General features: G+C 43.7%; 38 protein-coding genes and 1 tRNA gene (1 of these 39 running past the window's edge). 24 read left to right on the plus strand and 15 right to left on the minus strand.

Annotated features, from left to right (window positions below):
- Positions 1 to 2,415 carry the 3' portion of a DNA polymerase I gene (gene polA / locus ACYZZR_RS05140; protein ID WP_461532930.1) on the plus strand. It extends 408 nt beyond the left edge of the window, so only the last 2,415 of its 2,823 coding nucleotides appear in the window; its start codon lies off the left edge, out of view; it ends in the stop codon at positions 2,413 to 2,415.
- A gap of 10 nt (positions 2,416 to 2,425) precedes the next feature.
- Here polA and ACYZZR_RS05145 read toward each other — a convergent pair whose 3' ends face one another.
- On the minus strand, positions 2,426 to 8,458 hold the full coding sequence (locus ACYZZR_RS05145) for an alpha-2-macroglobulin family protein (protein WP_461532931.1): 6,033 nt from the start codon (positions 8,456 to 8,458) through the stop codon (positions 2,426 to 2,428).
- A gap of 266 nt (positions 8,459 to 8,724) precedes the next feature.
- Between ACYZZR_RS05145 and rplM the strand changes: the two genes are divergently transcribed.
- The 11 genes from rplM to ACYZZR_RS05200 all read left to right on the plus strand — a co-directional run bounded on the left by rplM (position 8,725) and on the right by ACYZZR_RS05200 (position 21,851).
- Entirely contained in the window at positions 8,725 to 9,180 is a 456-nt protein-coding gene (rplM, locus tag ACYZZR_RS05150) for a 50S ribosomal protein L13 (protein ID WP_461532932.1), read from the plus strand.
- Positions 9,180 to 9,566: a 30S ribosomal protein S9 gene (gene rpsI / locus ACYZZR_RS05155; protein WP_461532933.1), complete on the plus strand. Its 387-nt coding sequence runs from the start codon at positions 9,180 to 9,182 to the stop codon at positions 9,564 to 9,566. The genes rplM and rpsI overlap by 1 nt, the downstream gene beginning before the upstream one ends.
- A gap of 206 nt (positions 9,567 to 9,772) precedes the next feature.
- Positions 9,773 to 10,603: a 30S ribosomal protein S2 gene (gene rpsB / locus ACYZZR_RS05160; RefSeq protein ID WP_461532934.1), complete on the plus strand. Its 831-nt coding sequence runs from the start codon at positions 9,773 to 9,775 to the stop codon at positions 10,601 to 10,603.
- Between the two features lie 107 nt (positions 10,604 to 10,710).
- Positions 10,711 to 11,535: a translation elongation factor Ts gene (gene tsf / locus ACYZZR_RS05165; RefSeq protein WP_461532935.1), complete on the plus strand. Its 825-nt coding sequence runs from the start codon at positions 10,711 to 10,713 to the stop codon at positions 11,533 to 11,535.
- Positions 11,536 to 11,694: 159 nt separating this feature from the next.
- A complete protein-coding gene (gene pyrH / locus ACYZZR_RS05170; RefSeq protein WP_461532936.1) occupies positions 11,695 to 12,402 on the plus strand; it encodes a UMP kinase in 708 nt (235 codons plus the stop codon).
- 33 nt (positions 12,403 to 12,435) lie between these two features.
- Positions 12,436 to 12,993, plus strand: a complete 558-nt coding sequence (gene frr, locus ACYZZR_RS05175) for a ribosome recycling factor (protein WP_461532937.1) — start codon at positions 12,436 to 12,438, stop codon at positions 12,991 to 12,993.
- 95 nt (positions 12,994 to 13,088) lie between these two features.
- Positions 13,089 to 15,611: a DUF5686 and carboxypeptidase-like regulatory domain-containing protein gene (locus ACYZZR_RS05180; RefSeq protein WP_461532938.1), complete on the plus strand. Its 2,523-nt coding sequence runs from the start codon at positions 13,089 to 13,091 to the stop codon at positions 15,609 to 15,611.
- Between the two features lie 46 nt (positions 15,612 to 15,657).
- Positions 15,658 to 18,045, plus strand: coding sequence for an efflux RND transporter permease subunit (locus ACYZZR_RS05185; RefSeq protein WP_461532939.1), 2,388 nt, complete (start codon positions 15,658 to 15,660; stop codon positions 18,043 to 18,045).
- A gap of 123 nt (positions 18,046 to 18,168) precedes the next feature.
- Positions 18,169 to 19,602 carry an asparagine--tRNA ligase gene (gene asnS / locus ACYZZR_RS05190; RefSeq protein ID WP_461532940.1) on the plus strand — a complete coding sequence of 478 codons (1,434 nt, stop codon included), beginning with the start codon at positions 18,169 to 18,171 and terminating at the stop codon, positions 19,600 to 19,602.
- A gap of 178 nt (positions 19,603 to 19,780) precedes the next feature.
- Complete coding sequence (gene rpoN, locus ACYZZR_RS05195; RefSeq protein ID WP_461532941.1) at positions 19,781 to 21,244, plus strand: RNA polymerase factor sigma-54; 1,464 nt, start codon at positions 19,781 to 19,783, stop codon at positions 21,242 to 21,244.
- Positions 21,245 to 21,248: 4 nt separating this feature from the next.
- Positions 21,249 to 21,851 carry a hypothetical protein gene (locus ACYZZR_RS05200; protein ID WP_461532942.1) on the plus strand — a complete coding sequence of 201 codons (603 nt, stop codon included), beginning with the start codon at positions 21,249 to 21,251 and terminating at the stop codon, positions 21,849 to 21,851.
- A gap of 12 nt (positions 21,852 to 21,863) precedes the next feature.
- Here the strand turns inward: ACYZZR_RS05200 and ACYZZR_RS05205 are convergent, their stop codons facing one another.
- The 9 genes from ACYZZR_RS05205 to ACYZZR_RS05245 all read right to left on the minus strand — a co-directional run bounded on the left by ACYZZR_RS05205 (position 21,864) and on the right by ACYZZR_RS05245 (position 28,683).
- A complete protein-coding gene (locus tag ACYZZR_RS05205; protein ID WP_461532943.1) occupies positions 21,864 to 22,577 on the minus strand; it encodes a porin family protein in 714 nt (237 codons plus the stop codon).
- A 146-nt stretch (positions 22,578 to 22,723) separates the two neighbouring features.
- A complete protein-coding gene (locus ACYZZR_RS05210; RefSeq protein WP_461532944.1) occupies positions 22,724 to 23,209 on the minus strand; it encodes an ExbD/TolR family protein in 486 nt (161 codons plus the stop codon).
- 15 nt (positions 23,210 to 23,224) lie between these two features.
- The gene (locus ACYZZR_RS05215; RefSeq protein ID WP_461532945.1) at positions 23,225 to 23,842 is read right to left on the minus strand and encodes an ExbD/TolR family protein; all 618 of its coding nucleotides are present in this window, start codon (positions 23,840 to 23,842) and stop codon (positions 23,225 to 23,227) included.
- Between the two features lie 9 nt (positions 23,843 to 23,851).
- The gene (locus ACYZZR_RS05220; protein WP_461532946.1) at positions 23,852 to 24,280 is read right to left on the minus strand and encodes a hypothetical protein; all 429 of its coding nucleotides are present in this window, start codon (positions 24,278 to 24,280) and stop codon (positions 23,852 to 23,854) included.
- Between the two features lie 19 nt (positions 24,281 to 24,299).
- The gene (locus tag ACYZZR_RS05225; protein ID WP_461532947.1) at positions 24,300 to 25,106 is read right to left on the minus strand and encodes a MotA/TolQ/ExbB proton channel family protein; all 807 of its coding nucleotides are present in this window, start codon (positions 25,104 to 25,106) and stop codon (positions 24,300 to 24,302) included.
- A gap of 233 nt (positions 25,107 to 25,339) precedes the next feature.
- Positions 25,340 to 25,427 (minus strand) — tRNA-Ser (locus ACYZZR_RS05230).
- Between the two features lie 85 nt (positions 25,428 to 25,512).
- Entirely contained in the window at positions 25,513 to 26,541 is a 1,029-nt protein-coding gene (locus tag ACYZZR_RS05235) for an asparaginase (protein ID WP_461532948.1), read from the minus strand.
- An 86-nt stretch (positions 26,542 to 26,627) separates the two neighbouring features.
- Positions 26,628 to 27,764: a 1-acyl-sn-glycerol-3-phosphate acyltransferase gene (locus ACYZZR_RS05240; RefSeq protein WP_461532949.1), complete on the minus strand. Its 1,137-nt coding sequence runs from the start codon at positions 27,762 to 27,764 to the stop codon at positions 26,628 to 26,630.
- A gap of 151 nt (positions 27,765 to 27,915) precedes the next feature.
- The gene (locus ACYZZR_RS05245) at positions 27,916 to 28,683 is read right to left on the minus strand and encodes a TatD family hydrolase (RefSeq protein WP_461532950.1); all 768 of its coding nucleotides are present in this window, start codon (positions 28,681 to 28,683) and stop codon (positions 27,916 to 27,918) included.
- Between the two features lie 107 nt (positions 28,684 to 28,790).
- Between ACYZZR_RS05245 and ACYZZR_RS05250 the strand changes: the two genes are divergently transcribed.
- On the plus strand, positions 28,791 to 29,270 hold the full coding sequence (locus ACYZZR_RS05250; protein WP_461532951.1) for a retropepsin-like aspartic protease family protein: 480 nt from the start codon (positions 28,791 to 28,793) through the stop codon (positions 29,268 to 29,270).
- Between the two features lie 44 nt (positions 29,271 to 29,314).
- On the opposite strand, the gene ACYZZR_RS05255 is transcribed toward ACYZZR_RS05250, so the two are convergent.
- Positions 29,315 to 29,794 (minus strand): acyl-CoA thioesterase, encoded by a 480-nt coding sequence (locus ACYZZR_RS05255; RefSeq protein ID WP_461532952.1) that lies wholly within the window; start codon positions 29,792 to 29,794, stop codon positions 29,315 to 29,317.
- 302 nt (positions 29,795 to 30,096) lie between these two features.
- Between ACYZZR_RS05255 and ACYZZR_RS05260 the strand changes: the two genes are divergently transcribed.
- Positions 30,097 to 30,582 (plus strand): c-type cytochrome, encoded by a 486-nt coding sequence (locus ACYZZR_RS05260; protein ID WP_461532953.1) that lies wholly within the window; start codon positions 30,097 to 30,099, stop codon positions 30,580 to 30,582.
- A gap of 59 nt (positions 30,583 to 30,641) precedes the next feature.
- On the opposite strand, the gene ACYZZR_RS05265 is transcribed toward ACYZZR_RS05260, so the two are convergent.
- The 3 genes from ACYZZR_RS05265 to ACYZZR_RS05275 are packed head-to-tail and all read right to left on the minus strand — an operon-like array spanning position 30,642 to position 33,979.
- Positions 30,642 to 31,577, minus strand: a complete 936-nt coding sequence (locus ACYZZR_RS05265; protein ID WP_461532954.1) for a hydroxypyruvate isomerase family protein — start codon at positions 31,575 to 31,577, stop codon at positions 30,642 to 30,644.
- A gap of 37 nt (positions 31,578 to 31,614) precedes the next feature.
- Positions 31,615 to 32,253: a gluconate 2-dehydrogenase subunit 3 family protein gene (locus ACYZZR_RS05270; RefSeq protein WP_461532955.1), complete on the minus strand. Its 639-nt coding sequence runs from the start codon at positions 32,251 to 32,253 to the stop codon at positions 31,615 to 31,617.
- Positions 32,254 to 32,266: 13 nt separating this feature from the next.
- A complete protein-coding gene (locus ACYZZR_RS05275) occupies positions 32,267 to 33,979 on the minus strand; it encodes a GMC oxidoreductase (RefSeq protein ID WP_461532956.1) in 1,713 nt (570 codons plus the stop codon).
- A gap of 139 nt (positions 33,980 to 34,118) precedes the next feature.
- Here ACYZZR_RS05275 and ACYZZR_RS05280 point away from each other — a divergent pair, with 139 nt between their 5' ends.
- From ACYZZR_RS05280 to nadD, 10 genes are all read left to right on the plus strand, one after another.
- A complete protein-coding gene (locus ACYZZR_RS05280) occupies positions 34,119 to 35,111 on the plus strand; it encodes a sugar phosphate isomerase/epimerase family protein (protein ID WP_461532957.1) in 993 nt (330 codons plus the stop codon).
- 58 nt (positions 35,112 to 35,169) lie between these two features.
- The gene (locus ACYZZR_RS05285) at positions 35,170 to 36,414 is read left to right on the plus strand and encodes an MFS transporter (protein WP_461532958.1); all 1,245 of its coding nucleotides are present in this window, start codon (positions 35,170 to 35,172) and stop codon (positions 36,412 to 36,414) included.
- Positions 36,415 to 36,448: 34 nt separating this feature from the next.
- Positions 36,449 to 37,588 carry a Gfo/Idh/MocA family protein gene (locus ACYZZR_RS05290; protein WP_461532959.1) on the plus strand — a complete coding sequence of 380 codons (1,140 nt, stop codon included), beginning with the start codon at positions 36,449 to 36,451 and terminating at the stop codon, positions 37,586 to 37,588.
- A 26-nt stretch (positions 37,589 to 37,614) separates the two neighbouring features.
- On the plus strand, positions 37,615 to 38,682 hold the full coding sequence (locus ACYZZR_RS05295) for a sugar phosphate isomerase/epimerase family protein (protein WP_461532960.1): 1,068 nt from the start codon (positions 37,615 to 37,617) through the stop codon (positions 38,680 to 38,682).
- Positions 38,683 to 38,736: 54 nt separating this feature from the next.
- Positions 38,737 to 39,501: a 3-keto-disaccharide hydrolase gene (locus ACYZZR_RS05300; protein ID WP_461532961.1), complete on the plus strand. Its 765-nt coding sequence runs from the start codon at positions 38,737 to 38,739 to the stop codon at positions 39,499 to 39,501.
- 175 nt (positions 39,502 to 39,676) lie between these two features.
- The gene (locus ACYZZR_RS05305) at positions 39,677 to 40,756 is read left to right on the plus strand and encodes a calcium:cation antiporter (protein ID WP_461532962.1); all 1,080 of its coding nucleotides are present in this window, start codon (positions 39,677 to 39,679) and stop codon (positions 40,754 to 40,756) included.
- Between the two features lie 11 nt (positions 40,757 to 40,767).
- Positions 40,768 to 41,550, plus strand: a complete 783-nt coding sequence (locus ACYZZR_RS05310) for a 3-keto-disaccharide hydrolase (RefSeq protein ID WP_461532963.1) — start codon at positions 40,768 to 40,770, stop codon at positions 41,548 to 41,550.
- Between the two features lie 128 nt (positions 41,551 to 41,678).
- Positions 41,679 to 42,536 (plus strand): YicC/YloC family endoribonuclease, encoded by an 858-nt coding sequence (locus tag ACYZZR_RS05315; protein WP_461532964.1) that lies wholly within the window; start codon positions 41,679 to 41,681, stop codon positions 42,534 to 42,536.
- 27 nt (positions 42,537 to 42,563) lie between these two features.
- Positions 42,564 to 43,163 (plus strand): guanylate kinase, encoded by a 600-nt coding sequence (gmk, locus tag ACYZZR_RS05320; RefSeq protein WP_461532965.1) that lies wholly within the window; start codon positions 42,564 to 42,566, stop codon positions 43,161 to 43,163.
- Between the two features lie 21 nt (positions 43,164 to 43,184).
- On the plus strand, positions 43,185 to 43,766 hold the full coding sequence (gene nadD, locus ACYZZR_RS05325) for a nicotinate (nicotinamide) nucleotide adenylyltransferase (protein ID WP_461532968.1): 582 nt from the start codon (positions 43,185 to 43,187) through the stop codon (positions 43,764 to 43,766).
- Positions 43,767 to 43,795: 29 nt separating this feature from the next.
- Here nadD and ACYZZR_RS05330 read toward each other — a convergent pair whose 3' ends face one another.
- Positions 43,796 to 45,928 carry a hypothetical protein gene (locus ACYZZR_RS05330; protein WP_461532966.1) on the minus strand — a complete coding sequence of 711 codons (2,133 nt, stop codon included), beginning with the start codon at positions 45,926 to 45,928 and terminating at the stop codon, positions 43,796 to 43,798.
- Between the last annotated feature and the right edge of the window lie 648 nt (positions 45,929 to 46,576).

Consider the following 46,576-nt stretch of genomic DNA (forward strand, 5'->3'; position numbering starts at 1 on the left):
CCCGACAAGGATTTTGCTCAACTGGTTTCCGAAAACATATTTATGTATCGCCCCGCACGTATGGGCAACGGGATAGAAATATGGGGGATACCCGAAGTTCAGAAAAAATTTGAAGTGGAGACACCTGAACAAGTGATCGATTACCTCGGGATGATGGGTGATGCGGCAGACAATATCCCCGGATTTCCGGGAGTAGGTGATAAAACCGCTAAAAAATTCATCAAGGAATTCGGCAGCGTGGAAAATCTGATCGCCAATGCCGACAGCCTGAAAGGCAAGATGAAAGAAAAGATAAAAGACAATGCCGAACAGGGATTGCTCTCTAAGGAGCTCGCCCGAATTATGCTGGACGTTCCGGTGACGTTTCACGAAGAGGATTTTGAATTAAATACTCCTGATTTTGACCAGGTAAAAGAGATCTTCCAAGAACTGGAATTTCGCCGTCTTACCGAAAACTTCATAAAGATATTCAGTCCGGAAACCACAGTAGAAAGCAATACGACAACCTCTTCGGGCTCACCCTCACCTCAGTCGGGCACACAGTTTGACCTCTTCGGAAATCCGGGAGAAGAGAGTGTTCAAGCCGAATCGGACAGCGGGTATAAATCTCTGGAAAACAGCACTCATCTGTACCAGTTGGTAAACACTCCTATGGCGAGAGCCCTGCTGTTGCAAAAACTAATGCTTCAGACGAGTGTTTGCTTTGACACCGAAACCACCAGTCTTAAGGCATTACAGGCCACACTCGTCGGGATCGCCTTCTCCTGGGAACCCGGAAAAGGATATTATCTCGCGCTTCCCGAAGAGCGAAAAGAAGCTCAGGCCATCTTGGAAGAGTTCCGCCCTTTTTTTGAAAATGAAGACATCGAAAAAACAGGACAAAATCTAAAATACGATATCAAGGTACTCTCCAATTACGGTATAGCGGTAAAAGGAAAGTTGTTCGACACCATGATTGCCCACTACCTCATCAATCCAGATATGAGACACAATATGGATGTACTGGCCGAGACCTATCTCAACTACAAGCCTTTACCCATAGAAACTCTTATCGGTAAAAAAGGGAAGAATCAAGGGTCTATGCGCGATGTAGCTCTCGAAAAACAGACAGAATACGCGGTAGAAGATGCAGATATCACGCTGCAACTAAAACAGTTGTTTCAGTCAGAACTCCCCAACCGAAATGCCCTTAAGCTATTTGAAGACATTGAAGCTCCTTTGGTACAGGTGCTTTCAGATATGGAAATCGAAGGTATTCGAGTAGATACAGCCTATCTGAATTCACTGTCTCAAGCCTTGGACAAAGACATTAAGGTTCTCGAAAAAAACATCTACGAACAGGCTGGAGAAGAGTTTAACCTAGCCTCCCCAAAGCAGCTTGGCCCAATACTATTCGACAAACTCAAACTGGTAGACAAACCAAAAAAGACCAAGACAGGTCAGTATTCTACCGCAGAAGATGTGCTCTCCTATCTCGCCAAAGACCACCAAATTGTCGAAGACATACTGATGTGGCGACAATTGCAGAAGTTACAGAACACCTATGTCGATGCTCTGCCCAACGAGATCAACCCCAACACAGGGCGTATACACACTGTGTATAGTCAGGCGGTTGCGGCTACAGGTAGGTTGAGCAGCAACAATCCCAACCTGCAAAACATCCCTATCCGTACCGAAAGGGGTCGACAGGTACGAAAGGCTTTTATTGCCCGAGATAAGGATTACACCCTCCTGGCTGCCGACTATTCGCAGATAGAGCTTCGCATCATCGCTGCGCTCAGCGAAGAAGAAAATATGATTAAAGCCTTTGCTGAAGGACAGGATATCCACGCCTCTACTGCGGCTAGGGTTTTCGGAGTTCCTTTGGAGGAAGTGACCCGCGAACAGCGGAGCAATGCCAAAACGGTAAATTTCGGTATTATCTACGGGGTTTCCGCTTTCGGGCTCAGCAACCAGACAACGCTGTCGAGGAGTGAGGCCAAAGAACTCATTGACACCTATTACAAGACCTATCCAAAACTAAGAGCTTATATCAACAAGCAGATACACTTTGCACAAGACCACGGCTATGTTGAAACCGTACTCGGAAGAAGGCGTTACCTGCCCGATATCAATTCCAGAAACCAGGTAGTTCGCGGAGCTGCCGAGCGGAATGCTGTAAATGCCCCTGTTCAGGGTAGTGCGGCCGATATCATCAAAATAGCCATGATAAATATCCATCGCAAGCTTAGAGAAGGCAAATTCAAAACTAAAATGCTGCTACAGGTGCACGATGAACTGGTATTTGACGCCTACAAGCCGGAGCTGGAAACCATCAAGCCGCTGATTAAATCGGAAATGGAAAACGCATACAAACTCAGCGTTCCCCTCGACGTAGAAATAGGACTCGGAGAAGACTGGCTCAGTGCACACTGAGCCGATCTTCTTATTTTATATTGACCCTTATCCCTTCGGAATGTGCGCTCATCTCAGGAGCGTACATACACTGTAGGGAAGTGATTCCGTTGGAAAAATCACCACTGTTATTTGCTCTGAGATCGTATTCAAAAACATAAACTCCCTTCTGCATACGGTCGGCAAAAAAGTTGGTAGCGGCATCGCGAGTGCTTTCGTAATACCCCAGATTGCCCTGCCAACGATATCCCGACAACACATTAACCGGCTCAAAGCCACTGGCGCGCATATCTTTAATATGTACGAACTCCAGATCTCGATCGTTCTTTATCTCGAGGCGAACAGTCACCAAATCTCCTACTCTTATAGGTGTTTTTTCGGTGATGGGTTGTAATTCCGGACCTTTATCCGTCATTTTTTTCAGGAAGAGTTCCTTTTTAAAACGCAGGCCGGTCTCGGCAGAAGTGATCTTATCCAAGTCCTCAAAATACTGCCAGTACAGCGCTCCCCAAACCACACCTGGTGAGGTTTTTTCTATATTCACCTCACCCATTTCCGACTTAATCTCCTCTCCTTGCCAGCTTGTTTTTACATAACCACTACCTCGCTGTGTTTCTTCCATTTTCTCAATATCCAGCTTATTCTCACCAAGGCTTACAGCCAATCCTCCTTCCGTATTCACCCAATCTTTACCGGTACTCATCAGTGCATAAACCGCTTCGGTAGTCGCTTTGGTAGACGCCCAGCGATTGGTCTGTCTGTTTTTCAGCAACCACACCTTCATCAATTCCACACTCTCGGTATCGTTCAACACCTCGTCGAAAGCCTCTATCAGCAATGCCTGAGTTTCTATGGGGGCATTTTGCCAATACCAACCCGGAAGGTTGTCTTTCCAGTACATTCCCATCTCGTCGCTCACCACCGACTGCTCTTTTGCCGACCGCAGCAATTTTCTCGCCTGAGTATCTTTTCCAAAACGGTGGTATACCAGCGATAACATAGCCTGGTAATATCGAGATTTGCCAAATTGTTCTTTTTCAAACTGCTTCAGAAAATAGTCGGCCATAGCTTTTCCTGTATCGCTCAGAGGATAATCTTCCAGGAAATAACTTCGCGCATACATCCAGTACACCCCACTGTATAAAGAAGGAGTATGCTCCTCATTTTTCTGATAGCGATCCCATTCAGCTTTCATCTCCCCATCGATATATCTTATTCCATTTTGTATAATATTTTCTGGGCTAATCTCGAAATCCTTATCAAACTCCACACCCATGGCCTGCAAATGACCAAAACCGGAAACAATATGAGTGGTAATATAGCGGTTAGGAGCACCTCCGTCAAACCAGGGGAAGGCTCCGGACGACAATTGCTTGCTCTGCAATTTTCGGAAAGTAGACTGCAGCTCATTACGCATATTGTTCAAGTCGAAGAGCACTGCGATTCGCTTCATCTGTTCGCTTTCACTGGCTGCCTGACGTACCCAAGGGGTTTCTTCAAGCAGTAGGGATTTCAGCTCTTCATTGAGCTCAAGTTTGGACTGTAACTGTCCCTTGCTATTCCAATCGTCAAAAACCGCCTTTATTTTAGGATTGGAGTTCACCAGTTGTTGAGAGATAACATTGCCGTACAATCGAGAAAACACCTGCTCAGAACAATCGTAAGGAAACTCTCTTAGATACGGCAGCGAAAACACAGCATACCATACCGGATTGGTCGTCATTTCGAAGGTGAGCCTGAAATTGTCCCGTGTTGCAGATTGTGTGTGCAATAGTTTATCCAATTCAAATCGCTTTTGCTGTCCTTCTCTTATGTGTAAGGGCAGTGTTTCGGTGACCAGCATTCTATTGGTCAACACCGGCAATGCCGATTCTTCCCCGTCGGAATAGTTTCCCGCTTTGGCCACCACTCTATACACAATAGCCTGCTGTCCTTTCGGAACTTTTAAAGTCCACCCCACATTGGCGCTTTGTCCTTCCCCGGCGGCAAATTCGCGGTTGTTGTTGTCATTGCCGAAATCGGCATCAACCGGCTGCATACTAAAAGCGTCAAACAATTGCAATTGAGCTGTTCCGGACAATGACTCCCCGGACAAATTGGTCACCTTAGCTTGAAAATCAATGACATCCCCTTCCCTTAAAAATCGAGGTGGATTGGGCACGATCATCAATTCCTTTTGAGTGCGCACACTGGCCTCGTAATTGGCCGTTTGCAGTTCTGGTGTATGCGCCAAAGCCATAAACTTCCACTCCGTAAGGCTTTCGGGAGTAGTAAAACTTACCTTTACATTTCCTTCCTTATCCGTTTTGAGATGAGGAAAGAAAAATGCAGTTTCCTGTAGGGCTCGCCGCGGCTGAACAGAAGACAAATCCGCTTCAGTATCACCAGGCGATGGCGGAGAAGGGGGGGCACTTGACATTTCAAATGGCACATCATCCATCACGGTCGATTCAGATATTGAAGCATAACCCTGAATTTGTGTTTGTTTTTTAGGTGTTCCCGAACTAATCGAACCAGTTCCTCTTATCATTACAGTTATTCCTTTCTTATAATTGATATCAAAACCATACCAATCAATGTTTTCAAACCAAGGTTTACTATGTGGCACCTTAGTAAAATTGCGCAACAATTGATTAAAATAGCTAGATCCATATGCGGCAGAGGTATTCCACCTTCTCCTGCTGTATTCCTTCAACATACTTTTGCCGGGACTCCATTGTATATCATGTGGCTTAAACTGATCGAGAGAAGCATCGTACATAGTGGCGAGCATCTCAGTTCCCTTTGTGGTCAGTTTGGCGAGGAAAGCATCTGTCCCTTTCCCGCTTACCGTAAGTTCCCAATGCTCTTCATCTCCCGGTTGTAACTTGTCGCGCATGGTACCGGCAGTGATTTCCAAAGTATTTTCTTCTAAAGGAACGACGATGGTCTCCACTCCTTGCTGGGCGGTATTGAATTTTCCGAAGTAATAATGTACAAAGACATTGCCTCTGTAATCTTCCTCTACAGGAAAGGAGAAGGTTTTTGTCCCCCTGTTTATCTTGAGTATTTCCCGTTTTACGATCTCTCCATCGCTCTCCAATTCTACCACCATCACAACATCATGAGCAGCACTGGCGAAAGTCAGCCGGGCTTCTTCTCCCGGACTATAGCTATCCTTGTCGACTGTCACAGACAGCAACTCATTGTCTACAGGCTGTTTTTTATCCCTCTTATACAAGTATACTAACTGTTCTGTAGGAATGCTGTCTTTTCCGTCTCGAATATACCCTCGCAACAGGTAATGACCTTCTTCCCACTCTTTTCCGGGTTTTACCGCAATCTCCTTACTCTTCCCGGTATCGAAATTAGTCGAAATCACCGGCCTTTCCTCTTTCCAGTTTTCTTTTTTGTTTTCGTCTCCATAGGGATCGTTTGGAAACAGGCGTACGAATTCATCTTTACTGTACAATTCGTAATCCCCTTCCGGTAGCTGAACTTCCCGCAATACCCGTTCCGGAGGAACTATCTTGGTCAGGCTCAGCTCTCCTTTTGCCGGCACAAACTGTCCGTTGAGATTTTGGGTGTGCAGTCCTATCTTTTCCAAATCTTCCCAAGCCATCTTCGACGGCATATCCAGATGAAGAGTATATCTGAGGTCTCCTACCGCAATGTTCTGACTTCCGGATCGAGTCTCTCCGTTGACATCTGTAACATCCGCTTCTACGGTATAGCTATAAGTACGCGGATTTTTTGCCTTCTCCTTAGAAACCGGAGTTATCGCCTCAAAGGGAATCTCAAAACGCCCTTCGGTATCTGTAGTCGTTTCTCCATGTGTAATCTCCTCTCTCGGTTCTGGGCGAATTACGCTCTGTCTCCACCAGGGAATATATGGATATATCGCCTGGCGATACACCCTGTACACCACCTTTGCACCGTCTATATTCGCACCCGAGTACGCCAGTGCTTGCGCAGTTGCCTTGACTTCCTCTTCGAGGCGGAAGTTCTCTTTTACCGTGTCGAATACCACTTCAAAACGGGGGCGCTTGTATTCTTCTACATTAATGAATACACCTCCTTCATCACTATTCAACCTATACATCCCGGTAAGCCCTCCCGAAGGAAGTACAAACTCTCCGGATACAGAACCAAAGGAATTAGTAGTCAGCTTCTGCTCAGTCACAGTACGGCTGTTAGGATCTACCAACTCAATATTCAGTTTCTCATCTGAAACGACTTCCATTTTTCCATCCGGATTCTCCTTGTAGTGTATTGCCTTAAAATACACCGTTTGCCCCGGTCGGTATATCGCTCGATCTGTAAAAAACTTAGTAGTATAGGAAGTCTCTTTCTCTTGCCTGCTATTGCGATAGCTATACTGATTGTAAAATACTTCTTCTCCTTTAATACGATAGTAACTGCTATAGCTCCCCTTAGCTAAAAAAGGAATCTCTACTCGACCAAAATCATCGGTAGTAAGTGTTTTTACCAAATCTAATCCTTTGTCGTCCCTTTTAAATACCTCTACAGTTATTCTCGATTGCGGATGCCCGCTCTGTCTTTCGGTAATCATCAATTCGCTACCATTTCCCACCATCGCATAATCAGTGACATTGAGTTGATCTGATTGCAGTATTGCACCTTCATTTTTTAAATCAAAATCTGCCTCATTGCTCGCCAGAATAATATATCTTCCCTCGGGCAAGTTCTCTAAGGCCGCTGTTGTTGTGTGTTCTTGGTAATCGTCGAAGGTTTTCAGGTTGAGCATAAATTCTTTCTTGAGAGGATATTTTCGCATTAAAGCTTCCAGCAATTCCTGTTTGTCTTTATTCTTGGCATAGCGAATCTCGCGCAACGGATCTTCAAAATAATTTTCAAGATCCGGGTGGAATTGCAATACTTTAAAATAAATCTTGTCGAGGTTTTTATGCATCACCGACATAGGGTTTGCCTGTTTACTCGGGATATAAGATTCCAATCGTATCTCAAACTTCTTTTCTTTTATCTGTTGTTCTAACCTTAGAGCCTCATTTACCGAAGGCGTCCCTTCGTAGTCGCTTGTTATACGATTGACAAGCGACAGCGCCTTTTCACACCACTCTTTTCTCGCTTCAAAATTTTGAGCCTCCTCCTCATTCGCCTGTTTCTGGTAAAATTGAGCGAGTTCCAACAACACCTCCCCACTATACCAGCTGTCGGGAGCAATGCGGGAAAGTGTTTCTAATTTGTCTACATACTGTTCATTGCTGTATTCTCCCTCACAGAGATTAATCGCCTTAAGAGCATTGTAGAGCTGGGCATTTGTATTCCCCTTTTCCCGGTGAAATTCTTCCAGTTCTAAAAGCAGGTTTAATGCTTTTCCTCTATAGTATTCAATATCTGTATCCCTTTTAAAAGTATTGGAAAAAATGGATGGTTGATCGAGAAGAAAATCGATTGCTCTATGAGCGATAAGATCGTACATAGTGGGGCGGAGCTCTCTCCCCAATTTAATATATGCTTCGCTCTCTTGTTTCTTATCTTCCTTCTTCTCTCCCCTCTTTACACCCTGCCAGACTAGCATCTTATCCCACTCGGTTACCCTTTGCAGCCGAAGTGTCTCTACATTTTCAAGGGAGCTGAGATAAAGAGCAGTAATTCTGTCTTTAAAAACACCCTCGCTCCAAAACCGGAAATCTTCGGTCGAAGCCTCTTTCATCTCGGTACGCTTGTTTATGGCCCATCTATTCCTGCGGTAATAGGAGCTCAGGGTTTCTGCCAACATAGACGAGAGCACGTTTTTTTCTACTCCAGAAGCTGTGCTGATTTCCGATTCAAAATTGCGAATTATCTGTAGCTGCACCTCATCACTATCGTCGGTAATTACGGCTATTTTACTCTGGTACAACAAAGCCCGTATCCTCTGAGTAGCATTGCCGTCTTTTCCGGCAGCTTGGTATATTTCATCTACCTCGGGCAGCAAACTTTTGAGTTCTCCTTCTATTTCTTTCTCTTCGATTTCCTTCCACTTCTTTTCGTAGGGAAATTCTTGGGCGGCTAATGGCATACAAAAGAGGATTAGTACACAGTATAAATAGGTATTCATAGACATTGTTTTTCTCGTTCTTAAAAATACGTTATTTTCGGCGATTTCTATTCAGCAATTAACAAATAATATGCCACAAATCTCCTCAATTTCCCCCTATCACCCCCTGACATAACCCCTTTTGATTAAAGAGGAGATTAGCTCGATGAAAACCAAACGATTACCCGTCTTAAAATAATAGGGGACTGCATTTGTAATTACGAGATATAGTTGTACATTTGCACCCCGTTTATTGGGAATGGAATGTTTAATTTAAAAAAATTAATGTGAACACCTTAAGCTACAAAACCATTTCAGCCAACAAGGCGACCGCTGACAAAAAGTGGTTACTTGTCGATGCTGAAGGACAGACGTTGGGACGTCTCGCTTCTAAAGTGGCCACGCTACTCAGAGGGAAGCACAAGCCCAACTACACTCCTCATGTGGACTGTGGAGATAATGTGGTAATTATCAACGCAGAGAAAATCAATTTAACCGGCAACAAGTGGGAGGCCAAAAAGTACATCCGTCACACCGGATATCCTGGTGGACAACGGGAACTCAACGCCCGTGAGCTATTTGCTAAAGGTCCTGCTCGCCTGATCGAGAAATCTGTTAAAGGTATGCTGCCCAAGAACAGACTGGGAGCAGAGCTTTTCCGCAACCTCAAGGTTTACGCAGGAGCTGAGCACAAACAGGAGGCGCAACAACCCACTGTTATTAACTTAAACGAGCTGAAGTAATGGAAGTTATTCACAAGATCGGCAGAAGAAAAACTGCAGTTGCAAGGGTATATGTTTCTCAAGGAAGCGGGAACATTACCGTCAACAAAAAAGAACTCAACACTTATTTTCCTACTGCCACATTGCAGTACAAAGTAAAACAACCGTTGAACCTTACCGATACCGCAGATCAATTCGATATCAAGGTAAATGTTTACGGCGGTGGTAGCAATGGACAAGCTGAGGCTGTTCGTCTCGCAATCTCCAGAGCACTTTGCGAAGTAGATACTGAAAACAGAGGAACACTGAAACCCGAAGGTTTACTCACTCGTGATCCTCGAATGGTAGAACGCAAGAAATACGGTCAGAAAAAAGCCCGTAAGAAATTCCAGTTCTCCAAACGTTAATTTTTTCCGGATTCAGGCCTACTACAAACTGGCACAATCCGAAATTTATCCTCTTCAAATCCGGTAGTACCGGTTGAGGTATTAAAACAAAACATGTTGTCGTTGTCCCGAGATAGAGGGAAATTAGTTTAGCATCCAAATGGCGAAGGCCTCTGCAGAGCCACTTCGACATTGCTAACTCAACGGAACGTAAACTATTACAAAAAATGGCAAGCAAAATAGAAGTTAAAGAATTATTAGATGCAGGTGTACACTTCGGACACCTCACCAGAAAGTGGAATCCAAATATGGCTCCTTACATCTATATGGAGCGAAACGGCATCCACGTTATCAACCTGTACAAAACAGTGGCGAAAATAGAGGAAGCCAACGAGGCCCTCAAAAAAATCGCCGCTTCGGGCAGGAAAATCCTTTTCGTAGCTACCAAAAAACAGGCTAAAGACATCGTTGCTGAAAAAGCAGGGGCTGTAAACATGCCTTATATCACCGAAAGATGGCCCGGCGGAATGCTGACCAACTTCGTAACCATTCGCAAGGCGGTGAAAAAAATGGCAGCCATCGACAGGATGAAAAAAGACGGTACATTCAACACTCTTTCCAAAAAAGAACGTCTACAAGTTGATCGTTTAAGAGCAAAGCTGGAAAAACAACTCGGTTCGATAGCAGATATGACCCGACTTCCCGGGGCACTGTTTATTGTAGATACCATGCGTGAACACATTGCCGTAAAAGAGGCACAAAAATTAAACATTCCAATTTTCGCCATGGTAGATACCAATTCGGATCCACGCGACGTAGATTATGTCATTCCTTCAAACGATGACGCTTCCAAATCTATCGAGAGTATACTTACACATGTTACCGCCGCTGTAGCTGAAGGGCTGTCTGAAAGAAAAGCTGAACGCGCTGAAAAGGATGCTAAATCTGAAAAAGACGAAAAGAGCGAAGCTCCTGCCAATACAGAGGAAACAGCTACTGCCGCAGATAACAGTGAAGAGGTCAAAGCCGAAGCTGCGGAAAACAACAGTGAAAATTAAACTTTAATTTAATATTGGGGTAATCTCCTCAAACGGATATTGAAATACTTTTATTCCGTATTGTTTGAGGAGTTTCTCCCCGTATTCAAAATAAAATCTAAGAAAAAATGGCAAATATCACAGCCGCAGAAGTTAACAAATTAAGGCAGGCTACCGGTGCCGGTATGATGGATTGCAAAAAGGCCTTGGTAGAAGCCGAAGGTGATTTTGACAAAGCGATTGAAATACTTCGCAAAAAAGGACAAAAAGTAGCAGCAAACCGCGCAGACAGAGAGTCTACCGAAGGAGCTGTTATCGCTAAAATAAACAGTGACGCCACTCAAGGGGTTATCGTTTCACTGAATTGCGAGACTGATTTTGTAGCCAAAAATGAATCTTTCATAAAATTGGCCAACGATTTGGCTGAATTGGCGCTGAACTACCCTAGCAAAGAAGAGCTGTTAAAAGCAGACTTCAACGGCATTACCGTAGAAGAGAAGCTCACAGAGCAAACCGGAGTTATCGGAGAAAAAATAGAAATAGGTGGTTTTGAAGCTATCGAAGCTCCTTTTGTAGGCGCTTATATTCACGCCGGAAACAAAATAGCTACAATAGTCAGCTTGTCTGCGCGCGTTGACGGTGCTGAAGAAGCTGCCAAAAACGTAGCCATGCAAGCTGCCGCAATGAATCCTATTGCGCTGGACGAAAATGGTGTAGATCAATCTGTAATCGACAAGGAGATCGAGATTGCCAAAGATCAGTTGAGAGCTGAAGGCAAACCCGAAGCTATGCTCGACAATATCGCCAAAGGAAAACTGAAGCGTTTCTTTAAAGACAACACTTTGGTAAATCAAGATTACATCAAAGACAGCAAGACCAGTGTTGCCAATTATGTGAAATCGGTAAACAGCAATCTCACTGTTACAGGATTTAGAAGAGTAGCTCTTGGATAAGAAACAATATTCCGGACACACAAATTCCTACTAGAGTAAAAGCCACACCCAAAGGTGTGGCTTTTTTAGTAGTAATCGCAAAAAATTATGCGGATTAAAATTTCCGTTTTCCTAATTTGAGATAATCATTATCTTTGCACACAACTCATCCGAAAAACTATGCAGTACAAGAGAATTCTCCTCAAACTCAGCGGGGAAGCCCTGATGGGACAAAAACAATATGGAATTGACCCTCAGCGCCTCTCAGAATACGCTGACAACATCAAAGAAATCGCGGAAAAAGGCGTTCAAATTGCCATAGTAATCGGAGGAGGCAATATATTTAGGGGAGTCGCCGGAGCCAGTAACGGCATGGATCGCGTTCAAGGCGACCATATGGGAATGCTAGCCACCGTTATCAACGGTCTAGCACTACAAAGTGCTCTCGAAGATACCGGCTTACAAACCCGGCTGCAATCGGCGATTCACATCAACGAAGTAGCCGAACCTTTTATTCGCAGGAGAGCTATCAGACACCTAGAAAAAGGTAGAGTGGTCATCTTTGGAGGAGGAACAGGTAATCCCTACTTTACAACAGACTCCGCCGCGGTGCTCCGAGCCATCGAAATCGATGCTGATGTTATCTTGAAGGGCACCAGAGTAGATGGGATCTACACTTCGGATCCTGAAAAAGACGAAAATGCTACTAAATTCGATTATATCACTTTTGACGATGTTCTGAAAAAAGGATTAAAAGTTATGGATACCACAGCTTTTACCCTGAGTCAAGAAAACGAGCTGCCAATCATTGTTTTTGACATGAACAAAAAAGGTAATCTATACAAAGTTGTTTCTGGTGAAAAAGTGGGAACCAAGGTAAATCTTTAACTATCTCGCTACAACTTAATAAAACGAACTATCATGAACGAAGAGATCAGTTTTATACTAGACAGTGCTACAGAGGCCATGGATGGAGCCATAAGCCACTTGGAAAAAGAATTCATCAATATCAGGGCTGGAAAAGCAAGCCCTTCTATGTTGGGAAGTATATTTGTAGACTACTACGGATCGCAAACACCCCTGGCTCAGATTGCCAATATCAATACTCCCGACGCCCGTACTATCAGTGTTCAGCCGTGGGAAAAAAGTATGCTACAAACTATTGAAAAAGCTATCATCGTTGCCAATATCGGTTTTAACCCCATGAACAATGGAGAAAATATCATCATTAATGTCCCCCCTCTTACCGAGGAAAGACGTAGGGAATTGGTTAAACAAGCCAAGGCTGTATCCGAAGATGCCAAGGTGAGCATCAGGGGAGCCCGGCAGGAAGCCAACAAAGATGTCAAAAAGCTAGAAGACACTTCCGATGACATCAAAAAGAACGCTGAGGTCGACATACAAAACCTCACCGATAGCTATATCAAAAAAGTGGATGCCTTGCTCGTCGTAAAAGAAAAGGAAATAATGACTGTTTAATGAGTTTCGAAACAAGCGAATACTACATACTAAAATGCCCGGGATTTCGGGCATTTTTTACATCTTCCCATAAAAACACACAATTTCTCCCGTAGATGAAAAAGTTTCTGCTCCTGTTTTTTCTCGCTCTTTCTACGACTGCCATTGCTCAAGAGGTTATTTCGGGAGTGGTACGCGATCGAGACACAGGCTCCCCCCTGCCCTTTTCAAATATTGTTACCGACACAGAACAAGGGACTATTACCGATGCAGAAGGAAAATTTGAGATCGAAAATCCGGAAGAAAATATTGGCTCACTCACCATTTCGTATATAGGTTATTCTCAAGAGACTATTTCGGTATCTAGTGAAGAACACTACTATACAATACAGCTGTCGCCATCTCCCCAAAGACTCCAGGAGGTAGTTGTTCGGGGCGGAGAAAACCCAGCTATAGATATTATGCGAAAAACCCTGAAAAACCGAAAACGCAATATGCCGGAAAAAAAACTGGAAAGTTTTTCCTTCAAGGCATACAACAGACTTTTGGTCACTGCCAATCCCGACTCTATCTCAGGACGTATAGATTCTATTTACAAGGAAGAAAAAGGGAAAAAAATATTCGTCAAGCCCGACTCTACTAACTACCTCCTCAAAAAGGAACTGTCGCGATCACATCTGTACCTATCTGAAAAAGTTTCAGAATATCGCTTCAACACCCAAAAGGGAAAAAGGGAAACCGTTCTGGCCACAAAAATGGCCGGATTTCGGGAACCTCTCTACGAAATTCTCGCCATACAAATGCAGTCCTTTTCTTTTTACGACAATCACTACGCCATTCTCGGAACCAAATACCCGGGACCTGTAACCCCCAGAGCATTTGCCAGCTATCACTACAAACTTCTCGACACTGTAGTGGACAAAGAGACCGGCCGACCAGCCTATATGATACACTATTACCCCAAGGAAAAGAGAAAAACTGCAGGCATAGAAGGAGTACTTTATATAGACACCCTGTCTTACGCTATGCAAAAAGGCATAGCTCAGCTCAAAGCCATTATCAATATCGATGCCTCACAAACGTTTCACTATTTTCCCGAACAGGATTTGTGGTTTCCGGCATCGAGGCAGATCAAAATTATCAGGGGTAAAAACCAAGAAGGCATATCTCTACTCGGAGTCTCTTTTACCGACTTTGGCAAAAAGCAGGAAGACTCTACTAATATATCCACTCGACAAGACATTTCGCGAAACATTCACTTTATAAGCAGGGAAGAAAACTTTGACTATCGCTTCAATATCCCATTGACCATCAAAGGTAAAGGCATTGCCATGGAGATAGAAGACAATGCCCACCTCAGGACCGAAGATTACTGGAACGGATTCCGTCGCACCCCTCTTACACAAAGAGGACAACAAACCTACGAAGTATTGGACAGTGTGGTACGTACCAACAATGCAGAGCGAAAGATCAATTTGGCCCGAAAACTCATCAAGGGATACTATCCACTCAAATACGTAGATCTCGATCTCAGATATCTACTCAAGTACAACAGTTATGAAGGTTTTCGCGTCGGTATGGGCGCAGTGACTAATACCGATTTCTCTTCCAAATACCGCTTAAAGGCCTATGCGGTTTACGGAACCAAAGACAAGAAAATAAAATTCGGTGTAGAAGCTGCGGCACGCTTGGCCAAGATAAGCAATACCTGGATAGGTCTATCTTATATGGACGACCTCGTCGAAACCGGCGGAACCGAATTTATCAGTGAAGCCCGAAGTTTTTCCCTTTTTGAACCCCGCCTTTTCAACATCACTATGTTTCACAAAACTAGGAGGTCGAGCGCCTTCCTGGAACACGATATCACAGCAAAAATAGGAGCAAAGTTACGACTGAGTCAAAGCAATATTATACCGGCCTACAACTATTTTTATCTGCACAATGGTGCCTCATATCACCACTTCAAACTCACCGAAGCTACCCTTGCCCTACAGTGGAATCCCTTTAGCAGATATATGCAAACCCGACACGGTAAGGCGACCATGAAAAACGAATATCCAAACTTTACTGTTCAGGTGACCCGCGCCATGAGCAACTTACTGGAAGGCGATTTCGACTTTACTAAAATCGACTTCAGGGGAGTTTATGAATATCAGCATCCCAACAGATCTAAAACTAGTTTACTCGCTACAGGCGGACTGGCTTATGGCGATTTGCCTATAACCCAACTGTACCAAGCCTCGCCCAATCAGCCCGGAGGTGAGGCCATCCTTCAGCGGTTTTCTGTCGCCGGGCGCAACAGTTTGGAGACCATGTATTTCAACGAATTTTACTCAGACAGATACCTGATGTTACAACTAAAACATCAAACCAATCGTTTTAAAATCGTCGGTCCGATAAAACCGGAACTCGTACTCATATCCAGATTTGCCCTTGGGAGTGTCACCCACAGTGAAAAACACATCGGCATAAACGTACAATCGTTCAACAAGGGATATCTGGAAAGCGGTTTTGAATTGAACAAAATATTCAAAGGCTTTGGTCTGAGTGCAATGTACCGTTACGGTGCCTATCAATTACCGCGATTTGACGAAAATATTTCCTTTAAATTCACGTACTACATGAGCCTCGGTTTTTAGGCTGTTATTCTTGAATTACTTACCTTTGCCCGGTTAAAAAAACAAAATGGTCGCCTGGATTAGCAAAGGATTTTGGGAGCGGGTTGCAAGAGTGATTCTCCGCAACAGGATATTGATACTTCTCATAATTACGGGGTTTACGGTTTTTCTCGCCATGCAGTGGCAAAATATGCGTTTTACCTATACCGAAGCCAACTTATTACCCGACCACCATCCGGTAAATCTGGAATACAATGAGTTTCTCGAAACTTTTGGAGAAGAAGGTAACCTCATTGTGCTGGCGGTTAAAGACTCTTCTATTTTTACCCCAGAAAATTTCAAGCAGTGGAACCGACTGAGCAAACAGCTCAACGCCTTTCCTGAAGTAGACCTCGTCATGTCGACAGAAAACTTGAAGGAACTGGTCAAGAACGATGAAAAACAACAGTTCGAACTCGCTCCTGTAATTAAGCATCCACTTGAATCCACTGAGGCTATAGACTCCCTTAAACAACATCTTTTTAACGAGCTCCCCTTCTACGAGGGACTGCTCTTTAACAAGGAAACTCAAACCATACGCTCCGCGGTATATATCGACAAGGAAATTGTAAACACCGAGGTACGGAAAGACTTTGTTTTTAACGACCTCATACCGCTTATAGAAAAGTTTGAAAAAAATACCGGAATAAAGGTACACGCTTCCGGCATGCCTTATGTCCGCACCCTTAGTGCACAGAGTATCATAGATGAAATAGGCGGTTTTATTCTGGCAGCTTTGGGTGTTACCTCCCTTATTTTCTTTTTCTTTTTCCGATCTTTGAGAGCCACATTTATCTCCATGGTTGTGGTTATCGTCGGAGTGATGTGGGCCTTCGGAACTTTGGGCTTGTTACATTACGAAATCACCGTACTCACCGCCCTTATTCCACCTCTTATCATTGTGATAGGTATACCCAACTGTATATTTCTCATCAACAAATACCAGCAGGAAATACAGAAACACGGCAATCAGGCAAAATCACTTCAAAGGGTAATCTCTAAGATTGGAAATGCCACCTTGATGACCAATGCCACTACAGCTATAGGTTTTGCGTCTTTTATCATTACCGAAAGTACGCTGTTAAAAGAATTTGGAATCGTGGCCTCCCTCAATATTATGGCCATTTTTATCCTTTCCATACTTATCATTCCGATTATTTACAGCTTTATGCCCATTCCCAAAAACCGCCACCTAAAACACCTCAATAAAAGATGGGTTGGAGGTTTTGTAAACTGGCTTGTATACACCGTAAAACATCGGCGAATCGCCATTGCCATTACATCTATTTTATTATTGATTTTAGGTATTATCGGGGTATACCAGATCAAGATATCGGGTAGTCTTATAGAAGACATGCCTAAAAACGCAGAATTTTTCAGGGACATTCGTTTTTTCGAAAAAGAGTTTGACGGCATTATGCCCTTGGAAATCATGATAGACACCAAGAGAAAAAACGGAGTGATGAGATCGGCCACACTGCGGGGAATAAACGAACTTGACGAAGTGATTACAGATATAGAGGGACTTTCAAAACCCATTTCTATAGTAAATTTGGTAAAGTATTCTAAACAAGCTTATTACAACGGAAATCCGAATTATTACCAGCTACCCACAAGTCAGGAAAGTCACTTCATCATGTCGTATGCCCGAAAATCGGCAGGCAACGCCAATCTGCTGAGCAGTTTTGTCGACTCTACCGGACAAATAGCCCGAGTCACTACTTTTATGAAAGACATGGGGACAGACAATATGGAGTACGCTCTCGACAGAGTGCAAACCTCAATTAAAAAACTATTTCCCGAAGATCGATACGACGTAACTATCACCGGTAAGGCTCTAGTCTTTATGAAAGGGACTAAATACCTGGTAAACAACCTGATATCTTCTCTTGGCCTGGCTATTTTTCTAATTGCTCTATTTATGGCCTATATGTTCCGGTCTGTCAGAATGATACTGATATCACTGGTTCCCAATATCTTTCCTCAGCTCATCACTGCTGGGGTTATGGGATGCCTCGGCATTCCTATCAAACCCTCTACCATACTCGTTTTTAGTATAGCTTTTGGTATATCGGTAGACGACACAATACACTTCTTGGCCAAATACCGGCAAGAACTGGTGAGTAACGGGTGGAAAATACGAAAATCGGTCTATGCAGCGCTGCGAGAATCAGGAATAAGCATGTTCTATACCTCTATTGTCTTGCTCTTCGGTTTTTCTGTATTTACAACTTCGAGCTTTGGAGGCACCGTAGCTTTGGGAGGTCTCGTTTCCACCACCTTGTTTTTTGCAATGATGGCCAATCTTATCCTCCTCCCCTCTCTACTGCTGTCACTGGAAAAAAGCATTGCCAACCGAAAAATTCTGAAAAAACCCAATTTCGACGTCCTAACAGAAGACGATGAGGCAGAGTAACTCCTTTTTTCTTTGAAAAACAACTATATTTGCCCCCTAGTATTAGATTGCATTATCTCGCATAGCTCCGCATCAGAACGGCATCGAAAAAGTGTATAATTTTATTTGCAAGCTCATAAAAACATGAAGGCATACTGCGTAAAAGACCTGCTTAAGGGAGATTTATTATTACAGGAAATCAGCATAAAAGGATGGGTAAGAACTTTTAGGAGCAATCGTTTTGTCGCTCTGAACGACGGTTCTACCATTCACAACATCCAATGTGTAGTAGATTTTGAAAACACCTCTGAAGAAACCCTTAAACGAATCACTACGGGAGCTGCCCTACACATCAAGGGAACTTTGGTAGAGAGTTCAGGAAAAGGACAGAAAGTAGAAATACAAGTCGCTGAACTCGACATATTGGGTGACGCCCACCCTGACGAATATCCTATTCAGCCCAAAAAACATTCCTTAGAGTTTCTACGAGAAAAGGCTCACCTACGCACCCGAACCAATACTTTCGGGGCGGTGATGAGGGTTCGCTCAGCGCTCTCCTTTGCTGTTCATCAGTATTTTCACTCCAATGGATTTAACTATGTAAATACCCCAATCATTACCGGAAGTGATGCCGAAGGAGCGGGTGAGATGTTTCGAGTTACTACTCTCGATGCCCAAAAACCTCCGTTGGATGAAAGCGGTAGTATAAATTACAAGGAAGATTTTTTTGGAAAAGAAACCAATCTTACGGTCTCCGGACAACTCGAGGCCGAGGCTTATGCGATGTCGCTCGGAAAAGTGTATACCTTCGGTCCCACTTTTAGAGCGGAAAACTCCAATACCTCTAGGCATTTGGCCGAATTCTGGATGATAGAACCCGAAGTGGCTTTTATGGATCTGGACGGCAATATGGATCTGGCAGAAGATTTTATAAAATACGTGGTGGGCTATGTGCTGGAACACTGTACAGACGATTTGGAATTTTTGGAAAAACGACTGTTAGACGAGGAGAAGTCTAAACCCCAGGCAGAGCGAAGTGAAATGACACTTACCGAAAAACTCCGTTTTGTGGTAGACAATAATTTTATGCGAGTGAGCTATACAGAGGCCATAGATATCCTCAAAAACAGCAAGCCCAACAAAAAGAAAAAATTCCAATACCCTATCGATGAATGGGGAGCAGACCTGCAGAGCGAACACGAGCGTTATCTAGTAGAAAAGCATTTCAAGTGCCCTGTGATACTGTTTGACTATCCCGCCAAGATTAAGGCTTTCTATATGCGTCTTAACGACGACGGCAAAACAGTGAGAGCCATGGATATTCTCTTCCCCGGAATCGGGGAGATTGTAGGCGGATCACAGCGGGAAGAACGCTATGATGTACTGCTCGAAAAAGTGCGAACCATGGGGATAGACGAAAAAGAGCTCTGGTGGTATCTCGATTTGAGAAAATACGGCACCGCGGTACACAGCGGCTTCGGACTCGGATTTGAGAGGCTCGTTCTCTTTGCTACCGGAATGACCAATATAAGAGACGTTATCCCTTTTCCTCGTACTCCGCAGAATGCAGAATTCTGATATTTTTACTACAATTCCCGACATCGCATGATGTCGGGAGTCTTTTCCCTAATATCTTGCAGCATAGTGCTAAAGGGCAAACATACTCCTTTTAATATCCCTTTAACTCACATTCTTTCTCCGGTTCAAAGTTTTCGACTATTTTTGTAGTACACCCTGTTTTTAATCGAAAATACAGATGCTGAAGCAACAACTACAGTTCAAATTATCTCAGAAGCTATCGCCTCAACAAATCCAGTTGATGAAGCTGATACAATTGCCTACTCAGGCTTTTGAACAGCGGCTTAAACAGGAAATTGAGGAGAACCCAGCTTTGGAAAGCGGTAAAGAGGAAGAAACCTCTTATGAAGATGATCTGTATGATGCTCAAGACGATCTTTACGACGAAGGCAATGAAAAAATAGAGGCAGAAGACATCAATGTAGACGAGTATCTCAGCGACGACGAAATTCCGGAGTACAGACTGCAAACCAACAATTACAGTGCCGACGACGAGGAGAAAAGCGTGCCTTATGCCGCAGGGACCACCTTTCATCAAAACCTTCTAAACCAACTCAGCACATACAGCTTAGACGACAATCAGCGAGACATTGCCGAGTTTCTGGTGGGAAGTGTGGACGAAAGCGGTTATATAAGACGATCTGTAGAAGACATCACAGACGATCTCGCTTTCACTCAAAATATTTACACCGACGAAGAGACCGTCGAAAAAGTCTTGCGATTGGTACAAGAGCTCGACCCGGCAGGAGTAGGCGCACGAGAGCTGAAAGAATGCCTGTTAATACAATTGAAGCGAAAAAAAACTACTCCCTCTGTACAGCTCGCCATAGATATTATCGAGCGCTCATTTGAGCAATTTACTAAGAAGCACTACAACAAGCTACTTCAGCGACACCACATAAGCGAAGAGGAATTGAGAGATGCTATACAGGAAGTAGAGCGACTCAATCCCAAGCCCGGAAGTTCGTACTCTGGCAGCAACCGCATCATCGAGCACATTGTCCCCGATTTTAGCATCCGCATCGTCGACGGCGAACTCGAATTGGCGTTAAACGGTAGAAATGCGCCTCAACTACACGTTTCGAAGGAGTACAGCAATATGCTGCAAGGATATAAAGACTCCAAAGAAAAGTCTAAATCCCAAAAGGATGCTGTACAGTTTATCAAACAGAAACTCGATGCCGCAAAATGGTTTATCGACGCCATAAAACAGCGGCAGGAGACCCTCTTTGTAACTATGAATGCTATTATGCACTATCAGGAAGAATACTTCTTGACTGGTGACGAAAGAAAACTAAAGCCAATGATTCTCAAGGATATTGCAGACAGCATAGGCATGGATGTCTCTACGGTGTCGAGAGTGGCTAATAGCAAGTATGTAGACACTCCCTACGGCACCAAGCTAATCAAAGAGTTCTTCTCTGAAGCGATGAAAAACGAACAGGGAGAAGATGTCTCCACTCGGGAGATTAAAAAGATACTCGAAAACATCATTGAGGAAGAAGACAAAAAATCCCCTTTAACAGACGACAGACTCGCTGTAATGCTCAAGGAAAAAGGATATCCTATTGCGCGCAGAACCATCGCCAAATACAGAGAACAGCTCGATATACCCGTAGCTCGTTTGAGAAAACAGATATAGCATCATGACAATCTGCAGGATATTAAGCTATCTCTTTCACCCCCTGTTTATGCCTTTTACAGGAACCGTAGCTTACTTTCTTCTATCTCCGACATACATCCCTTACGAGCTACAGAAAAAGGTCTTTTTTCCCATCTTTATTCTCACCGTACTCATCCCTATAGCATTGTACTGGCTACTGAAGCACTTGGGATGGGTAGACTCTCACGAACTCAAATCGGTAAAAGAGCGGAGAATACCCTTATATGCATCCATAATCATTATGTATGTAATTAGTCTTTATATCGCTCCGTCAAAATTTTCTCCTGCCTTGCATTATTTTTTCACAGGTATTACCGGCACACTATTTCTATGCTTGCTACTAGTTATCTTTAAGGTAAAAGCGAGTTTTCACATGATGGGAATAATGGGCGTAGCAGCCTTTATTTTCGGATTTAGCATACACTTTCAAACCAATACAGCACCGGCACTAGCAGCCCTTGCCATTATTGCAGGGGTCATTGCCGTATCCCGGTTATACCTCAGGGCTCATACACTTCGCGAAATAGTTATAGGAGCACTTATCGGCGCCATTCCTCAAATTGTTATATTCTGTTTTATACTATAGGCAAAACGCCGTTTAAAGCGCATAAAAAACAATCCCTATCTTCAGGGCGCTCATTTCAAGAAATTCACCCTCTGCCGTAACTATATCATCGTCAAAGAGTTTTCCCAAACCGTAGTACACATAAAAATTCCAGGTATTGTATCCGGCACTGAGTTGCAATCCGCTTTGAAACTTCCTTATATCGCTGTTGGAAAAGCCCGTGCTTTGTTCACCCTTAAATCTAAAGCGGTTGGCAAAAACATAGCCAAATTTAACCCCTGCGTACACTCTCCAAAACTTATAACTCTCTGCAGTAGAAGTTCTCCACCGAAATTCGACGGGCACTTCCAGCACGTGAATATCCATTTTATTTCGCTTGTAATCGGTACCTTCAGGAATAAGTCGATAATCGGTTTTGCCATTGTTCTTAATTGCCTGTAAATTGTGAAAGTAAGAATTAAAACCATAGCCCACACCTATACCGAGTGCCACATTACGAGCAGTATTCAAAGGTATATCTTTAATAATACCCACCTGAATTCCCCTCGAAAGATTTTGTTGTTTCACGTCGTCGGGGCGGTTTAAGAGCATATTATAGGTAACCCCTATATAAACCTGATCTTCCTTGTATTTGCGATCAACTCTGGTGGTATCGGTCAACGACAATCGCGTATCTTCTCTCTCTTGAGCCTGGACGGAGCCTATTACAGCAAAACAGCATAATACTATCAACAACTGTATCTTCATAGATTTCTGGTATTGGGATATCAAGTTAATGAGTTTTTTCGGTTCGTCAAACAGCGCTACAAACAATTGCAATAACAAGTAAAAATGAAAAAACCGGCCAAATCTGACCGGTCTTTCAAAATATAAGTTTCAAGAAATGCGAGAAATCAATCAAGATTATTCATTGCATCCCCTTGCTTGGTAGAATAATTTACCTTAAGGGCATTGACCTTGCGGAGTTCCTGTTTGATATCAGACACCAGCCCCATATTAGTTTCGTTATCTACTTTCAATGCTGTAGTCATAGTAGCTTGAACCTCCTGTCTCATATCAGCTCTTTCCGAAAGTATAAAAGGCGCCACAGCGCTTACACTTTCCAGTTTGTCATTCAGCTGAATTCGAGGTAAGCTACCGTATTTACTTTGATATCTCGGATGTGGTTTACCTACATAAATATAGACCACATTTTTATCCGTCTTATCCAGTGTCTGCACTTGATCTGCCGTTGGGAGAACATTATCTACCATCAGCTCGTCGTTTTTCATCTCTGTAACTGTCATAAAGAAAAACAGCAACATAAATACAATATCCGGCAGAGAGGCTGTAGACACAGCAGGTAGTTCGCCACTTTTCTTCTTTTTGAATTTAGCCATAATACTGTGTTGTTTTTAGTTTTTCCTCGGTTCTGCTTCCGACAAATACTGCGGATACATTTTCTGAATATTTTCAATCCTGTTTTTCAGTACATCCTTTTGAGCATCTGAAGTTTTTGGATCGTTATAATCATCCTGCATCGTAGTAAAATTCGTTTTATAAAGACGTTGAGCCTCTCTATTTCGCAAGAAGTTATACGCGGCTACAAGTTCGTTTTGCACAGCGATATACGTCTTGTACTTGGTTTCTCGGTCGTTAACCAAAGAGATTATCGCTTTGTGCGGGTGAACCGATGAAGTCTCATCTCTTGCTCCTTGACAATAATCACAGGTCTCTCCTTTATCGTTGGTTCCCCCTCCGTTGTCGAGGAAATCTATGGCTCTTTGTCGCAAATCTTCAAGAGGAATAATCTCCTCATTTACCATGAGAGCATTATCCTTGTTGATAAGCACTTGCAACAGGTTCCTTTCTTTAATAGTAACTTCGCTATCAACTTCTTCCATTGGAGGAAGTTTTCGGTCGAGCCCCACATCTGTTTCTATGGTAGTAGTTACCAAAAAGAATATCAACAGAAGGAACGCGATATCCGCCATTGACCCGGCATTTACTTCCGGTATCTCTCTTCTTGCCATAATTATTCCCTATTTAAATAAAACTTTCTTCACTCCGGAAGACAGCATCGCGACAACAGCCAAAACTGTTAAGACGTAAAACGCTATCAAACCGGCACCGACTAGTTTAGACGTTGAAGCATCTGCGGCAACAGATCCATCTTGCGCCAGAATCGGATCTCCTGAAGCTACCAAATAACTCACAACCAATACCAAGCCAAAAACCACGAGCGAGGTAATCATTTGTTTGAGTTTGTGATGCCCTAAAATTCCCTTTATTGTAAACAGGATGGTCACTACTATAGCTATACCAAGCAGGATATAAGACACAACGAACATAAGATTTACGTTGGAATCTCCGGATGCCACCTCAACGGGGACATCTCCATCCGGCAGCATAAGCCAGAGCGCAACGCCTATTACACTCAACAGGATTAATACGATTTTAAATATTTTCATAATAATATATCTCCTTTGATTATTTTCTATGAGCTACTAACAAGTCGATCAATACGATAGAAGCGTCTTCCATATCATTAACTATACTATCTATTTTAGCGATGATATAGTTGTAGAATATTTGAAGAATAATCGCTACGATAAGACCGAATACCGTTGTTAAAAGAGCTACTTTAATATCACCTGCGATAAGTGAAGCGTCGAGACCACCGGCGGCACTAATTTTATCAAAGGCCTGAATCATACCGATTACCGTACCCATAAATCCGAGCATAGGAGCTACAGCGATAAAGAGAGAGAGCCAAGATACGTTTTTCTCCAGTTGTCCCATTTGTACACCTCCGTATGCTACAACAGCTTTTTCGGCGGCTTCTACACCCTCTTCACTTCGATCTAATCCCTGATAATAAATAGAAGCAATGGGACCCTTGGTGTTTCTACACAATTCTTTTGCAGCTTCAACACCTCCTGAAGCAAGAGCATCTTCTACTTTAGCTGTAAATTTCTTGGTATTTGTAGTAGAGAAGTTCAAGAACATAATTCGTTCAATAGCCACGGCAAGACCGAGTATCAAACACAGAAGAACAATCCCCATAAATCCGGCACCACCTTCGATAAACCTTTCTTTCAATACTTGGTGAAATGACTTGTTGCTTTCTTGAGAAGCAGCAGCATCATCCTGAACAAAAGCAGCAGCGTCATCTGCGATAGCAACAATCTCTGAAACAGTTTCAGGCACAACAGGAGCAAGATCCTTCGCTTCTGTCGTCGTTGCGTTGAGAGCCATTAATCCGGCAACAGCCAGAATAGAAAATAATCTTTTCATTTCTTTTAAACTTAAATTTTGTTAGTTAATAGGGTTAAAGATATAAAAATTTTAAATTAAAAATCCGCAATTAAAAGAAAACAAAACCTTTCAGATTCTACCTTTTTGGCACAAAACCAAAAAAGAAACATTTTTTTAAGAACTTATTGTATCGTTATTCTTTTCTTTCAAACAAAGTAAAATTTACTGTTGTCTTCTTACGGAGAAGCAAGTAATAAACCAACCTGCCTTTGCAGAGAGGAAGGGATTCGAACCCTCGATACGCTTGTGACGTATACACACTTTCCAGGCGTGCGCCTTCGACCACTCGGCCACCTCTCTCTTTCTACTGCTCGCCCCGTGGGGATTTCTTTGGGGTGCCAAATAACGAATTTTTTTTTAGTTGATAAAATTTATCTCGTTATTTTTAGTTCATCTCTCCTCTTAAAGGTGTTTCAAACACAGTTCTAAACGCTTTTCTACTAATTTTATTTCCCAAGAGGTACATCAGTTTTGCCAATGCGGCCTCTGTGGTAATATCTTTCCCGTTGATAAGCCCAAGTTCTTGAAGATGTGTACTGGTTTCGTATTTTCCCATCAAAACACTACCTCCGGAACACTGGGTGACATTGACCACAAAAATCTCATTTCGGATTGCCGATTGTAACACCTCGCTAAACTCCTCATCTGTAGGGGCATTTCCAGCACCGTAAGTTTCAAGTACCACTGCCCTTAGTCCGGGAGTTTCGAAAACGGCTTTCAACACCGCATTACTGAACCCGGGAAACAATCTTATTACAGCTATATTATTGTCCAATTCCTTATGAACCTTGAGCTTTTTCCTCCGATTGGGCGACAGCAGGTATTCTCTGTTCACTTTTAGGTGAACACCGCTTTCGGCTAAGGGAGGATAATTGAGCGAAGCAAAGGCTTCGAAGTGTTCTGCATTGATCTTGGTGGTTCGATTGGCGCGATACAACTTGTATTCAAAGTAAAGACATACTTCCGACAACACCGGCTTCCCCCCGTCTTGCAAGGCTGCAATCTGTATAGAGGTGATGAGATTTTCTTTGGCATCGGTACGCAGGTCTCCAATGGGCAGTTGTGACCCCGTAAGTATCACCGGCTTAGACAGATTTTCGAGCATAAAGCTCAGGGCCGCTCCGGTATAGCTCATGGTATCACTACCGTGAAGCACCACAAAACCGTCAAAGTTGTCGTAATGCTCTTCTATAGTCTGCGCAATCTTCCCCCAATGCTCGGGATTCATATTAGACGAATCGATCGGTTCATCAAAAGACACCGTTTTTATATTGCAGTCTAAGTGCGATAATTCTGGAATGCGACTTACGAGCTTGTCAAAGTCGAAAGCTCTGAGTGCCCCTGTCTTAAAATCTTTTATCATTCCGATAGTTCCCCCTGTGTACAACAGGAGTATATCCGATCTTTTTCCCATATACAAGTTTGTGAAATCACTATCAAAAACAAGCCCCAAATACCGGTGTCTTGGCACTCTATACTATACGTCTATTCGCTCCAATTTTACAAGGTCGGCTCGTATTTCATACGGTTTATCACCGGATTGGCATACATGGCCAGAAAATTTTTTCGAGTCACTTCGTCTTCCCCACCTACCCGTTTTTCGAGTCTCCGCTCAAACTGTCTTTTCTCCTTCTCGTCATATCGATCTGCAAACCTAGTCGTATTTTTCAGCAAATCGTAAGCCAGGTAGTTGCTAGGCCACAATCTATAGTTTATATGAATCTGCTTGTCGATACAGTCGGCGAGCATCTGAAACTGCCTGTTGACCGATTCTCCACTATCTCTAATCTCATCTAGCTCACTATCGCTGATTTCCCCCACCTGAATACAGATTCGCTTCTTTTGCCCCAAGGCCCCCTTCATTATAGAATTAAAATCTTCGTTGCTCGACTTTACGTATTCCAAATCGTAATGTCTGGCCATAAGCTCAGGCATTTTCAGTAAATCGGTAGGGTCGTACTCATAAGAAATAGCGACAGGGGTAATGCGCAACTTCTTAAAATAATCCATTACATGAGCCTCATCGCTGGCCATAGCCAACATTTTCAACACTCCTTGTTGAGTCTCGTCGTTGCCATCTTTGGTTCGCCCTTCCCGCTGTGCAATCCACACCGACCGGTCTTCCTCCTCCAACAGGTGTTTTATATAGGTCGATACCTTACGAGAGCTCTCCAGCATTTCCCGCGGCGGCAAGCCTCTTTGAATCAAGAAATTTCTAACCAGTTTTGAAAGCGTCAGTAAAAACGGCTTGTGCACCAGATTATCACCTATAGCTGTAGCTGTGAGCACCAAACCGTTTTCGAGCAGAGCTAAATTCAGCAAGCTGGTATCCATAACAATATCGCGGTGATTAGATATCAAGAGGTATGAGGTGTTGGAAGCCAACTTGTCAAAGCCTTCCGCAAAGAATCCTTCAGCACTTTTTTCCAAGACATTTTTTACACAGTAGTAGATTACTTTGGCCTGAAAATCGTCTATGGAATGACAGGAATTCAGTATTTCCTCTATCTCTTCCGCGCTCTTATCCGGCAAGGAAAAATGTAGCAGGGCACGAAACATGGGGTGTTCCTTGTACTCGCGCAAGACAGCGTTTACCTCACTGTCTAGATAAGGTCTGATTTCTTTATAATTATCCAAATGATATCACTTTAACAGGACTTCCACATCATCTAAAAACAACAGCGCTACAAACCTACAGCCCTGTATATCTATCAGAACCGGGAGTCCATACCCGGTAGCAAAGTTACGCACAGCCTACAAATGAACAAAAATTTATTGGCTTTACCACTTATATTCTGAAAATCTCAGTGGCATTGGCAGTAGTCTTAAGCGCAACATCTTTTTCAGACAGACCGTACACTTCGCTTATTTTTTCGAGCACTTTCACTAAGTATGCGCTTTCATTTCGCTTACCTCTATACGGCGTGGGAGCGAGGTAGGGAGCATCTGTTTCCAAAACAATACTATCTAGTGATATCTGGTTCAGAAACTGGTCTATTTTACCGTTTTTAAAGGTAAGCACTCCTCCTATTCCGAGTTTCATCCCGTATGAAACTGCCTGCCTTGCCTGTTCTAAGGTACCAGTAAAACAGTGAAAGATACCGAACAAATCGTCTCCTTTTTCCGATTCAAGAATTTCAAAAACCTCATCAAATGCCTCTCTACAATGAATTACAATAGGAAGCCCATGGTTTTTGGCAAGTTGTATCTGCCTTTTAAAAGCCTGCTGTTGCTGTTTCAAAAACTTGCGATCCCAATACAGGTCTATACCTATTTCCCCTATGGCATAATACCTGCGTTGCTGTAAGTTTGCCTCTACATGAGCCAATTCTTCCTCAAAATTCTCTTTTACATGAGTGGGGTGTAGTCCAGCCATAAGGTACATTCTGTCCGGATAGCTGTGTTCCAGTTCCAGCATGGCTTGGGTATAAGAAGAATCTATGGCTGGGATAAAAAAACGTTCTACTCCTGCCGCTATGGCGCGCTGTATCATTTCGTCTCTGTCGGCATCGAAGGCTTCGCTGTACAAATGGGTATGAGTATCGGTAATAATCATGCCACAAAAATATAAACATTAAACTATCTTTGCATAACTTTTTACAAAAGTCGGGTATACTCAAACCCCGTAGTCTGTCATACAGCGTATATAAACTAAGGTAATACATGAAAAGTCTAAAAACCCTGCTCAGCGGAAAAAATTTTGTCCGTATCCCACTAGAACTCACCAATACCAATCACTTTGAAATTACCGCAGAGATCAACGGCATTAAGGGTAGGTTTATTTTAGACACCGGGGCTTCCAGCACCTGTGTGGGTACTGATTGCGCTTCCCATTTCGAATTGAACACTAAAAATTCAGAAATCAAGGCCTCTGGAGCGGGTGCTACCAATATGGACACCTTAGTATCTCACAAAAACACATTGACTATTGGAAACTGGACGCGAGCAAAGGTAAAGCTGGTACTCTTCGATCTCTCACATGTTAACGAAGCGCTGATACAACACGATTGCCCGCCCGTACACGGCATCATAGGTGCCGATATTCTCAGAAAGTCAAAGGCGATTATCGACTACGGAAAAAAATGCGTCTATCTGAAAAACAAGAAAACGACTTCCACGACAAAAAAAGACGACAATCTATAGCCTACTTTTGGCAAATACTTAGGAGTTGCCATTGCAACACCCTTTTACATATGGAGGTCTTTAGGCTCTTTGCCATACCTACGAGTGTCGGCCTTAGTCAGTATTCTAAATTTTTCGGTTTTGGGAATCTCTTGCAAGAGAGACAGAAATTCTTCAGGTAAGCCTGTGAGCTGCCGAGAAGTCATATCTATCCACGCTCCCAGCATTTCGCAATGTGCAAAATTCCGACCCGAAGCATCGTAAAAATTGTGGTGAAACTCAAAAAACATACCATCTTCACTTATTCCAGCAAGTTCTAGCGATACCCTTACCGGCTTTCCGGGAAAGACTTCTTTAAAGTAATAGATGTGTTCGTAAAAAACTACCGGTCCGAGTCGATGCTCGGCTAATTGCTTCTGCCCTAGCCCCTTTTCCGTCAGGTAAGACATCCTGGTGTGACTCATAAAATTAATATAGGCAGAATTGGCCAGATGACGATTGGCATCTATATCGCTCCACCTAATGTCAAACTCCTTGAAATACATAAGATTTTCTCTTTTTATACTATGCATGCATAGCAATTGTAAAGATACATTTTTTGCTTGGAAAAAATAACCCAATCACCGGCCAACTACAACGTTAAAGCTCTCAAAATATGTTAAACCCGACCTTAAAACTCTGTTTTATTACCTATATTAGTAGCTGAAATTACAGCTGCGGCGGAAAATGAAATTTACTGCGTATTTTTTCTTTTATTTCGAGCCAATACTGTAGTTTCAGACAAACCTAAAAATGTGGAAGACGGTGAGATCAACCGTTTAAACGCATTGTCAAAACCGTTAGAAAAATGAAAAAATTACTATTGACAATAGCCCTAGGGACGGCTGTTGTACTCGCCGGTTGCGGAGAGAAAAAAGAAGAAAAGAAAAAATTCAGTTACGAAAGGACTAAAACCGAAGCGAAAGCGGCCAAAACTACGGCGACTTCGCAGGTACCGGTAGACATGGAAAATAAGGGAATAGGCCCTATTAAAGAAGTTGTTTTCGGAGATATAGACCAGGCGATGGTGAGCCGGGGCGAAGAAGCCTTTAAGACCAAATGTACCGCCTGCCACAAAACGGACCAAAAATTCATAGGTCCGGCTATGACCGGCATCTACGACAGACGAAGTCCGGAATGGGTGATGAACATGATACTCAATCCTGCGCAAATGCAAAAAGAAGACCCCATTGCTCAGGCTTTGGTAGAAGAGTACAAGGGCACATTGATGCTAGATCAGAACCTCACTGAAGACGAAGCTAGGGATATTGCAGAATTCCTCAGAACACTGTAAAAAATTTATATATTCTCAACGCATCCCTTTTCCGCAAGGAGGAGGGATTTTTTGTGTTCTCATATAAAATCGTCTACTTGCTTATAGGCGTCTATCACGGCTAGTTCGCCCACTCCATCGGGTCGAGAATTACCGTGTTCCATCCCTACAATCCCGTCAAAACCACGATTGTGAATATATTTAAACACGTTTTTGTAATTGATCTCTCCTGTGGTAGGCTCATTTCTACCGGGATTGTCCCCTACTTGAAAGTAAGCGATCTCGTCCCAGCTGGCTTCGATATTCGGAATGAGGTTACCCTCGGTAATCTGCTGGTGATAAATGTCGTACAATATCTTGCAGGAAGGTGAGGCTACTGCCTTACATATCTCATAAGCCTGAGCCGATTTGGAAAGAAACATACCGGGGTGGTTCATATAGTTCAAGGGTTCTAGCACCATAACAATTCCATGAGGTTCGAGTATAGCCGAAGCCCTTTTTAGCGACTCCACCACATTGGCGGTCTGATATCCAGGTTCCAGGCGAAGATCTCTATAACCCGGCACTACGGTCACCCATTGGGCATTGACTCGTTTGGCCACCTCTACGCTCTTTCGTATATCGGTGAGAAACTCTTCGCGCTTCCCTTCGTCCCCGCTGGTCAGATTGGGTTCGGACCAGTATATTTTATGTGCGACGAACACTCCCATTTCCATATTCAGCTTTTGCATAGTATTGGCTATGGCTTCTTGCAGGTTTACGGGACGGTTTCTCATTTCATTATCTTCAAAAGCAGTAAAGCCCTGCGCTGCCATAAATTCCAATTGCGAAATGATATCCCCGCCTGCACTGTGCTTAAACATCCCTTCATGAGGGGCGTATTTTAGGTTGAACGCATGTGGTTGTTTCGCCTTTTTTTCCGACTTCTTTTCGGAGGCAAAAGCACCTATTGTTCCAGCTACAGATGCTCCCAAGCCGGCTATTAACGAATGTTGTACAAATTTCCTTCTCTGCATTTTTTAGTTCAAGCTTATCAATTCAGTATGACAAATATTACAATGACCACAATTTCCCTCCACTTGCTTCTTCCAGGGGAATACACCCCTTTTGAACTCCCGGAATGGGATCGTAGGCTAGCACTTCCTCTCCTATATACTCGCTGATCTTGTACGCCTGAATAGTTTTACTTCGCACTTCTTTTACAAAATCGAATACCAAAGCGTCACGATTTTCTGGAGTGAGCTTTCCATTATCGCGATATTCTCTGAGTACCTCACCCCATTCTTTTCGCTCTTCAACACTTGCCTGAAGCGCAGCAGCAATTACTTCTTCCACTTCGTCCGGACTCGATTTCAGCAAATCTGTCGGACTTTCCGCGCCGAGTTTTTCGGCAAAGGCCTTGATTCCGTCACGCATCTTCCTTTGTTGTTCCGCACTGTACACCTCATTGAAATACTTATCGATAAACTGAGGCACATTCAATTCTCTAGCCCCCGGGAGATCTGGGGTAGTCGGAATGATGATGTCTGTCATTTTTGACAATACATCTCCTTCTTCAGGACTGAAAAATTCTGGCGTCCAGCTAGCCTTGGGGTCGGCAGTACAACTCTGCAGTATACTGATCAGCGTGGGGGTTGCAGCCACAAGTCCGAGCGACAATCCTATATTTTTTAACACTTCTCTTCTTTGCATGGTGTTCTTTGTTTTACAAGTTCATTCTCTTGAGTTCTTCCACTGCGTGATTGGCGGCTCTTGCAGTAAGTGCCATATAGGTAAGCGAGGGGTTTACACAACTCGACGAGGTCATAGCCGCTCCGTCGGTCACGTATACATTGGGCACAGAGTGCAACTGATTGTGAGCATTCAGCACCGAAGTTTTCGGGTCTCTTCCCATACGCGCCGTTCCCATTTCGTGGATACCGAGCCCCGGAGCCCCACCGTTATCGTAGGGCTTAACATCCCTAAAACCGGCAGTTTCGAGCATTTCTACCGCCTGCTGCTTCATATCCTTACGCATATTGTATTCGTTCTCCTTGTACTCGGCATCGAAGGTAACTGTCGGCAGTCCCCATTTGTCTTTCTTGTCGTAATCCAAATACATCTTATTGTTGTGATAGGGCAGCATCTCTCCAAATCCGAGCAGGTTGATTCCCCAATCTCCCGGACTCATGATCAACTCCTTGAGTTTTTCTCCATAAGCCAATTCCTTCACGGTACTGCTCAGGTCACCTCTTCCTCCACCACCCTGATAGCCATATCCTCTCAAAAAGTCCTTTCTGTCTGTTTTTCCACCGAGGTTGCGGAACCTGGGGATATACAATCCGTTGGGCCTTCTTCCTTTAAAATACATGTCTTCAAAACCGTCTACCTTTGCTCTCGCTCCAACCTGAAAATGATGATCCATGATATTGTGTCCAAGCTCTCCGGAATCGTTGCCCATACCGTCGGGAAATCTTTCAGATTTAGACTGCATCAGTATAGAAGTAGAAGCCACTGCAGAGGCACACACAAAGATAATCTTGGTCTTAAACTCCAGGGTTTCTGAAGTTTCCGCATCGATAACTCTCACCCCTGTAGCGCGTTTTTTATCCTTGTCATACACGATTTCGTGCACTATAGAAAAAGGTCTCAAAGTCATATTCCCGGTGCGCTCCGCCGCGGGTAAAGTAGATGAATTACTGCTGAAATACGCTCCAAAAGGACATCCTCTTATACAACGACTCCTGTACTGGCAAGGACTCCTTCCTTCAAATTCTCCCGCGGTAATATGGGCCACCCTTCCTATTGTGAGCAATCTCCCGTCGTCGTATTTTTCAGCCATCGATTTTTTTAGGTCCTCCTCCACACAATAAAGATCCATCGGAGGTAAAAATTGCCCGTCGGGCAACTGAGGGAGTCCCAGTTTCTCACCGCTCACCCCTATGTATTTTTCCACATAATCATACCAAGGCGCTATATCTCTATACCGTATCGGCCAATCTACGGCTATCCCCTCCTTGAGATTGGCCTCAAAGTCGATATCACTGAGGCGATAACTCTGTCGCCCCCACATAATAGAGCGCCCTCCTACGTGATATCCCCTCATCCAGTCGAACCGCTTGTCTTCGTTATAGGGATGTTCGAGATCATTCACAAAAAAATGCTTGCTATCTTGTTTGATCGTATAACCCGTTCGGGCTTGTTTGCCCTGTTTCCTAAGGTCTTCCTGAGTAGGCGCCCCTCCGTTGTCCATATCCCACGGATCTAGGTGCATGGTAGGATAGTCTTCTATATGCTTTACCATACGCCCCCGCTCCAACACCAGTGTTTTCAAACCTTTTTCACACAGCTCTTTGGCTGCCCATCCTCCGCTAATCCCGGTACCGATAACAATAGCGTCGTACTCCTCCTGCGGAGAATTGTAATAAATAGCGCCCATTATATATTGTTATTTCTACATTTATGAATAGATCTCAAATATATGAATTTTGCATCTTATTATATATTTTTTAACCGAATAAACACCTTTTCCTTGTAAATCTTATTATTTTAGCATCTCACTTCTAAACCCTATTAGCATGAACCGACGAAGATTTCTGGAAAATTCGGGCAAAGCAGGCGCCGCCTTATCGCTATTAGGACTATATGCCTGCAAGGACCCAAAAAAAGGCAAACAGCCACAGGTCACCCCGGAGAACGTCGAGGCAAACAAGGAAGTTTCGCTCTTTTTTAAACTATCTCTCGCACAGTGGTCAATTCACCGAATGATACTAGAACAGGGATTCGACCCTTTTCGCTTTGCCGAAAAGGCAAGTGAATGGGGATTTGCAGGACTCGAATACGTAAATCAACTGTACATAAACGAACTGACAAAAAATTCGCATACGCCTACCGCCATGAGCAAGCTGGTAAAAGAGCTCGACAAGCGCAGTTCGGATCAGGGTGTAAAAAACCTGATTATTATGGTAGACGGCGAAGGTAATCTTCCGGTAAAGAACAAGGAGGAGCGGATGAAGGCTGTAGCCAATCACCACAAATGGATAGATGCCGCAGCCGAACTGGGGTGCCATTCTGTACGGGTCAATCTCTTCGGAGAGCCACTGCCAGAAGATTGGAAGAAATACGGAGCAGAAGCCCTTTCTGAACTTTCCAGCTACGCTGCCAAATCGGACATTAATGTATTGGTTGAAAATCACGGACATTTCTCTTCCAATGCTGCCCTGCTGGCAGAGGTTATAAAAGAGGTGAATATGCCCAATTGCGGCACCCTTCCCGATTTTGGCAATTTCTGTATAGACAAACAGGACGGAAAATGCGTGGAAGAATACGACAGGTACAAAGGTGTTGCAGAACTTCTCCCCTATGCCAAAGGAGTGAGTGCCAAGTCGTACGACTTTGATTCCGAAGGTCTGGAAACCACCATCGATTACGAAAAAATGATACGTATGGTAAAGGATAGCGGGTACACGGCATATGTAGGTGTAGAATACGAGGGCAACAGACTGAGTGAGGAAGAAGGGATCAAAGCCACTCGCGATCTGCTGCTCAACATAGGCAAAAAGATAGCTTGAGTATCACAATCAACCAATCGTATCCCGAAGTCTAAAGGATACCTAAAAATCTATATCTATGAATAAGAAAATTCAATTCCAGCTATCCCTTATGATGTTTCTGGAGTTCTTTATATGGGGAGGGTGGTTTGTAACATTGGGAAGGTTCTTACCTGTCAATCTAAACGCCAGTGATTACGAGATTGCCAATGTGTTTTCCACACAGTCGTGGGGAGCGATTATAGCGCCTTTTATCATCGGTATGATTGCCGATCGCTTCTTTAATGCCGAACGCATTTTGGGGGTTTTACACCTCGTGGGCGCAGTGCTGATGTACCTCATGTACCAGGCTACCGACATCGCTGCCTTCTTCCCTTATGTGCTGGCCTATATGATTTTGTTTATGCCCACCTTAGCTCTGGTAAACTCTGTTTCTTTCAGGCAATTGACAAATCCCGAAAAACAGTTTTCCAACATTCGAATTTGGGGAACCATAGGCTGGATTATCGCCGGATTGTGTATCTCATACCTGTTTTATTGGGACTCGGACCAAGGTATCGCCAATGGGTTGTTAAAAAACACCTTTTTAATGTCGGCTATCGCTTCACTGATTTTGGGTCTGTTCAGTTTTACCCTGCCTAAAACTCCTCCTGTAAAGGTAAATTCGTCAGAAAAACCTTCTCTGTCTTCTATAATCGGACTGGACGCTATCAAATTGCTCAACAATAAGAATTTCCTGGTATTCTTTATCTCTTCCATACTCATTTGCATCCCCCTGGCTTTTTACTACCAAAACGCCAACAACTTTTTGGGCGAAATAGGCATGGAAGGTGTCACCGGAAAAATGGCTATAGGACAGGCTTCCGAGGCTCTGTGCCTTTTGCTGCTTCCAGTATTTTTCTCCCGATTTGGCTTTAAAAACACCATAGTAGTAGGTATGTTGGCCTGGGCTATACGCTATGCGCTTTTTGCCTATGGCGATGCCGGTGCAGCAACCTATATGCTGCTCATCGGTATTGCCTTGCACGGCATCTGTTACGATTTCTTTTTTGTATCCGGGCAGATCTATACCGACAGCAAAGCCGGAACAAAATACAAGAGTGCTGCCCAAGGTTTAATAACTTTGGCCACCTACGGACTAGGACAGTTGATAGGTTTTTGGGTAGCGGGTTATATAGGCACAGTATATGCCGGAATGAAATCGGAAAGCATTGCCGCGTTCTGGCAGCATGTCTGGCTGGTACCTGCAGGAATAGCCGTTGTAGTTACTCTACTCTTCCTCGCTTTCTTTAAAAATGAAAAGATAGCATTCAAAGAATCCTAGTCAATATTAAACGCAAAAATCAACAATAAACGCAATGAGAAAATTGAGAATGGGCATGGTTGGCGGAGGTATAGGCTCCTTTATGGGGGGCGTTCACCGCAAGGCATCGACCATGGACGGCATGGTAGAATTGGTATGTGGAGCCTTTAGCAGCAACCTTGAAAAATCGAGGGAAACGGGCAAGTCGCTCTACCTTCCACAGCATCGCTGTTATGAAAATTTTCGCGAAATGATAGAAAAAGAAAGCCGGCTTCCCGAAGGAGAACGCATGGATTTTGTATCTATAGTCACCCCCAATCACCTACATTTCGAACCGGCAAAAATGGCGTTAGAGCACGGTTTTCACGTGGTGTGCGACAAACCGATGACCCTTACAGTCGCCGAGGGTAAAACCCTTGAAAAGCTAGTAGAAAACAACAAACTGCTGTTTGCCCTTACCCACAACTACACCGGAAATTCCATGGTAAAACAGGCCAGAGCTATGGTAAAAAACGGAGATCTGGGAGAAATTAGAAAAGTGCAGGTACACTACCTTCAAGGGTGGATGACCAACGAACTAGACGAACAAGCCACGACAAAGCCCTGGAGGGCCGACCCTTCGAAATCGGGAGTAGGTGGCTCGCTGGGCGATATAGGAACCCATGCCGAAAATTTGGTATCTTATATCACCGGATTGAAGATCACCGAAATCGCCGCCGATCTGGCACGCATCGGTCCGCAACGTCTACTCGACAACGACGGCAACATCCTTTTCCGAATGGAAAATGGCGCCAAAGGGGCTATGTCTATGTCGCAGATCGCTACGGGAGAAGAGAACGACCTATCCATACGAATATACGGCAGCAAAGGGAGTGTACAGTGGAGACAGGAGGACTCTACAAGACTATTTGTAAAATGGGCAGACCGTCCGGAACAAATCTTTACACCTGATGGAAATGGCATATACGATCAGGTTAGAGCAGTGTCGCGAATACCCAACGGGCATCCGGAAGGCTATCTCGAAGCCTTCGCCAATATATACCGGAACTTTGCCGTCCATCTGATGGCAACAATGGAAGGAAAAACACTTGCGGATCCCGACTACCCCACGGTAAACGACGGAGTACGAGGTGTAAGGTTTATTCACGCCGCCGTGGAAAGCGACAGCAAAAATTCGGCTTGGGTAAGCCTGTAAAAGTCTAAATCTATAATTACATCACTATGAAAACCGTAAAGGGTCCGGGAGTATTCCTCGCGCAATTTGTAGACCACAAGGCTCCTTTCAATTCGCTGGAAGGCCTGTGCGAATGGGCTTCATCGCTAGGGTACAAAGGAATACAAATCCCCACCACCGAAAACTTTCTGATAGAGCTCGAAAAAGCAGGGAGTACAGACGAAACGGAAGGGCAGGAATACTGTGATGCACTAAAAGAAAAAATAGGAGCATACGGACTGGAGATCACGGAGCTCTCTACCCACCTTCAAGGGCAGCTTGTCGCCGTACATCCGGCCTACGACATCATGTTTGACAACTTTGCTCCCAAGGCCTACAAAAACAATCCCAAAGCCCGTACCGAATGGGCCGTGGACCAAGTAAAAAAAGCAGCTAAGGCAAGCAGAAGACTCGGCTTGAAAGCCCATGCCACCTTTTCGGGTTCGCTCTTATGGCACACTGCACACCCCTGGCCTCAACGTCCGCAGGGTCTTGTAGAAATGGGCTTTGATGAACTCGCAAAACGCTGGAAACCCATACTAGACACCTACGACGAAAACGGAGTAGATCTCTGCTATGAAATCCACCCCGGTGAGGACCTGCACGACGGAGATACCTTTGAGCGATTTCTCAAAGCTACCGGAAATCACAAAAGGATAAATATCCTCTACGACCCCAGTCACTTCGTATTGCAGCAACTGGATTACATCGCCTATATAGACCACTACCACGAATTTATCAAGGCCTTCCACGTGAAAGATGCCGAGTTCAACCCCACGGGAAAAAAAGGAACCTTCGGAGGATATAACGATTGGATAGACCGGGCAGGACGGTATCGATCTCTCGGAGACGGGCAGGTAGATTTTAAAACCATTTTTTCCAAACTCACCCAATACGGCTGCGACGTATGGGCCGTAATGGAATGGGAGTGCTGTATAAAATCGCCCGAACAAGGCGCCCGAGAAGGGGCTCCTTTTATACAACAGCATATCATAGAAGCTACAGAAAAGGCCTTTGACAACTTTGCCGGGGGCGATGTAGACAAAGACAAACTGACAAGAATACTGGGATTGTAATTTGAGATTCTAATAATACAGAGTGGTTATTTCCGCTTGTAAAAAATACAGAAGATGAAAAGAATAAGTATTTGTATGGTCGCACTGGCACTGATGAGCGGCTGCAAGGAAAAAGTTGACAAAAACAAACCGAAACAAGAGGGTGCAATAAAGCTTGACACACAGCAGAACAACAGTTCGGAAAAAGCTGAGGGTGAATGGGTCTTTCTTTTCGACGGAAAGACCTTTAGCGGTTGGCACGGCTACAATGCCGATGAGATTTCTCCGGAGTGGAGTGTTGTAGACGGAGCTATGGTACTCACGCCAGACAACGACAACAAAGCGGGCGGGAAGAACCTGGTAAGTGACAAAGACTACACTAACTTTGAACTCTCCTTGGAATGGAAAATATCAGAAGGGGGAAACAGCGGAGTATTTTGGGGCGTAAGAGAAATCGCGGAACTACCAGAGCCCTATCAAACAGGGCCGGAGATACAAATCATCGACAACGAAAGGCATCCCGATGCCAAGGTAGGTCCTAGTCACCAATCGGGTGCCCTGTACGATATGGTCGACCCCTCCAGTGAAATGGCAAAGCCGGCGGGTGAGTGGAATACCATGATTGTAAAAATAGATCACAACAGCAACGAGGGCAAAGTGTGGCTCAACGGAGTAGAGATCGTGAGTTTTCCCGTACACGGTGAGGAGTGGAAAAATATGATCGACAACTCCAAGTTTAAAGGATGGGAAGGCTTCGGAGTTTACAAAACGGGCAAGATAGGACTTCAACACCACGGCGACAAAGTATCTTTTAGAAACATAAAAATAAGGTCTTTATAAGCAAAATCGATATAAAATCAAGTCCCCGATAAAAGTGGTAAATTGATTTAACATCTTATCGCCTTGGCGAATATTGATTTCTCTTTGATTAAAGATTAGAAAATAAAAGGTAAAAAATTGTATTTTAGAACCCTGTTTTTTCAGCAGATAAATAATCTTATTACAACATACCTTTATGAAATCATTACTCCAATGGACCATTTTTATACCGATTTTAGCCTGGATTTTGTTTTTTTCAGGTTTAATTCCCAATAGTGGATTCTCCCAAATTATTGCGAGTATTTTGCTTGTTTTCAGCGTAATGGCCTCGGTACACCATTCTGAAGTAATCGCTGAAAAGGTTGGTGAACCTTTCGGAACCATTATTCTTGCAGTATCTATTACAGTGATCGAGGTTTCTATTATTGTGTCACTGATGTTGTCTGAAGCTACTGATTCGGCTTCTACACTCGCGAGAGATACGGTCTATTCGGCCACTATGCTTATTCTAAATGGTATTATTGGATTTTGTTTGCTGATAGGTGGACTAAAACATTACGAACAGAAATTTTCCGCTTCTTCAGTAACTATCGCTTTGGTTTCTTTGATTTCAATCGTGGTCTTTACATTGGTGTTTCCCACCTTTACAAAAAGTGTTCAAGGCTCTTATTATTCCACACCTCAGCTTATTTTCGCATCTGTTGTCTGCCTGGTTATCTACACCACTTTTCTATTGGCCCAAACAAGGCAATACCGACAATATTTTCTCACCGTTGGCGTAGACGAAAACGAAGAAACCGCAACTCCCATCAAAATTAGTAATAAGGTATTTATAACAAGTCTTATCGCACTAATTGCCAGCTTGGGTATAGTAGTTTTATTGGCAAAGACCCTTTCACCAACTATCGAAGGTATTATTGTAGGATACAATTTACCTAAAACATTGGTAGGGGTTGTCATTGCAGCCATTATTTTATTACCAGAAGCCCTAGCTGCAATCTTCGCTGCAAGTAAAAACAGGCTTCAAACCAGTTTAAATCTGGCATTGGGATCAGCATTGGCAAGTATAGGGCTAACAATTCCCAGTGTGGCTATATTGTGCATTATAATGGATATTCCCATTATTTTGGGATTAGACATCAACTCTATCGTTCTATTGGCATTATCCGTATTTACCGTAATGCTATCGTTAAATAGGGGAAAATCAAATTTTATATACGGTGTAGTGCTCCTAGTCAATTTATTTGCTTTTATATTTCTGATGATTTATCCTTAAACAGAGAACAAATGATATATCCACTCGTAAAAATGTCAAAAACTCAATTATGCATCTTAGTGTTCTTCACAGGTAGTATATGTATTTACGCCCAGCAAAACGGCCTTGAAAAAGAACCCACAAATCCTGAGGCCACCGAGTTTTACAGTCCGGTGCCTCCAAAGGTAATCCCAGCTGTAGAGAACAATGGGATTCCGAGTGATGCCATAGTGTTGTTTGACGGAAAGAATTTGGACGAATGGATCAGTGTCAAGACAAAAGAAAGGGCAAAATGGGTATTGAACAGCGATGGCAGTATGTCGGTAAAACCCGGAGTCGGCGACATTCAAAGCAAAAAAGAATTTGGAAGTGTACAGCTTCACCTCGAATGGAAATCGCCCGAAAAGATAGAAGGAAACAGTCAGAATCGGGGAAACAGTGGTGTATTTCTCCAAGGGCTGTACGAAATACAGATCCTAGACAACAACGACAATGAGACCTATGTAAACGGACAGGTAGGATCGCTATACAAACAACAAGCCCCATTGGCCATGGCCTCTGTAAAAACCGGTGAATGGAATACCTACGACATCATCTTTCACGCGCCTGAATTTGAAAAGGGACAACGCGTAAAAAAGGGAACCATCACCGTGATACACAACGGCATTCTCATTCAAGACCACGTAGAGATCAAGGGAACCACCGAATACATAGGATGGCCCAAAGTAAAGCCACATGCTAAGGGGCCCATAATACTACAGGATCACGGGAGTCCGGTAAGCTACCGGAATATCTGGATTAGGGAACTTCCTTAAAATCACCGTCTAAACCGAAGAGAACACCGATTCGAGCCAATAGCCCGGAAGCCGGTGTTTTTTATTTAATACCCTTATGTTTTCTAATTTACTTACCTTTGCCCAACTTATTTCTATAAAAAATCAGGATGATAAAATCGATGACGGGCTTCGGGAAGTCGGTAGTACAACTCCCTAACAAAAAGATCACCATAGAACTCAAGTCGCTCAACAGCAAAAGTCTGGATCTCAATGCCAGGATTCCCTCTCTGTACAGGGAAAAAGAGCTGCAAATGCGCAATACCATAGCCAGCTCTCTGGTTCGGGGAAAAGTGGATTTCGGTCTCTATGTGGAGATCACAGGAGAAGAGACCTCCTCCCAGATCAACGAAGCCGCGGTAAGGGAATATATCCGTCAACTCCGAAACATCAGCGATGCCGACGATATCGATCTGCTCAAGATGGCTATACGTATGCCGGACGCTCTCAAAACAGAGCGAGCTGATATAGACGAAAAAGAATTTGAAGCTATTTCCAACGCCCTGAACGAGGCCATTGTAGAAATAGACAACTTTCGTCGTGAGGAAGGAAGCGCACTCGAAAAAGATTTCCTGTTGCGTATAGAAAACATTAGACAACTATTGGATCAGGTAAAGACCCTCGACCCGGAACGTATAGCTCACGTGCGTGAACGCCTGGAAAAAGCTGTGGGCGACCTCAAGGAAAACGTAGACAAAAACCGATTTGAACAGGAGCTCATATACTATCTGGAAAAGTTTGATATCACAGAAGAAAAGGTGCGGCTTACCAATCACCTCGACTACTTTATCAGCTCTTTAAACTCAGAAGACTCCAACGGACGAAAGCTCGGTTTTATCGGTCAGGAAATAGGAAGGGAGATCAACACCATAGGCTCAAAGGCCAACTACGCCCCTATGCAGAAAATTGTGGTGCAAATGAAAGACGAACTGGAAAAGATCAAGGAACAAGTACTCAATGTGCTGTAAAACCCCATAACCCAATCCTGAACGGATATGTCAGACAACAATACTCCAGAACAAGGAAAACTCATAGTATTTTCGGCCCCTTCCGGCAGTGGAAAAACCACTATTGTACGACATTTGCTGGGCATTGAAAAATTGAATCTGGAATTTTCTATTTCCGCCACTTCACGTGCGCCACGAGGAGAAGAAAAAGACGGAAAGGACTATTACTTTCTCAGCACTAAAGAATTTAAAAAACACATTAAGGAAGAGGACTTCCTGGAGTGGGAAGAAGTGTACCGAGACAATTTTTACGGAACCCTCAAAAGTGAGGTAGAGCGTATTTGGGCATTGGGAAAGCACGTTATATTCGACATCGATGTAGCGGGAGGATTGCGTATCAAGAAAAAATTTCCCGATCGAACCTTGGCTGTCTTTGTAAAGCCCCCAAGTATAGACGAATTAAAAATACGTCTCAAAAAACGCAAGACCGAACCGGAAGACAAGATCAATATGCGTATTGCAAAAGCTTCGGTAGAGCTAGCTACGGCTCCACAATTTGACAAAATCATTAAAAACTACGATCTTGCAACTGCCCTCAGAGAGGCAGAAGAGTTGGTTGACAACTTTGTAAACGGGCATACAGACTAATACAACGATTACAGCGTGACTATCCACAAAAAGACAGGCCTTTTTTTCGGAACCTTCAACCCGGTTCACATCGGACATATCATTATTGCCAATCACTTTGCCGAACACAGCGATTTAGACGAGATATGGCTGGTGGTTACCCCCCATAATCCGTTTAAGAAAAAAAGCAGCTTACTCCCCGATCACCACCGTTTGGAAATGGTGTACCGAGCCACGAAAGACTTTGAAAAGATAAAGCCCTCCGACATAGAATTCAAACTCCCACAGCCCAACTATACCGTAAATACACTTGCGTACCTACAAGAAAAATACCCGAACAGGGAATTTTGTCTCATCATGGGCGAAGACAATCTGAAAGGATTGCACAAGTGGAAAAACTACGAACTTATTCTCAAACATCACGCGGTTTACGTATACCCCAGGATTACCCCTTCTGTGCAAACCGTTCAAGTTTCTCTCGACCGCATCTTTAAGGTCGATGCTCCCATTATAGAAATATCTGCAACCGCGGTACGCAAAGATATAAAAGAGGGGAGAAATGTAACTCCCCTCCTACATCACGAGGTGTGGAAATATATCGATGAAATGAATTTTTACAGATAAATTCACTTCGCTCGGCTGTCAAACCTCACTTATTTTTTGTTGCTCTTCACCAAAATATCGATCACTTCCCGTCCGTTGGAAGAGCCCAAAGTAATATCGTCTACCCTAATCGCCGCGTACAAGTTACGTCCCGAAGCATTCGATTTAAAATAGATAATATCTCCAGGTTCCATACGTCGCACTCGAGTAGCCGGACCGTTGTTCTGCAATTCATAACCCGATCTTGAAGTGATATTGCTCACAGCAGCATTGTAAGCATCGATCAAAGACTGTCGAGTACTCAACTCGTCGAAGGTGTCGTTTTCCGCCTGAGTGGGATTGGACAATCGCACAAAGGTTCCGCTATTTCTAACAGACCAATCAGCTATACGTGTAGAGCTTCCCCAAGCGGTAACTGCACCATTTGAAGGAGCCATAAAATTAGCGTGACCTACCCCCGACCATAGGTTGAGCATGTCTATGCTGCTCTTCACCTGATCGGCCGATTCCGGATCGTGTCTCTTGATATTGGCTAAGTCTACGTGATAAGTATCACCTTCAGGACCTAATGAAGACCACCCTCCCACGGCAAGAGTACCCGCTTTTAAGACATCCTTACTTCGCGGTACGCTTACCGCCTGACTCTTATCTACTTTAGCCGACAGCGTTATTGAACCCGCACTTCCGGTAGCATAGCCCGTAACCTTAAACGCCGCCAATATTTTCTTTGAAGACGAGCGGAAGAAGATCACATCTCCGTTTTGTATTTTGTTGACGTGTTCTCCCGAACCGTGTTCGGTGAGGGAATAACCGGATTGTGAAGAGACCATACTTTGAGCCTGCTGGTAGGCGTCGTGTAAATCTCCTACATTTTGGGCATTAGTAAACAAGGCATTAGCTTGAGAAGAAGCGTCTAGTTTAATAAATGTTCCTTCATTTTTAACCAACCAGTTTGCATTGATCTTGTCGCCGGTATCCCATTGACTCAAGCGACTCGCATCGGAAGGTGCTATAAAATTAGCTCCGGTACTGCTGCCGTTTAAAAAGACAAAGTCTATTTTTTCTTGGTGATACAAGGCATTTTCTGCAGGCTCCAATTGCTTGCTCGGATACCCGTATGTCTGCCCGTTTACCACATTCAGAAAACGCGGTCCGTTCAGATATCCCGGGTTGTCTAAGGTTACCTGATAGGTCCCTATAGACGCATTCTCATCAACAGGGTCGGCAATCTCCGTAATATCCATATAATTCAACATCACTTTGGCAAACTTTTTGGCAAAGGCCGCACGATTGGTAGCGTTGTCTCTCAATCCTACCCGATTACACTCAATTTGAAAACCGTATACATTCGGATAGTCGTCGGAGGTAAAATGACGGGTGTTGTAGCCTCCGTTAAAAAAGGCTTCCCCAGTAGCCGGATAAGGATCCTGCTTGCTGGGCACAGCTCTATATCCTTCGTTTTCCATCATAGTCCCAAAGGCATTGTCGCCCAACATCATCTCTCGAAAATCCATATAGGGATTCAGCTCCATCAGGTTGTTGATAGATGAATTCCCGGAATGTGTCGGCAAATTGACACCGTTGTACACATTTATCAGGCTGCTTCTACCTAGGCTATACCCCAGCTCTAAACGCAGATTGGGGTGCCCGTGTCCGTGAAGGTCTATATAAATGGCTCGCCCGTGCTTGGCAACAGCGTCGTTGAGGGCGGTGTCTATATAATTGTGAAAGGTATGCCAGGCAGTCTCCATCTGCGAATTGCCACAGGTAGCGTCGGCAATCGCCCTGTTCTGATCGATTTTGGCCCTTTGCAAATGACAGAAAATAATATAAGGCCGAATATTGTACTTACTGATAAATTCCTGCTCTATAGCCCGTGCCAGCTCGCGGGTATTGGCATCTGTAATCGTAGTGGGATTATTACATGTACGGTCGGGAATATTAGAAGGCTTAAGGTTTCCCCCGTGAGGTACACTGATCACCAAAGGGATATTCCCAACTACCACCTCCGTCCAGTTGTTGGAATCTTTGTACACATCACCGCTCTGCCAATTACTGGCTACTGCATTGGCTTCAGAATTCAGAACGGGATCTTCAGGGGTAAATTCTTTTACACAAGAATAGAAAATAACGGCACTCAGCATCGCGAATACCATTAAAACGCGGGTAAACTTGTTTTTCATAGTTGTTGATAGGTTAATTGGGTTAAAATGTTAATAAGTTTTAACTAAATTCTTATTTATTTTTTAAAATCGCAAGTTTTACTCATAAAATTTGAATTTATTTTTTACAGAAAAGAGAGGAGAGATATTTTGAGGTGAGGGAGTGATTTCTTTGCTGGGAGGAGTTTTGTTGTTTGTTTTGTAGTTGATTAGTTTGTAGTTTTTAGTTCTTAGTGTGACTTGGGTTTGACAGCCGGAGCCTCTGGAATAACGTTAAGGACTTGGGATATTGGGACGGGTTTGCGCTTTCAGCCCGAAAAAACTTCTCCTCACCTCTTCTTCTCCCCGTCTCCAAGTCTCTCTGTCTAGTGCTGTCATCACGAGAACTAACATTTAGGCAACCGCATAAATTTTAATGACGCCTCCCTACACTAAATTGCTGTTAATCAGTGGTTTGTTAAAAATGCGTCATGGGTAGGAGGTGACGTGGTGATCTTCTTACAAGTACACCCAGATCATGGCTCCTCTTCCCCAAGCATTCTCCAACTTTTGACGAGGTAATTACTGCGAGCCTGATCCTTTACCCCGCCATAGATCAATGTTTTGGAAATGGGTTGTGGTGCTACAAATTTTTCAAACTTATCCAATCCCTTGAAATGCTCACTCTTA

The organism is Sinomicrobium sp. (genome assembly GCA_029266035.1).
In the GTDB taxonomy this organism is placed as follows: domain Bacteria; phylum Bacteroidota; class Bacteroidia; order Flavobacteriales; family Flavobacteriaceae; genus Sinomicrobium.

Excerpts from the sequence above, each read along its gene's own strand:
- ACYZZR_RS05145 (WP_461532931.1), bottom strand. The coding sequence starts at position 8,458 with ATGAATACCTATTTATACTGTGTACTAATCCTCTTTTGTATGCCATTA.
- rpsI (WP_461532933.1), top strand. The coding sequence starts at position 9,180 with ATGGAAGTTATTCACAAGATCGGCAGAAGAAAAACTGCAGTTGCAAGG.
- rpsB (WP_461532934.1), top strand. The coding sequence starts at position 9,773 with ATGGCAAGCAAAATAGAAGTTAAAGAATTATTAGATGCAGGTGTACAC.
- tsf (WP_461532935.1), top strand. The coding sequence starts at position 10,711 with ATGGCAAATATCACAGCCGCAGAAGTTAACAAATTAAGGCAGGCTACC.
- pyrH (WP_461532936.1), top strand. The coding sequence starts at position 11,695 with ATGCAGTACAAGAGAATTCTCCTCAAACTCAGCGGGGAAGCCCTGATG.
- frr (WP_461532937.1), top strand. The coding sequence starts at position 12,436 with ATGAACGAAGAGATCAGTTTTATACTAGACAGTGCTACAGAGGCCATG.
- ACYZZR_RS05180 (WP_461532938.1), top strand. The coding sequence starts at position 13,089 with ATGAAAAAGTTTCTGCTCCTGTTTTTTCTCGCTCTTTCTACGACTGCC.
- ACYZZR_RS05185 (WP_461532939.1), top strand. The coding sequence starts at position 15,658 with ATGGTCGCCTGGATTAGCAAAGGATTTTGGGAGCGGGTTGCAAGAGTG.
- asnS (WP_461532940.1), top strand. The coding sequence starts at position 18,169 with ATGAAGGCATACTGCGTAAAAGACCTGCTTAAGGGAGATTTATTATTA.
- rpoN (WP_461532941.1), top strand. The coding sequence starts at position 19,781 with ATGCTGAAGCAACAACTACAGTTCAAATTATCTCAGAAGCTATCGCCT.
- ACYZZR_RS05200 (WP_461532942.1), top strand. The coding sequence starts at position 21,249 with ATGACAATCTGCAGGATATTAAGCTATCTCTTTCACCCCCTGTTTATG.
- ACYZZR_RS05205 (WP_461532943.1), bottom strand. The coding sequence starts at position 22,577 with ATGAAGATACAGTTGTTGATAGTATTATGCTGTTTTGCTGTAATAGGC.
- ACYZZR_RS05210 (WP_461532944.1), bottom strand. The coding sequence starts at position 23,209 with ATGGCTAAATTCAAAAAGAAGAAAAGTGGCGAACTACCTGCTGTGTCT.
- ACYZZR_RS05215 (WP_461532945.1), bottom strand. The coding sequence starts at position 23,842 with ATGGCAAGAAGAGAGATACCGGAAGTAAATGCCGGGTCAATGGCGGAT.
- ACYZZR_RS05220 (WP_461532946.1), bottom strand. The coding sequence starts at position 24,280 with ATGAAAATATTTAAAATCGTATTAATCCTGTTGAGTGTAATAGGCGTT.
- ACYZZR_RS05225 (WP_461532947.1), bottom strand. The coding sequence starts at position 25,106 with ATGAAAAGATTATTTTCTATTCTGGCTGTTGCCGGATTAATGGCTCTC.
- ACYZZR_RS05235 (WP_461532948.1), bottom strand. The coding sequence starts at position 26,541 with ATGGGAAAAAGATCGGATATACTCCTGTTGTACACAGGGGGAACTATC.
- ACYZZR_RS05245 (WP_461532950.1), bottom strand. The coding sequence starts at position 28,683 with ATGATTATTACCGATACTCATACCCATTTGTACAGCGAAGCCTTCGAT.
- ACYZZR_RS05250 (WP_461532951.1), top strand. The coding sequence starts at position 28,791 with ATGAAAAGTCTAAAAACCCTGCTCAGCGGAAAAAATTTTGTCCGTATC.
- ACYZZR_RS05255 (WP_461532952.1), bottom strand. The coding sequence starts at position 29,794 with ATGTATTTCAAGGAGTTTGACATTAGGTGGAGCGATATAGATGCCAAT.
- ACYZZR_RS05260 (WP_461532953.1), top strand. The coding sequence starts at position 30,097 with ATGAAAAAATTACTATTGACAATAGCCCTAGGGACGGCTGTTGTACTC.
- ACYZZR_RS05265 (WP_461532954.1), bottom strand. The coding sequence starts at position 31,577 with ATGCAGAGAAGGAAATTTGTACAACATTCGTTAATAGCCGGCTTGGGA.
- ACYZZR_RS05270 (WP_461532955.1), bottom strand. The coding sequence starts at position 32,253 with ATGCAAAGAAGAGAAGTGTTAAAAAATATAGGATTGTCGCTCGGACTT.
- ACYZZR_RS05275 (WP_461532956.1), bottom strand. The coding sequence starts at position 33,979 with ATGGGCGCTATTTATTACAATTCTCCGCAGGAGGAGTACGACGCTATT.
- ACYZZR_RS05280 (WP_461532957.1), top strand. The coding sequence starts at position 34,119 with ATGAACCGACGAAGATTTCTGGAAAATTCGGGCAAAGCAGGCGCCGCC.
- ACYZZR_RS05285 (WP_461532958.1), top strand. The coding sequence starts at position 35,170 with ATGAATAAGAAAATTCAATTCCAGCTATCCCTTATGATGTTTCTGGAG.
- ACYZZR_RS05290 (WP_461532959.1), top strand. The coding sequence starts at position 36,449 with ATGAGAAAATTGAGAATGGGCATGGTTGGCGGAGGTATAGGCTCCTTT.
- ACYZZR_RS05295 (WP_461532960.1), top strand. The coding sequence starts at position 37,615 with ATGAAAACCGTAAAGGGTCCGGGAGTATTCCTCGCGCAATTTGTAGAC.
- ACYZZR_RS05300 (WP_461532961.1), top strand. The coding sequence starts at position 38,737 with ATGAAAAGAATAAGTATTTGTATGGTCGCACTGGCACTGATGAGCGGC.
- ACYZZR_RS05305 (WP_461532962.1), top strand. The coding sequence starts at position 39,677 with ATGAAATCATTACTCCAATGGACCATTTTTATACCGATTTTAGCCTGG.
- ACYZZR_RS05310 (WP_461532963.1), top strand. The coding sequence starts at position 40,768 with ATGATATATCCACTCGTAAAAATGTCAAAAACTCAATTATGCATCTTA.
- ACYZZR_RS05315 (WP_461532964.1), top strand. The coding sequence starts at position 41,679 with ATGATAAAATCGATGACGGGCTTCGGGAAGTCGGTAGTACAACTCCCT.
- gmk (WP_461532965.1), top strand. The coding sequence starts at position 42,564 with ATGTCAGACAACAATACTCCAGAACAAGGAAAACTCATAGTATTTTCG.
- ACYZZR_RS05330 (WP_461532966.1), bottom strand. The coding sequence starts at position 45,928 with ATGAAAAACAAGTTTACCCGCGTTTTAATGGTATTCGCGATGCTGAGT.